Annotated in this window: 57 protein-coding genes and 1 pseudogene (2 of these 58 running past the window's edge); 36 read left to right on the top strand and 22 right to left on the bottom strand. The window is 62.9% G+C overall.

Going from position 1 to position 56182, the window contains the following annotated elements; all coding sequences use genetic code 11:
• The 3 genes in view from EYW45_RS04655 to EYW45_RS04645 are tightly spaced (at most 39 nt apart) and all read left to right on the top strand, a layout consistent with a single transcriptional unit that may run on beyond the window.
• Positions 1 to 380 carry the 3' portion of a LysR family transcriptional regulator gene (locus tag EYW45_RS04655; protein WP_161134189.1) on the top strand. Its footprint begins 538 nt before the window's first position, so 380 of the gene's 918 nt are visible here — the last part of the coding sequence; its start codon lies off the left edge, out of view; its stop codon occupies positions 378 to 380.
• 9 nt (positions 381 to 389) lie between these two features.
• On the top strand, positions 390 to 1001 hold the full coding sequence (locus tag EYW45_RS04650; protein ID WP_161134188.1) for an HD domain-containing protein: 612 nt from the start codon (positions 390 to 392) through the stop codon (positions 999 to 1001).
• A gap of 39 nt (positions 1002 to 1040) precedes the next feature.
• On the top strand, positions 1041 to 1877 hold the full coding sequence (locus tag EYW45_RS04645) for an FG-GAP repeat protein (RefSeq protein WP_161134187.1): 837 nt from the start codon (positions 1041 to 1043) through the stop codon (positions 1875 to 1877).
• A gap of 34 nt (positions 1878 to 1911) precedes the next feature.
• On the opposite strand, the gene EYW45_RS04640 is transcribed toward EYW45_RS04645, so the two are convergent.
• Positions 1912 to 2871 carry a LysR family transcriptional regulator gene (locus tag EYW45_RS04640; protein ID WP_161134186.1) on the bottom strand — a complete coding sequence of 320 codons (960 nt, stop codon included), beginning with the start codon at positions 2869 to 2871 and terminating at the stop codon, positions 1912 to 1914.
• Between the two features lie 101 nt (positions 2872 to 2972).
• Between EYW45_RS04640 and EYW45_RS04635 the strand changes: the two genes are divergently transcribed.
• The 3 genes from EYW45_RS04635 to EYW45_RS04625 are packed head-to-tail and all read left to right on the top strand — an operon-like array spanning position 2973 to position 6041.
• A complete protein-coding gene (locus EYW45_RS04635; protein ID WP_235938842.1) occupies positions 2973 to 4016 on the top strand; it encodes a Bug family tripartite tricarboxylate transporter substrate binding protein in 1044 nt (347 codons plus the stop codon).
• A 31-nt stretch (positions 4017 to 4047) separates the two neighbouring features.
• Entirely contained in the window at positions 4048 to 5271 is a 1224-nt protein-coding gene (locus EYW45_RS04630) for a CaiB/BaiF CoA transferase family protein (RefSeq protein ID WP_161134601.1), read from the top strand.
• Positions 5268 to 6041, top strand: a complete 774-nt coding sequence (locus tag EYW45_RS04625; protein WP_161134185.1) for an enoyl-CoA hydratase/isomerase family protein — start codon at positions 5268 to 5270, stop codon at positions 6039 to 6041. Before EYW45_RS04630 ends, EYW45_RS04625 begins: the two co-directional genes overlap by 4 nt.
• Before the next feature lie 134 nt (positions 6042 to 6175).
• On the opposite strand, the gene glmS is transcribed toward EYW45_RS04625, so the two are convergent.
• Positions 6176 to 8008, bottom strand: a complete 1833-nt coding sequence (gene glmS / locus EYW45_RS04620) for a glutamine--fructose-6-phosphate transaminase (isomerizing) (protein ID WP_161134184.1) — start codon at positions 8006 to 8008, stop codon at positions 6176 to 6178.
• 150 nt (positions 8009 to 8158) lie between these two features.
• Here glmS and EYW45_RS04615 point away from each other — a divergent pair, with 150 nt between their 5' ends.
• Positions 8159 to 8653: an Lrp/AsnC family transcriptional regulator gene (locus EYW45_RS04615; RefSeq protein ID WP_161134183.1), complete on the top strand. Its 495-nt coding sequence runs from the start codon at positions 8159 to 8161 to the stop codon at positions 8651 to 8653.
• 9 nt (positions 8654 to 8662) lie between these two features.
• Here EYW45_RS04615 and EYW45_RS04610 read toward each other — a convergent pair whose 3' ends face one another.
• The 5 genes and pseudogenes from EYW45_RS04610 to EYW45_RS04590 all read right to left on the bottom strand — a co-directional run bounded on the left by EYW45_RS04610 (position 8663) and on the right by EYW45_RS04590 (position 14494).
• A complete protein-coding gene (locus EYW45_RS04610) occupies positions 8663 to 9739 on the bottom strand; it encodes a glycosyltransferase (protein ID WP_161134182.1) in 1077 nt (358 codons plus the stop codon).
• A 61-nt stretch (positions 9740 to 9800) separates the two neighbouring features.
• Positions 9801 to 11144, bottom strand: a complete 1344-nt coding sequence (locus tag EYW45_RS04605) for an MFS transporter (RefSeq protein WP_235938911.1) — start codon at positions 11142 to 11144, stop codon at positions 9801 to 9803.
• A gap of 158 nt (positions 11145 to 11302) precedes the next feature.
• Positions 11303 to 12676, bottom strand: coding sequence for a bifunctional UDP-N-acetylglucosamine diphosphorylase/glucosamine-1-phosphate N-acetyltransferase GlmU (gene glmU, locus EYW45_RS04600; RefSeq protein ID WP_161134181.1), 1374 nt, complete (start codon positions 12674 to 12676; stop codon positions 11303 to 11305).
• A 613-nt stretch (positions 12677 to 13289) separates the two neighbouring features.
• A pseudogene (locus tag EYW45_RS25000) lies at positions 13290 to 13796 on the bottom strand (PhaM family polyhydroxyalkanoate granule multifunctional regulatory protein); the annotation flags it as partial.
• Between the two features lie 38 nt (positions 13797 to 13834).
• A complete protein-coding gene (locus tag EYW45_RS04590; RefSeq protein ID WP_161134180.1) occupies positions 13835 to 14494 on the bottom strand; it encodes a glycine zipper 2TM domain-containing protein in 660 nt (219 codons plus the stop codon).
• A gap of 132 nt (positions 14495 to 14626) precedes the next feature.
• Between EYW45_RS04590 and EYW45_RS04585 the strand changes: the two genes are divergently transcribed.
• Complete coding sequence (locus EYW45_RS04585; protein WP_161134599.1) at positions 14627 to 14890, top strand: DUF3717 domain-containing protein; 264 nt, start codon at positions 14627 to 14629, stop codon at positions 14888 to 14890.
• On the opposite strand, the gene EYW45_RS04580 is transcribed toward EYW45_RS04585, so the two are convergent.
• The 5 genes from EYW45_RS04580 to EYW45_RS04560 form a co-directional block, all read right to left on the bottom strand.
• Complete coding sequence (locus EYW45_RS04580; protein WP_161134179.1) at positions 14874 to 15473, bottom strand: SCO family protein; 600 nt, start codon at positions 15471 to 15473, stop codon at positions 14874 to 14876. The two genes, EYW45_RS04585 and EYW45_RS04580, sit on opposite strands and share 17 nt — an antisense overlap.
• Positions 15474 to 15493: 20 nt before the next feature.
• Positions 15494 to 16387 (bottom strand): heme o synthase, encoded by an 894-nt coding sequence (gene cyoE / locus EYW45_RS04575; RefSeq protein WP_161134178.1) that lies wholly within the window; start codon positions 16385 to 16387, stop codon positions 15494 to 15496.
• Positions 16388 to 16396: 9 nt separating this feature from the next.
• Positions 16397 to 17428, bottom strand: a complete 1032-nt coding sequence (locus tag EYW45_RS04570; RefSeq protein ID WP_161134177.1) for a COX15/CtaA family protein — start codon at positions 17426 to 17428, stop codon at positions 16397 to 16399.
• A gap of 6 nt (positions 17429 to 17434) precedes the next feature.
• A complete protein-coding gene (locus EYW45_RS04565) occupies positions 17435 to 18025 on the bottom strand; it encodes an SCO family protein (protein ID WP_161134598.1) in 591 nt (196 codons plus the stop codon).
• Positions 18026 to 18114: 89 nt separating this feature from the next.
• Entirely contained in the window at positions 18115 to 18891 is a 777-nt protein-coding gene (locus EYW45_RS04560) for an SURF1 family protein (protein ID WP_161134176.1), read from the bottom strand.
• A gap of 34 nt (positions 18892 to 18925) precedes the next feature.
• Here EYW45_RS04560 and EYW45_RS04555 point away from each other — a divergent pair, with 34 nt between their 5' ends.
• Complete coding sequence (locus tag EYW45_RS04555) at positions 18926 to 19126, top strand: twin transmembrane helix small protein (RefSeq protein WP_161134175.1); 201 nt, start codon at positions 18926 to 18928, stop codon at positions 19124 to 19126.
• A gap of 180 nt (positions 19127 to 19306) precedes the next feature.
• Here EYW45_RS04555 and EYW45_RS04550 read toward each other — a convergent pair whose 3' ends face one another.
• From EYW45_RS04550 to coxB, 5 genes are all read right to left on the bottom strand, one after another.
• Complete coding sequence (locus EYW45_RS04550) at positions 19307 to 20182, bottom strand: cytochrome c oxidase subunit 3 (RefSeq protein ID WP_161134174.1); 876 nt, start codon at positions 20180 to 20182, stop codon at positions 19307 to 19309.
• A 39-nt stretch (positions 20183 to 20221) separates the two neighbouring features.
• Positions 20222 to 20446 (bottom strand): DUF2970 domain-containing protein, encoded by a 225-nt coding sequence (locus EYW45_RS04545; protein ID WP_161134173.1) that lies wholly within the window; start codon positions 20444 to 20446, stop codon positions 20222 to 20224.
• A gap of 12 nt (positions 20447 to 20458) precedes the next feature.
• A complete protein-coding gene (locus EYW45_RS24285; protein WP_202444632.1) occupies positions 20459 to 20599 on the bottom strand; it encodes a hypothetical protein in 141 nt (46 codons plus the stop codon).
• Between the two features lie 17 nt (positions 20600 to 20616).
• A complete protein-coding gene (ctaD, locus tag EYW45_RS04540) occupies positions 20617 to 22230 on the bottom strand; it encodes a cytochrome c oxidase subunit I (RefSeq protein WP_161134172.1) in 1614 nt (537 codons plus the stop codon).
• Between the two features lie 91 nt (positions 22231 to 22321).
• Positions 22322 to 23479, bottom strand: coding sequence for a cytochrome c oxidase subunit II (gene coxB, locus EYW45_RS04535; protein WP_161134171.1), 1158 nt, complete (start codon positions 23477 to 23479; stop codon positions 22322 to 22324).
• A gap of 255 nt (positions 23480 to 23734) precedes the next feature.
• Here coxB and EYW45_RS04530 point away from each other — a divergent pair, with 255 nt between their 5' ends.
• Positions 23735 to 24562: an NUDIX hydrolase gene (locus EYW45_RS04530; protein WP_161134170.1), complete on the top strand. Its 828-nt coding sequence runs from the start codon at positions 23735 to 23737 to the stop codon at positions 24560 to 24562.
• 34 nt (positions 24563 to 24596) lie between these two features.
• Here EYW45_RS04530 and EYW45_RS04525 read toward each other — a convergent pair whose 3' ends face one another.
• The gene (locus EYW45_RS04525; RefSeq protein ID WP_161134169.1) at positions 24597 to 27092 is read right to left on the bottom strand and encodes a cation:proton antiporter; all 2496 of its coding nucleotides are present in this window, start codon (positions 27090 to 27092) and stop codon (positions 24597 to 24599) included.
• Positions 27093 to 27265: 173 nt separating this feature from the next.
• On the opposite strand from EYW45_RS04525, the gene EYW45_RS04520 reads away from it, so the two are divergent.
• A complete protein-coding gene (locus EYW45_RS04520) occupies positions 27266 to 28045 on the top strand; it encodes a metallophosphoesterase (protein WP_328703592.1) in 780 nt (259 codons plus the stop codon).
• Positions 28046 to 28420: 375 nt separating this feature from the next.
• On the opposite strand, the gene rpoH is transcribed toward EYW45_RS04520, so the two are convergent.
• The 4 genes from rpoH to EYW45_RS04500 form a co-directional block, all read right to left on the bottom strand.
• Complete coding sequence (rpoH, locus tag EYW45_RS04515; RefSeq protein WP_161134596.1) at positions 28421 to 29305, bottom strand: RNA polymerase sigma factor RpoH; 885 nt, start codon at positions 29303 to 29305, stop codon at positions 28421 to 28423.
• 135 nt (positions 29306 to 29440) lie between these two features.
• The gene (locus tag EYW45_RS04510; protein WP_161134168.1) at positions 29441 to 30130 is read right to left on the bottom strand and encodes a hypothetical protein; all 690 of its coding nucleotides are present in this window, start codon (positions 30128 to 30130) and stop codon (positions 29441 to 29443) included.
• Positions 30131 to 30170: 40 nt separating this feature from the next.
• On the bottom strand, positions 30171 to 31034 hold the full coding sequence (gene fghA / locus EYW45_RS04505; RefSeq protein WP_161134167.1) for an S-formylglutathione hydrolase: 864 nt from the start codon (positions 31032 to 31034) through the stop codon (positions 30171 to 30173).
• The gene (locus tag EYW45_RS04500) at positions 31034 to 32140 is read right to left on the bottom strand and encodes an S-(hydroxymethyl)glutathione dehydrogenase/class III alcohol dehydrogenase (RefSeq protein ID WP_161134166.1); all 1107 of its coding nucleotides are present in this window, start codon (positions 32138 to 32140) and stop codon (positions 31034 to 31036) included. The genes fghA and EYW45_RS04500 overlap by 1 nt, the downstream gene beginning before the upstream one ends.
• 128 nt (positions 32141 to 32268) lie before the next feature.
• Between EYW45_RS04500 and EYW45_RS04495 the strand changes: the two genes are divergently transcribed.
• From EYW45_RS04495 to tatC, 25 genes are all read left to right on the top strand, one after another.
• On the top strand, positions 32269 to 32979 hold the full coding sequence (locus EYW45_RS04495) for a hypothetical protein (protein ID WP_161134165.1): 711 nt from the start codon (positions 32269 to 32271) through the stop codon (positions 32977 to 32979).
• Positions 32980 to 33446: 467 nt separating this feature from the next.
• Positions 33447 to 38180, top strand: a complete 4734-nt coding sequence (locus tag EYW45_RS04490; RefSeq protein WP_161134164.1) for a glutamate synthase-related protein — start codon at positions 33447 to 33449, stop codon at positions 38178 to 38180.
• Between the two features lie 11 nt (positions 38181 to 38191).
• Positions 38192 to 39658: a glutamate synthase subunit beta gene (locus EYW45_RS04485; RefSeq protein ID WP_161134163.1), complete on the top strand. Its 1467-nt coding sequence runs from the start codon at positions 38192 to 38194 to the stop codon at positions 39656 to 39658.
• Between the two features lie 127 nt (positions 39659 to 39785).
• Positions 39786 to 40787 carry a Bug family tripartite tricarboxylate transporter substrate binding protein gene (locus EYW45_RS04480; RefSeq protein ID WP_407924897.1) on the top strand — a complete coding sequence of 334 codons (1002 nt, stop codon included), beginning with the start codon at positions 39786 to 39788 and terminating at the stop codon, positions 40785 to 40787.
• Between the two features lie 61 nt (positions 40788 to 40848).
• Positions 40849 to 41685 carry an ABC transporter ATP-binding protein gene (locus tag EYW45_RS04475; RefSeq protein ID WP_161134162.1) on the top strand — a complete coding sequence of 279 codons (837 nt, stop codon included), beginning with the start codon at positions 40849 to 40851 and terminating at the stop codon, positions 41683 to 41685.
• Positions 41682 to 42470 (top strand): lipid asymmetry maintenance ABC transporter permease subunit MlaE, encoded by a 789-nt coding sequence (mlaE, locus tag EYW45_RS04470; protein ID WP_161134161.1) that lies wholly within the window; start codon positions 41682 to 41684, stop codon positions 42468 to 42470. The genes EYW45_RS04475 and mlaE overlap by 4 nt, the downstream gene beginning before the upstream one ends.
• 11 nt (positions 42471 to 42481) lie before the next feature.
• Positions 42482 to 43057 carry an outer membrane lipid asymmetry maintenance protein MlaD gene (gene mlaD, locus EYW45_RS04465; protein ID WP_161134160.1) on the top strand — a complete coding sequence of 192 codons (576 nt, stop codon included), beginning with the start codon at positions 42482 to 42484 and terminating at the stop codon, positions 43055 to 43057.
• A gap of 34 nt (positions 43058 to 43091) precedes the next feature.
• Complete coding sequence (locus EYW45_RS04460) at positions 43092 to 43910, top strand: MlaA family lipoprotein (RefSeq protein ID WP_161134159.1); 819 nt, start codon at positions 43092 to 43094, stop codon at positions 43908 to 43910.
• Between the two features lie 41 nt (positions 43911 to 43951).
• Positions 43952 to 44581: an MlaC/ttg2D family ABC transporter substrate-binding protein gene (locus EYW45_RS04455; RefSeq protein ID WP_161134158.1), complete on the top strand. Its 630-nt coding sequence runs from the start codon at positions 43952 to 43954 to the stop codon at positions 44579 to 44581.
• Between the two features lie 122 nt (positions 44582 to 44703).
• Positions 44704 to 45501: an ABC transporter ATP-binding protein gene (locus tag EYW45_RS04450; protein WP_161134157.1), complete on the top strand. Its 798-nt coding sequence runs from the start codon at positions 44704 to 44706 to the stop codon at positions 45499 to 45501.
• Positions 45502 to 45551: 50 nt separating this feature from the next.
• Positions 45552 to 46310, top strand: a complete 759-nt coding sequence (locus tag EYW45_RS04445) for an ABC transporter permease (protein ID WP_161134594.1) — start codon at positions 45552 to 45554, stop codon at positions 46308 to 46310.
• A 5-nt stretch (positions 46311 to 46315) separates the two neighbouring features.
• The gene (locus EYW45_RS04440; RefSeq protein WP_161134156.1) at positions 46316 to 46558 is read left to right on the top strand and encodes a BolA family protein; all 243 of its coding nucleotides are present in this window, start codon (positions 46316 to 46318) and stop codon (positions 46556 to 46558) included.
• Positions 46558 to 47826, top strand: a complete 1269-nt coding sequence (murA, locus tag EYW45_RS04435) for a UDP-N-acetylglucosamine 1-carboxyvinyltransferase (protein WP_161134155.1) — start codon at positions 46558 to 46560, stop codon at positions 47824 to 47826. Before EYW45_RS04440 ends, murA begins: the two co-directional genes overlap by 1 nt.
• Positions 47823 to 48500, top strand: coding sequence for an ATP phosphoribosyltransferase (hisG, locus tag EYW45_RS04430; RefSeq protein ID WP_161134154.1), 678 nt, complete (start codon positions 47823 to 47825; stop codon positions 48498 to 48500). Before murA ends, hisG begins: the two co-directional genes overlap by 4 nt.
• A 14-nt stretch (positions 48501 to 48514) precedes the next feature.
• A complete protein-coding gene (gene hisD / locus EYW45_RS04425; RefSeq protein WP_161134153.1) occupies positions 48515 to 49819 on the top strand; it encodes a histidinol dehydrogenase in 1305 nt (434 codons plus the stop codon).
• Positions 49816 to 50910 carry a histidinol-phosphate transaminase gene (hisC, locus tag EYW45_RS04420; protein ID WP_161134152.1) on the top strand — a complete coding sequence of 365 codons (1095 nt, stop codon included), beginning with the start codon at positions 49816 to 49818 and terminating at the stop codon, positions 50908 to 50910. Before hisD ends, hisC begins: the two co-directional genes overlap by 4 nt.
• A 1-nt stretch (position 50911) precedes the next feature.
• Complete coding sequence (gene hisB, locus EYW45_RS04415; protein ID WP_161134151.1) at positions 50912 to 51499, top strand: imidazoleglycerol-phosphate dehydratase HisB; 588 nt, start codon at positions 50912 to 50914, stop codon at positions 51497 to 51499.
• 29 nt (positions 51500 to 51528) lie between these two features.
• Complete coding sequence (gene hisH, locus EYW45_RS04410; protein ID WP_235938909.1) at positions 51529 to 52191, top strand: imidazole glycerol phosphate synthase subunit HisH; 663 nt, start codon at positions 51529 to 51531, stop codon at positions 52189 to 52191.
• A gap of 55 nt (positions 52192 to 52246) precedes the next feature.
• Entirely contained in the window at positions 52247 to 52990 is a 744-nt protein-coding gene (gene hisA / locus EYW45_RS04405; RefSeq protein WP_161134149.1) for a 1-(5-phosphoribosyl)-5-[(5-phosphoribosylamino)methylideneamino]imidazole-4-carboxamide isomerase, read from the top strand.
• Positions 52987 to 53802, top strand: coding sequence for an imidazole glycerol phosphate synthase subunit HisF (hisF, locus tag EYW45_RS04400; protein WP_161134148.1), 816 nt, complete (start codon positions 52987 to 52989; stop codon positions 53800 to 53802). The genes hisA and hisF overlap by 4 nt, the downstream gene beginning before the upstream one ends.
• Position 53803: 1 nt before the next feature.
• Positions 53804 to 54208 carry a phosphoribosyl-AMP cyclohydrolase gene (hisI, locus tag EYW45_RS04395; protein ID WP_161134147.1) on the top strand — a complete coding sequence of 135 codons (405 nt, stop codon included), beginning with the start codon at positions 53804 to 53806 and terminating at the stop codon, positions 54206 to 54208.
• Positions 54205 to 54555 carry a phosphoribosyl-ATP diphosphatase gene (locus EYW45_RS04390; RefSeq protein ID WP_161134146.1) on the top strand — a complete coding sequence of 117 codons (351 nt, stop codon included), beginning with the start codon at positions 54205 to 54207 and terminating at the stop codon, positions 54553 to 54555. Before hisI ends, EYW45_RS04390 begins: the two co-directional genes overlap by 4 nt.
• Before the next feature lie 144 nt (positions 54556 to 54699).
• Positions 54700 to 54933: a Sec-independent protein translocase subunit TatA gene (tatA, locus tag EYW45_RS04385; protein ID WP_161134145.1), complete on the top strand. Its 234-nt coding sequence runs from the start codon at positions 54700 to 54702 to the stop codon at positions 54931 to 54933.
• Positions 54934 to 55002: 69 nt separating this feature from the next.
• The gene (gene tatB, locus EYW45_RS24995) at positions 55003 to 55674 is read left to right on the top strand and encodes a Sec-independent protein translocase protein TatB (RefSeq protein WP_161134144.1); all 672 of its coding nucleotides are present in this window, start codon (positions 55003 to 55005) and stop codon (positions 55672 to 55674) included.
• 41 nt (positions 55675 to 55715) lie between these two features.
• A protein-coding gene (gene tatC / locus EYW45_RS04375; RefSeq protein WP_161134593.1) for a twin-arginine translocase subunit TatC crosses the window boundary here: on the top strand, positions 55716 to 56182 show its 5' portion. The gene runs 274 nt beyond the window's last position; the window shows 467 of its 741 coding nt (coding positions 1–467); it begins with the start codon at positions 55716 to 55718; its stop codon lies off the right edge, out of view.

Here is a 56182-nt window from a genome sequence, read left to right as displayed (position 1 = left end):
CGCGCACCAAACTGACCTTGCGCGATCTGGACGGCCAGCGCTGGATCCTGCCACGATCGACCTCCATGGCGCGGCAAGCGCTCGAGGCAAAATACGCGGAGGCAGGCATCCCGTTTCCTAACGCGGCGCTGGAAGTGGAGCATTACTCGAAGGGCGCACTCGAGCTGCTGGCGCAATCCGAACTCCTGGCGCTATTGCCGCAGAGTGCGCTCGTGGAGGGATCGGGCGTGGTGGCGCTACCCCTGGCGATCGGGCGCACGCTCAGACGCAGCATTGCGTTGATCTCTCGACAGAGCACCACATGGACGCCGCTGATGATCGAGTTCCAGCGTGCGGTAATGGCGCCGCGCGCCACCCCGGCAACAGGTTATGCAGAATGAGGAATATGAATGCCGTTGAATGCCCTTCAGGATCAGCTGAGTTTCTTGAGAGAGATCGACCGCCTCAAATCCGTCGTTCGCCAATCGCCGCTCCTCGATAAAAGCCGAAACGAGAACTCGGCCGAACATTCCTGGCACTTAGGGTTATATGCCCTGGTGCTGGCTGAGTATGCAAACGGCACCGTCGACATCAACCGCGTGACGAAGATGCTTCTCTTGCATGACATCGTCGAGATCGACGTGGGCGATTACCCTATCCACGGCGGGTCATCGGCTGAACTGCAAGCCGAACAGGAAGGCCAGGCTGCGGCACGGATTTTCGGTCTGTTGCCAACGCAACAAGGCGATGCGTTCCTAAGCCTCTGGCAAGAATTCGAACGTGCAGAATCGGACGACGCGAAGTTTGCGAAAGCGCTCGACCGGTTTCAGCCCCTGCTGATCAACGTATTCACCGACGGCGGAACCTGGAACCAAAATGGGGTTTCGATGGAGCAGGTTTTTTCGCGCTATGGTCCGGCCATCAAACGTGGGGCACCGGCACTATGGGACGTGTGTGAGGAGTGGGTGACGCAACATTTCTCAAACCGGACGACCGCCACGCCGCAGCAAATAGAAAACTGAGAACTGAGAACTTAAAGGATGCACACCATGCGAACTCAAATGTTCTCCCTCCTTGCCTTCACGCTATTCACCGGTCTGGCCGCGCACGCTGCAGACCGCCTACCCATGACGCTCACGCCAGCACCGGATGTGAGGGCGCACGTGGAGAAAAAAGGCGGGCGCTACAACCTGATCCAGCCGCAGGGGCAGCGCACGGCGCTTGCCACAGACGACGACATGCTGGACGGCGCTGAGCCCAGGTTCAAGCAGGAAGACTACAACGCTGATGGTTTTGCTGACCTTGCCGTGGGCATTCCGGCGGGCCCGGTGGATGTGAGTTATGCCCTCTATCTCTACGACCCTAAGTCCACATCCTACACACGCTTCAAATTGCCGGCAGCCGTGTCGGAGAAGCAGAATTGCGATGGCTTCTGGAACATCACGCTCACGCCGCAACGCAAGGCGGTACGCAGCGAATGCCGAGGCGGTGCGCGTCAACATTACGACGTGCTGAAGTTCGAGCCCGATGGTTCAGTGTGGATCTCGGAGCAGTCTCGTGCACCCAAGAATGCGGCCAATTGGCCGACGTTCACACTGCCCACGCGAGCAGTGACGTACGACCGGCAAGGCACCATCCTGGGCGAGACGGTGCTGCCTTACGATGCGGGCGGCGACGAGAAGGCGACATGGGTGGTGCCCGTGAAACGTCTTGCGCTTTACTCCGCCGCGGATGCGCTAGCCGCCACGAAGGGCTATCTCATCAAGGGTGACAAGACCGAAATGCTGGCCTTTGAAGGTGACACGTGGATGAAGATTGCCTACGCGGGCAAGCGCGGCAGGATCGAGAGATGGGTGTTGCTGGAGGATGCGTATGGCGCGACCAAGGGATTACGGTAATTGCCGGTGACCTCGCGGGACCTGTTGTCTTGGCCTACTTCAATTCTTTCATATACGTCGGCCAAACCCCCTCCCCGGTCAACCGCTGCACGGTATCCACCAGCAAGCGCACGACACTCATCACCGCTATGGTTTTGGGCGTGCTGGGATTCGTGCACAGATAAACGGACCGCGTCAGCCTGGGCGTTTCTACACGAAGCACACGCACCTTGCTGGAACTGCTGTCACCCACCACGGACGAATAGGAAAGAATCGTCGCCGCCACACCGGAAGCAGCCAAGCCAATCAACTGCGGTGTGGTGTTCACCTCTGCAGCAATCGTCAGTTGCTGGCCCGCACGTTGCAAATAATCTTCTAGTCGCATACGCAAACTATGCGTGCGTGTCGGAAGAATCATCGGGAAATCCGCCATTTCAGATAGGCGGATCGATTTGCGTCGCGCGCTTGCCGCTCCCAGATGCTTGCGCAACAACGCAGCAGAACTGATGAACACCAGTTCCTCTTCGATCAATGCGGTGTAGTGCAGATCGCGCCGTTCGTCCTGCCCGAACGTCATGCCAATAGCGATCTCCCCTTTCCGAAGATACTCCGGGATATAACCCGAACTCAACTCGATGATCTGCAGCCGAATCTGCGGCCAGCGCGACAGCACTTCTGCAACCAGCGGAACAGTCAAAAATCGCGCGAGTGATTGGGGCAAGCCAATCGCCACATGCCCGCTTGGCATGCGCGCCTGCTGGCTGACCTCCTCTATAGCGAATTCGGTTCGCGCAAGAATGTCCTTGGCATGCACGCGCAAGCGCTCTCCCGCCTCCGTCAGTGCCACGCCTTTGGGCAACCGCTCAAAAAGCGACGTCCCCAACTCTTCCTCGAGCTGCCGGACAAGCACGCTTAGCGCAGGCTGTGTCATGTGCTGAAGTTCGGCAGCACGCGAGATTGATCCTGCGGCAGCTATCGAAAGAAAGTGCCTCAGATCCCGCAGGTCGATCGGCATAGATGACTCCAAAAAGGGCGAGCGCAAGCATTGATATACCAAATTTTATATGGCATGCATAAAAACATATCATTTGATTTATGTGCGGCCCACGCAGATAGTTGGCCTCCACCACCAATGGCCGACTAACAAGGCCATGGACACACCGGAGGCAGACTATGCACATTTCCAACCGCCGTAAGTTTGTATTATCCGCAGCCATAGCCTCAGCCGCGATCGCCTTTCCTTCCAAGGCAGTGATGGCGCAACTGATCGGCGATCAATCCACGATTCGTCTCGTGGTGCCCTTCTCGGCTGCGGGACCCACTGACTTTATCGCTCGCCTGTTCGCTCAGGCCCTCACCGAAGAGCTAAAGGCGACTGTCGTCGTTGAGAACAAGGCAGGCGCGTCCGGCAATATTGGCACGCAGTTCGTCGTGGATGCGCCAGCCGAAGGGACGATGTTGGTCCACACAACGGCCGCCATGCAGGCAGTCAATCCCATTCTGTATCCAGGCCAACGGTTCGATCCCGTGAAGGATCTGGTGCCCATCGGCATTACCGGGTCGCTGTCCAATGTGCTGGTCGTGCATCCCGATTCGGGTGTGAAAACAATCGAAGATCTGATCAAAAAAGGCAAAGAAAAAGAGCTGACATTCGCAACCTTCGGCCCCGGAACGTCACCACACATTTACGGCGAGTTGTTGCGCGGGCTGACCGGTATCAAAGCCATTCCCATTGCTTACAAAGGCAGCGGCAACGCCAAGGCAGATATGCTGGCCGGGCGCATCGACTTCATGTTCGACAGCATGACGACTGCGGTGACGACGGTGGAAGGCGGCCAATTGGTGGGCTTGGCAATTACGTCGCAAGAACGCTCCGCGTTGTTGCCCAACGTGCCGACCTTGAAGGAAAAGGGTTACGGCAAGAGCAATCTGAATTTCTGGTTCGTGCTGCAAGCCTCGGCCAAGACCCCGCCCGAAACCGTCAAGCGTCTTCGTCTGGCCGTCGCCAGGGCCGCCCAGAACCCTGCTTACCGCAAAGGCGTCGCCGAGCGCGGTGTTGATCCGTTCACGGTGCCTGCGGACGAGGTCGAGCGATTTGTGCGCGAGGACACGGAAGTGTGGCGCAAGGCGGTCGTTGAGATGGGAATCAAAGCGGAATGATGGCTACACGTAATCAAGAAGGAGCTGAATGATGCGACCCTTAGCGGGATTGAAAGTCGTCGATTTCTCCAAAGTGCTGGCAGGGCCGCTGTGTGCGCAGTACTTGGGCGAATTGGGCGCAGAAGTCATCAAGGTGGAGCCCATCGAACTGGGTGACGACACCCGTGGGTGGACGCCCACCGTGCAAGGGGAGTCAACGATCTTCCTTGCCGTCAACCACAATAAACGAAGCATTGCGCTGGATCTCAAAGCCACCGAAGGGCGCGAGGTCGCACATCGTCTGGTCGAGGATGCCGACATTGTGTTGCAGGGATTCGGCAGCGGATCTGCGCAGCGCCTTGGCATCGATCGGACCACGCTGATGGCGCTCAACCCAAAACTGATCTACTGCGAAATCAGTGGCTATGGTCGCACCGGTCCGATGGGTAACGAACCAGGATACGACGTCATGCTGCAGGCATTCAGCGGCATGATCAGTACCCTAGGTCACCCAGAAGGTGACTTCGCCCGTGCCAGTTTCTCTCCAGTGGATATCGGCACGGCAATGTTTGGGTTGAGCGGCGTGCTGGCGGCAGTCATTGAGCGTCAGCGCACAGGCAAGGGTGTCTATGTCGAACTGGCGTTGCTGGATACGGCGCTAGGTTTCATGAGTTACATGGCGCAAACGTACTGGCACACGGGTAAGGACCCGCAGCGGATGGGGACAGCGCACCCGAGCATGTGCCCTTATCAGGCATTTCAAGCCAAGGACGGTCCGCTCATGCTGGGCGCTGGGAACGACGCGCAATGGCGCCGCTTTTGCGAAGCCGCTGATATGGCCGAATATGCCGACCACCCCGATTTCGCAACGAACGCACAGCGCCTGACTAATCTTGCGCGCACAGTCCAGCTTGTGCAGCAACGCATTGCCACACGTACCGTTTCGGAGTGGGTGAGCCTGCTTAGCCATATCAAAGTGTCTTGCTCGCCTATCCACACACTTGGGCAAGCGTTGAATCATCCCCAGGTCCAGGCAAGAGAACTCATTGCGTGCACAGAACACCCGGTGGCGGGCACCCTCAAACACATCGGCCTATCCGTGAAATTCGAAGACCACCCACGCGAGACCGTGTGTCCGCCTCCTTTGCATGGTCAACATACGCGTGACGTACTGCAAGAGTTGGGTTACGACGCTGACGCGATCGCTACCTTGCTCAAGGCGTCGGTCGTGCATCAGTGGAAGCAGGACGCAACCAATCAGCCAGAAGGTAAATGATGATTCGATACGACGTTCAAAACCAAACCGCAGAGATCCTCTTCGACAATCCGCCAGTGAACGCATTGTCGGAACAGATGCTGGATGATTACCTCGCTGCCTTGCAGCGTGCAGCTGCCGACGATGACGTGCTTGCCGTCATCGTCGGCAGCGCCGTTCCCGGCCGCTTTTGCGCCGGGCTGAACTTGATGGCTATTCACGAAGGCGAACAGGGAAAGGTTCGCGACTTGCTTCAGCGGCTCTATGTGCGCAATGTGGACACGCAATTCCACATGGGCAAACCCACGATTGCCGCGGTGGATGGCACCGCGCGGGGTGGCGGCATGACGCTGGCCGTGTCGTGCGACATGATAGTCGCCTCCGAAAGCGCGGATTTCGGATATCCGGAGATCAACGCAGGCGTGCCGCCGTCGATCCACTTCTCGCACCTGCCGCGTATCATCGGGCGCCATCGGGCGTTCGAATTGCTGTTCACCGGTCGAGTGTTCGATGCTAAGGAAGCCGCCGATTTGGGGCTGGTGTCCAGCGTGGTGGCATCCGGGCAAGCTATGACCGCCGCCCGAGCGCTCGCCGCCACCTTGTGCGCAAAGTCGCCCGAAGTCGTGCGGTATGGTCGCCAAGCATTCATGCAGGCCAACGACAACGGCTATCGTTCCGCCGTGCAGGCCGCTGCGGATAGCTTCTGCGTAGCGGCCGGACGGCCCAGCGCCAAGGAAGGTATTGCGGCTTTCGTCGAAAAACGCACGCCTGTGTGGTCGACCAAGCGCTAATGTTCGGGCAGGACCGCCGACCAGACTTCGCAAGAAACGCTTGCGGTATCGTTCGTGCCGTCGCCCGTTAACTAGCGTGTCGAAAGGGCTCGAATAAATCCTCCATACTGGTCGTTATGGAGGATTTCACCCCCTCACTCTACCGTCACGCTCTTCGCCAGATTCCGCGGCTTATCCACATCCGTTCCACGCGCGCATGCCGTGTGATACGCCAGCAACTGCAGCGGGATCGTGTGCAAGATCGGCGACAACTTTCCGTAGTGTTCCGGCAAGCGAATCACGTGCATGCCTTCGGCGCTGGAGATCTTGCTGTCGCCATCGGCAAACACATACAGCTCGCCACCCCGCGCACGCACTTCCTGCATGTTCGACTTGAGCTTTTCCAGCAACGCATCGCGCGGTGCGATCGTGACTACAGGCATGCTGGCCGTGACGAGCGCCAACGGGCCATGCTTCAGCTCACCGGCCGGGTAGGCTTCGGCGTGGATGTAGCTGATTTCTTTGAGCTTGAGCGCGCCTTCCATGGCGATCGGATAGTGCATGCCGCGGCCCAGGAACAGCGCGTTTTCTTTGCTGGCAAAGCGGTCGGCCCAGGCCATGATCTGCGGCTCGAGCGCGAGTACGGCGCCGATGGCGGCCGGCAGGTGGCGCAGCGCTTTCATGTGCTCGGCTTCTTCGGCTTCGGTAAGCAAATCGCGCGTTTGCGCGAGGGCCAACGTGAGCAGGAACAAAGCCGTGAGCTGGGTGGTGAAGGCTTTGGTTGAAGCCACGCCAATTTCAACGCCGGCGCGCGTGATGTACGACAGTTCGCATTCGCGCACCATGGCGCTGGTGGCCACGTTGCACACGGTGAGGGTGTGCGACATGCCCAATGAGCGGGCGTGCTTGAGTGCGGCGAGCGTGTCGGCGGTTTCACCGGATTGCGAGATGGTGACCACCAGGCTCTTGGGGTTGGGCACGCTGTCGCGGTAGCGGTATTCGCTGGCGATTTCGACGGCGACCGGGATCTTGGCGATCGATTCGATCCAGTACTTGGCGGTCAATCCGGCGTAGTAGCTGGTGCCGCAGGCGAGGATGAGCACGGAGTCGATCGCCTTGAATACCTTGTAGGCGCCGTCGCCAAACAATTCGGGTGTGATCGATTCGATATCTTGCAGCGTGTCGCCCACGGCGCGCGGCTGCTCGAAGATTTCCTTCTGCATATAGTGGCGATAGGGGCCGAGTTCGGCCGAGCCACTGGCGATGCTCACGGTGTGCGTGTCGCGCTCAACCGATTTGCCTTCGCTGTCCACAATCCACACGCGCGAGAGTTGCAGGTCGACGACGTCGCCATCTTCGAGGTAGATGATCTTGTCGGTGGTGCCGGCCAATGCCAGGGCGTCGGAGGCGAGGAAGTTTTCGTTGTTGCCCACGCCCACCACCAGCGGCGAGCCTTGGCGCGCGCCCACCACCCGATGCGGTTCGTCGCGGCAGAACACGGCGATGGCGTAGGCGCCCAGCAGGCGGCGAACGGTTTGCTGCACGGCTTCGAACAAATCGCCGGAATACAGGTGATTGACCAGATGGGCGATCACTTCGGTATCGGTCTGGCTTTCGAAGACGAAGCCCACGCCTTCCAGTTCGGTGCGCAGCTCTTCGTAGTTTTCGATGATGCCGTTGTGGACCAATGCAATGCGCGGCTTTTCATTGGCGAGCGCCGAGAAGTGCGGGTGAGCATTGTGCGTGGCGGGTGCGCCATGCGTGGCCCAACGCGTATGGGCGATGCCGGTGAAGCCGGACAGCTTGTCTTGCGCGATCTGTTCACCCAACTCGGCCACGCGTTGCGTGCTGCGGGTGCGGCGCAGTTCGCCATCGGCGTAGAGCGCGACGCCGCAGGAGTCGTAACCTCGGTACTCGAGCCGTTTCAGCCCTTCGACGAGAACAGGGGTAATGTCGCGTTGAGCGACGGCGCCGACGATGCCACACATAGTCCGGTACTCCAATGCATTAAGTGATGACGCATTCTGGAGCAGGTGCCAAGAAATATGATTTCTTAATTCGCGAACTTATGTTTATATATTGCACATCGAGCCAGGAGTGAAATATAATTTCTGAAATCAAAATCATAAGAAATAAACATGCATGACCACATCAGCGCTACTGCCATCGTTCGCCCCTTCCTCGACGACCTCGACCGCCGAATTCTCGACCAGATGCAGAGCGACAGCTCGCTGACCAATCAGGATCTGGCCGCCCGCGTGCATGCCTCGCCGCCTACCTGTTTACGACGGGTCAAGCGCCTCTACGAACAAGGCATCATCGAAAAGCAGGTGGCCATTCTCGCCCCCGAAAAGGTGGGGCCGAGTTTGACGGCGATCGTAGAGGTAACGCTGGACGTCCAGGCCGCCGAGCGGCTCGACGCCTTCGAGCAAAAAATGGCGCTCGAACCTGCCGTCATGCAGTGCTATCGCGTGTCGCCAGGTCCGGATTTTCTATTGGTCGTGCAAGTGCAGGATATGCCGGCATATCACGCCTTGGTGCATCGGGCATTTACCGCCACAGCCAATGTACGCAACGTGCGTACGTTTTTCTCGGTGCACCGTTCCAAGTTCGAAACGCGGGTGACGCTTTAGAGGTCGCTTCTACTTGCGCCGCCCCGGATGCTGATCCAGCAGCGCTTGATACGTCTCCAGATACCGCTGGCCCATGATCTGCACATCGTGCTCGCGCCGCACGTAGGCATAGCCTTTATCGACCGCCTGTTGACGGAAGGTGTGATCGTCAAGCATGCGCATGATGCCGTTGGCCATGGCCTTGTGGTCGCCCACCGGCACCAGGATGCCCCGGCCATCCGCCAGGCACTCTTTCAAGCCCCCTGCATCGGTGGACACTACCGGCACGCTGTAGAGCAAGGCGTCGAGCACGCTGCTGCCCAGCGCTTCGAAGCGTGAACTCATGGCAAACACATCCATCACGCTGAAGAAATCTTCAACGCCACGACGAAAGCCGGTAAAGATATAAACGTCCTGCAGGCCGAGTTCGCGCACCAGTTGCTGGGCATCGGCTTCTGTATCGCCGCCGTCGCCAAAGTGCAGGAACACGAAGTCGTTGCGCCGCCGGGCCACTTCACCGATGGCGCGGATCAGCATGAGCGGATCTTTCTCCTGGGTGAGCGCCGCTGCAGTGGCAACCACTTTGCGGCCGCGCAGGTCGAACTCGTCGATGAGACCCGCCACGCGGCGGGAATCGATGGCCTGCGATTGGACGGCGCTGCCGATCACCAGCGTATCGAGCCCCATGCGGCGCGGCTCGCGGGCCGCTTCTTCGCCGATAGCGACCAGCCGATCGACGCGCCGCCACTTGAAGCCTGTTTTCCATTCATCGCCCCGCTCCACCGGAAATGCCGTGCGGCGTGTGAACACGATCGGACGACGATGCAGCCAGCGTGTAAACACGGCCCAGGTCACGGTATTCGCCGTTTGGGCGTGAATGATGTCGAAGGTGCGGCCCCGGCGGGCCAGAAACGCAGCCAGGCTCAAGGGGTTGCGGTACTCATGCACTACGAAGCCGGCTTCGGCGGCGCGCTGAGCCAATGCGCCGCCACGGCGGGCGATCAATTCAACACGATGCCCCGCAGCACGAAACACTTCCATGCAGAACATCGTTTGACGCTCGCCACCGCGCCAGCCTTTCTCGAAGTTCAGTTGCAGGATATTCATGTGGGGCGTCGATCGTCGTTGCCGGTGTGCCAGGCGGCATTATAAGGATCGACGCCGGCAATCATGATGATGCCTTCGGCGTAATCTCGCGAAACCGCACGGTGTTGACGACCACGGCCAGAAACGCGCACAGCGATGCCACCAGCAGCGCCGTCCACGGCCCATGCAAGGCGCCGCTCAGGCTGAACGCGATTGCCACGAACGCCGCCCCCATGCTTTGGCCGAAGACCCGCGTTGTTGCCTGCAAACCGCCCGCCGCGCCACTGCGATTGCGCGGCGCCGGCGAAATCATGGCGCGATTGTTCGGCGTCTGGAAGAAGCCAAAGCCCAGTCCGGCCAGCAGCATGGCGCTCATGATCAGAACATTCGAGGCCGTGTCGGGCATGAACGCCAACGTGAGCAAGCCGATCGTCATGGCAAGCGCGCCCATGCCGCTCAGGAGCGCAGCGGAATACTTGTCGCTCAACCGGCCTGCCAGAATGGCGATGAGCGCAGTTCCCGCCGGCCAGGCGCCCATCAGCAGCCCGATCTCGATGTACGGGCGATGCAGGGTGTTCTGGAAATAGAACGGCAACGACACATAGGCGCACATCTGGGCCGCGAAGGTGAGGGACGAAGCGCCGACGGCAAAGGCGACCGCCTTGATGCGCAGCAGGTCGATGGGCACCAGCGGCGCCGTTTGATGACGGCAACGATGCATGAGCATCACGCCCGCCACCATCGCGACCAGGATCAGCCCGAGGCCTTGCAACAGATTGCCGCCGAGATTATCGACGCCGGTAATGAAGACGCCGAACACGATCATGCTGAGCAGCGCGGTTTGCCAATCGAAGCGCACATTTACCCTTGGCACATCCGGAAGGAAGCGCACGCCGAACAGCGCCAGCAAGCCGAACGGCACGTTGATGGCGAAGATCCACGGCCAGTGCGCCACCGAAAGGATGGCCGACCCCAGCGTGGGCCCCAGCACCGACATCACCGCCACCGTGGTGGCGTTGATGCTCATGCCCATCCCGAGCTTGCTCAAGGGGTATATGTTGCGCACCAGGCCGCCCATGAGACACATCAGCGCGGACGCCCCCACCCCCTGCGCGACGCGCGCGATCGTGAGGGTTTGCAGGGAGTTGGCCATGGCACAGCCGAGCGACGCCATGGTGAACAGTGCCAGGCCCATGGCAAACATGCGGCGAAAACCGATACGCTCGGCCAGCGCCGAGAACGGCAGCAAGAGCGCCACCACGGCCACGTTATAAGCGTTGACGATCCAGACGGCAGCGGCCGCCGAGGTATTCAAGTCCTTCGCGATGGCTGGCAGCGCCACGTTGGCGATCGTGGCATCGAGCACCGAGAGGCTGATGCCGATCATCACCGTGGCCACGGCATAGTGGCGGCGCGGTGTGGGCAAGCCTTCGTACGGCTTGGGCTTGGGAGGCGCTTCGGGCTTGGCGTCGGCCTTCGGCTCAGCCTTGGGATCAGTGCTCGCTTCAGCCTTGAACTCGGGCGCCGACGCGCCAATCCCTACGGGCGGTATGTCACCCTCGGGTTTGTCGTCCGGCCCCGCGCTCACGACTTTTTGACCGGACGGCGCCAGCCTTCAATGGTGACCTGTTTCGCACGCGACACCGTGAGCTTGTCCGCCGGTGCGTCGCGTGTGAGCGTGGTGCCGGCACCCAGCGTTGCACCCCGACCCACCGTGACCGGTGCGACCAACTGCGTATCGGATCCGACGAAGACGTCGTCTTCGATCACGGTGACGCTTTTGTTCACGCCGTCATAATTGCAGGTAATGGTGCCAGCGCCGATGTTCACGCGCGCGCCGATCTGCGCGTCGCCCAGATAGGCCAGATGATTGGCCTTGCTGCCGTCGCCCAGACGCGTCTTTTTAATCTCGACGAAATTGCCCACGTGGGTTTCAGCGCCAAGGTCGGCACCGGGACGCAGGCGGGCATAAGGCCCGATGCGCGCATCCCGATCGACGCGTGCGTCGTGCAGGTGGCTGAACGCTTCAACGTGGGTACCGCGGCCCAGCGTAACGTCACGCAGCACGCAATGCGGGCCGATGCGCACGCCGTCGGCCAAGGTGACATTGCCTTCGAAAACGCAGCCCACATCAATGAACACATCCCGCCCACAGGTGAGCGTGCCCCGCACGTCGAAGCGGGCCGGATCGGCCAGCGTGACGCCGGCTTCAAGCTGCCGGCGCGCTTGTTCATGCTGCCAGCGACGTTCGAGTTCGGCTTGTTGCACGCGGCTGTTGACGCCAAGGGTTTCCCACCCGGCCGCAGGCTGCGCGGCGCCCACCGGCACGCTGTCGGCCACCGATAAGGCGACCACGTCGGTGAGGTAGTACTCGCCCTGCGCGTTGTTGTTATCGATGCGTGCAAGCCATTGCTTGAGTTTCGCCGTGGGCGCACACAGGATCCCGGTATTGACCTCATCGATGGCACGCTCGGCGTCCGACGCGTCCTTGTGCTCGACGATACGTTGCACCTGGCCGTCATTGCCACGCACGATGCGGCCATATCCGGTGGGATCGGTGAGCGTTTCGGTCAGCACGGCCATGCCCGGTCCACGCGCCACCAGCAGGTTGCGCAACGTATCGGGCTGCACCAGCGGCACGTCGCCATATAGCACCAGCGTGGCGTCGTCGGCACCGTCGCCTTCAAGCAATGCCGGCACCGCTTGCTGCACCGCGTGGCCAGTGCCGTGCTGCGGTTGCTGCACGACGAATTCCAGACCGGGTTCACCTTGGAACGCTTCGCGTACACGCTCGGCGCCGTGGCCGATCACCACGACGATGCGCGCCGGATCGAGTTGCCGGGCGCTGTCCAGCACATGCGCCAGCATCGGCTTGCCGGCCAGCGTGTGAAGGACTTTGGGGAGATCGGACTGCATGCGCTTGCCGAGGCCGGCCGCGAGAATGACTACGTTGAGCATGTGAAAGAAGCGTCTGGAAAATGAAGAATCAGGAGGTCTTGTGAGCGGCCGTCTTGCGGGCCGTGGCTTTGCGTGCAGCCGGTGCACGCTTGGCGCTTGCGGGCTTGGCTGCGCCTTTCTTCGCCGCAGCCGGCTTGGCCGTGGCAGGTTTGGCGCGAGCCGCTTTTGCCGTGCTGCGCGGCGATGCGGTAGGCGACGCACCTGAGCCCGATGCTGTGTTGCTCGATGTCGTGCCGGCTTGCTTGCTACCGCTCGCCTTCGAGGCGGCCGACTTCGCACCACTTGCACGCCCTGCTGCGCCGCCCGCAGGCTTGACGCCCGCCGTCTGCGGCATGGAGGCGGCCGTTGCGGCAGCGATGTTTGAAAACTGCTGCTGCAGCATGTCCCACCACGCTTGTGCGGCATTGGACGTTTGAGCGGTGGCGTCGCCTGCTGCCTGGCTGGTGGCCTGTGCGGCGGCTTGCCCCGCCTGCGCGGCAGCCTGGCTGGCTTGCGCTGCGGCATCGCCCGCCGCCTGCGACCAGGCTTGGTCGGAACGGTTGCCGCCATCGCTGCCTGGCGCACCCGTGCCCGCGCCTACTGTTGCGCCCGGCTGCCCAAAACCGCCAAAACCCGGGAACCCGCCCGCAGCAGCAGCACCGCTTGGGGCAGCACCCGAATCCGAGCCGCTGTGCGCAGTGCCGGACGCCTGATGCGGCGCGCTCGCCGCAGCGGACTTGGCCTGCGTCTTGGGCGCCGGGCGCAAGCCCAGCACCACTTCGAGGGGCGATGCGGGCGTATCGCCACTGGTGCGATCCGTGCTCGACAAACTATCGGCAAACGAGCGCAGTGTGGCGATCGTCGACCGCTGCACTTCCATACCCTGAATGGTGCTGGAGAGCATGGACAAATTCATGCGCAGCCACCCTTCGACCGAGCGCAACTCCGAGATACGGCGCTCAAGATCTTCCAGGTTCATGGGAGGCGTCATGGGCAGCGATTGCGCGAGCCCACCGGGACCGGTAAGACCGGCCCAAGCCTGTCGCATCATCTCCATGCTCGCCATGAGCGGGTTTCCGGACAGGTCCGAATGCTGGCCCATTCCGGGCAAGACAAAGGGATTGTTGTTAGGCATGCTCATGGTCGTCTCCTTGATTCACCCTACAAGGTAACGAATGACTAGCGAGGCCGCAACTGATTGTTCTCGACGCGGACGTGATCGCCCGAGGCAAATTGCACTTGGTCGCCATTGAACGTGCGGGTCGAGCCGTCGCTCATCTTCACCGTCGTCTCATAACGGATCACGGTGGGCTGCTCGCTCACGCGGTCCTGGATCTCCCGGCCGGCCAACGCGCCACCGATGGCGCCAACCACCGTAAGGGCATCGCGACCGCTGCCGCCTCCGAACTGATTACCGATCACACCGCCCGCCACACCACCGGCGACGGTACCGATGATGTTGTTGCTGTCGCGGCGCTGGCCAGACGGTACACGCACTTCACGCACGCGTTCGACCACGCCGCACGTGGCGCAGTCGCCGGCAGCTGGGGTGCCGGTGGACGTGGACTTGGCAGGCGCACTCGATCCGGTTGCTGTGGATTTTGCGGGGGTGGTGGACGTCGACGTTGCAGCGATCTTCTTCGGCGCCTCGGGCGGCACCTTGCCGGTGGCGGCAGATTCGATGGCAGGATTATCCGTGCTGCGTGCCCAAGGCGTGGGCAACCAGCCCAGTACAGCCGCAACGGCAACGCCGCTGAACAAGATCACGCAGACCGCAGCGGTGGCGACCAGGGGATGGATGCCGCGCTCGCGCGGCTGAAACGAATTGGGGGTGGACATGGCAGGCCTCCTCGAAGTTGCCGTGCTTCGGTATAGCACCGCCCTGGGGTTTCGGTCTGTTGCGAAGGTGACCGTTTGCAAAGCCTGGTGTGGCGCGCGCTTATCGTCATCATGTTCTGGGACAATGACGGGATGAGCAAACCGCTTTCACTTCCCGAACTCGAACGCGCCATCAACTACTGGCGCAACCAGATCCCCGCGACCGGCGAGGAGTCGCGTCTATGCGCCCAGGCGGCCGCCTTGGCCGAGCCCTACGCCTTGATGATCGTGGGTCATTTGCGCGATCTGTCGATCGACGATCTCTCGCCGAAGGCCCGTGCGGCCTTCGATGAAGCCAATGCGCGAGATACCTCGCGTGCCGCGCCCACTGCTGAAACGCTTACAACAACGCCTTGATGTCATGCTCCAGCGCGGGCGCGCCGATGGTGTTGTTGGCCAACACGCGAGCGCTGCCCTCTCGGTCGAGGATGTAGAACGCTGCCGTGTGGTCCATGCTGTAGTTCGTGCTCGACCCCGCGGCCCGGGCGTAATACGCCTTGAACGAATCGGCGGTTTGCTTGAGCGCTTGCGCATCGCCGCGCAGGCCCAGAAAGCGCGGGTCGAACGCCGTCACATATTGCTTGAGCACTTCTTGCGTGTCGCGATCGGGATCGACCGTAATCATCAGCACTTGAACCTTGTCCGCATCGGGCCCCAGGTTTTTCATGACTTGAGCAAGTTCGGCCAGCGCCGTGGGGCATACGTCCGGACACTGCGCAAAGCCGAAGAACGCCACGACCACTTTGCCCTTGAAGTCGTCGATGGTGCGCAACTGCCCGTTGTGATCGGTCAGGCGTAAGCCCCGACCCAGATTGGTGCCCGAGATGTCCGATCCCTGGAAGCTGGGCTTGGACGGGCCGCACCCGGCCGCCAGGGCCATGACCGACACGGCCACGGCGGCACGCAAGACAACGCGGCGCGCAGGAGAAACAACAACCATGGAGAACTCCGTCGGCCGGCTCAGCGCAGCAGGCCGACCCAGTGATCGGCCAGCAATGCGCCAAACAACAGCGAGAGATAAAGGATGGAAAAGCGGAAGAGCTTGCGCGCCAGGGCATCGCTGTACTCGCGATACAAGCGCCAGGCGTAGTAGATGAACATGCCGCCCAGCACGAGGGCGCACGCCAGGTACAGCACACCGCTCATGCGGATCACATACGGCATGAGCGTGGTCGCCAGCAGCGCAAAGCTGTAGAGCAGGATGTGCAGGCGCGTGAACTGCTGGCCGTGCGTCACGGGCAGCATGGGCAAGCCCGACTTGATGTAGTCGTTGTTGCGGTACAGCGCCAGCGCCCAGAAGTGCGGCGGCGTCCAGATGAAAATAATGAGGACGAGAATCCAGGCCTCGGCCGGCACCGCGTTGGCAATGGCGGCCCAACCCAGCGCAGGCGGCATGGCGCCGGAAAGCCCGCCAATAACGATATTTTGCGGGGTGCGGGGCTTGAGGATCACGGTGTAGATCACCGCATATCCCACAAAGGTGGCGAAGGTGAGCCACATCGTGAGCGGATTGACGCCGAAATACAGCACGAACATCCCGGAGCCACCGAGCAGCCCGGAGAGCGCCAGCACCTGGGTGGAGGTGATCGTGCCGCGCGCGGTGGCACGCCGCGCCGTGCGCAACATGCGGGCGTCCACTTCCTGCTCGATCAGACAATTGATCGCGAAGGCCGCCGCTGCGAGCAACCAGATGCCCAGCGTGCCAAACGCCACCCGCGACAAATCCGGCAGCCCCGGCGCGGCCAGGAACATGCCGATCACCGCGCAAAAAACGGCAAGTTGGGTCACGCGAGGCTTGGTCAGCACCAGATACTGGCGCAGCAAGCCCGGCTGGGAGGCAGCGAGAGTGTTCATGACGCTATTTTAGACGCCATTCGCTGGCACGACGTCGCGCATGGGCGCGCGGCCGGCGGTCGCCAGGCGTACCAGCAGGGTCGTGCTCGCCAGAACCAGGCCGGCCGCACCGCCGTTATGCAGCACGGCAATCAGCAGCGGCCACTGGAAGAAGATGGTGGTGAGCCCCGTAAACAGTTGCGCGAGCAGCAATGCCAGCACCAGCGTGGCGGGGCCTTTCAACCCCGGCTCGGCGCGCATGCGCCAGGCCAGAATGCCGACGAAGGCGAAGACGAAGAACGCAAAGTTGCGGTGCACCCAATGAATCGCGGTGAGTGCCGTCTGCGAGATCATTTCGCCCGACGGAAGTTCGCCCAGCGCCCGGATGAGCGAGTAGCCTCCGTGGAAATCCATGGGCGGCACCCATTCGCCATGGCACATCGGGAAATCCATGCAGGCCAGCGCTGCGTAGTTGGTGCTCACCCACCCGCCCAACGCGATCTGCATCATCAGGATCACAAAAGCGGCGATCATCCAGGGCCGCCACCGGGCGGCCGCGGCCGCGATCGGCAGGTGCGAACGCTCGCGCGCCGCGAGCCACGTCATCAAGGCGAGCAGCAACATGCCACCCATCAAGTGGGCGGTCACCACCACCGGCATCAACCGGTGCGTGACCGTCCAGGCGCCGAAGGCACCCTGCACGCACACGGCCACCAGCGTACCCACGGCCAATGCCGGGCTACGCCCCAATTGCTTGCGGTAGCGCCACGCCATATAGGTGAACGCGATGATGAGCAGGCCCAGCAGCGAACCCACATAGCGGTGGATCATCTCGATCCAGGCCTTGGAGAGCGTGACGGGGCCATACGGCATATCTTGTGTGGCGGCATGAATATCGCCCATCGCACCGATCGGCGTCACCGAGCCATAACAGCCCGGCCAGTCGGGGCAGCCCAGGCCCGAATCGCTCAGGCGCACGAACGCGCCGAACATTATGAGGTCCAGGGTCAGAAACCAGGTAATGAACACCAGTTTGCGATAGCGGGAAATCATGCGGTCCATCGCGGATCAACCAATACGGGAGTTGGAAATGAGTTTGCGCACGTCGTTGCGCACTTCGACGGGGTCGGCTTCGTCGGGAAACTGCTGCATGAGATGACCCAGCGGATCGATCATCCAGATCGGACCATCCAGTTCATCGGCCACGGTCACCGTCGAGGCGGCCGCAGGGCCTGCACCCAACAGGAACGGTGCCAGATCGGCAGGCTTGCCGCGCACCATCACCGTGCCCTTGTAGGCGTCGAGCACTTTCTGCGGCACCGGCGCATTATCGGTGATGAACCACACCCGCATCAGACGATCCACGTTCTTGCCCAGGCTGGCGTGCGTGTTGCGGATGATGAAGAGCTTGCGGGCACAGGATTCGGGGCACTCGGCCTCGTCGGCAGCGGCAAGTACCCAGCGACCGCGCAGGGCGTTCAGGTCGTAGGGTTTGCCGTCCAGCGTGGCCAGGGGCATCTCGGCCGGGCCGGGTATCGGACGCTGCGGATCGACCAATTGGCCGTAGGCGCCCGAATCGGTGGGCCACCATTGCGGATTGAAATACACCACGAATGCCGCCACGATCGGCGCCAGACTGACCAGAAAGACCGCAATCATCGGCGCGAGTGAGCGGCGCGGACGCGAGGTGGGCTGAGGGGCGGAAGACACGGCGGGCAGTTCCTGCTATCGGTTCGAGGCAATCTTGGTTAATCAGGGCTGGCGGCACGCCGGCGGCGCCATGCGCGCACCAATACGACCAGCCAGGCAATCGCCGCGATGGCGGCAAACGCAAACCATTGCAGGGCGTACCCCTGGTTCTGGTTGTAATCCACCGACGGCTGCGGCCAATCGCGAGACAGCCCCGGCGCATCGGGTGCCAACTGCTGCAGCACCGCCGGTACCAAGGTAAGCCCTGTGGCGCGCGCGTAATCGTCGAGTGCGAGGTTCTGCACCTTGGGAAACGTGCCGTCCGGCGCGGGAAGGCGTGGGGGCAGTGTAGCCGCTGCGCCCATCCCCCACAGTTCGAAGAGCCGCGGCACGTGCGTCACCAGCTCGCCGCTGGCCATCTGCTCGCCTGGGGGTGCGGGGGGAAACGGCGGCTGCGGCTGGCCGGGTACGGCGCGCGCCACCCAGCCACGCAGCACCAGCACGGCCACATTTCGCGAGGCATCCAGCACCAGCGGCGTCGCCAGCCAGAAGCCCGGGCGGCCATCGTGGTTGCGGTTTTCGAGCACCACCGTCAGATCGTCGCGCCACTGCCCCACCGCGCGCGCAGGGCGCCACGGCGTCAATGCCGCAGGCGGTACGTCGGCGCCAAGCGTGAGGGGCGGCTGCACGCGACCCGCCTCGATCGTGTGCAGCGTGGCGCGGCGCTCATCGGCGCGTTTCAATTGCCATCGGCCCAGCGACGCCAGCAGCACCACGGCCAGCGCGAGCAATACCAGCGCGGCCAGCGTGCGAGAAATCGAGTGAGGTCGTGCCATGTCTGCAATAATTCCGTCTTTATCGGAGGCCGTCATGCGTATCGTCGTCGTTCTGGCCTTCATCGGCATATTGGCCAGCCTGGCATCCGCCCTGGTCTATCTGATGAAAGATCAAGGTAAGACCAATCGCACCGTCAACGCATTGACCGTGCGCATCGGCATGTCGGTCGTGCTGTTTCTGTTCGTCCTGTTCGCCCACCACATGGGCTGGATCGAGAGCACGGGACTTAGATGAGCGCCCAGCGGCAAGGTTCCTGATGGCTGGATCGCGTTTGGACCGGATCCCGGCGTCGCGTCGGGCAAATTCCGCGCGGCACGCCTGGATGCCGCACGGCGCGTGAGCCAGGCGCATTGCACGCCTGCGCCCGTAAGACCAGGCGCGGCACCGACAGGCGCCACGCCATAGCGCGTCACATCAGAACCAATAAACAAACAAGTACAGCCCCAGCCACACCACGTCCACGAAGTGCCAATACCAGGCAGCGGCCTCGAACCCAAAGTGGTTATCGGCCGTGAAGTGGCCCTTCATCAGGCGGATGAGCATCACCGTCAGCATGATGGCACCCATGATCACATGGAAGCCGTGGAAACCGGTCAGCATGTAAAACAGCGAGCCGAAAGCGCCCGAGTTGAAACGCAGGTTGAGCTCGGTATAGGCGTGGTGGTACTCGTACGCCTGCACGCCGACGAAGATGAAACCCAGCAGCACCGTGGCCGCCAACCAGAACGTGGTCTTGCCGCGGTGATTTTCGCGCAGCGCGTGGTGGGCGATGGTCAGCGTGATACCCGAGGTCAGCAGCAGCGCCGTGTTAATTGTGGGCAGCCAGAACGGGCCCACGCTCTGGAACTGCTCGACCACGCCGGCGGGGCCGAAATTGGGCCACACGGCATTGAAGTCGGGCCACAACAGAAGCTTGTGATCCAGGTCGCCCAGCCACGGCGTGGTGATAGTGCGCACATACCAGAGCGCGCCGAAGAAGCCGGCGAAAAACATCACTTCAGAGAAGATGAACCAGCTCATGCCCCAGCGGTAGGACACGTCGATACGCTTGCTGTAGAGCCCTTGCTGCGCTTCACCGATGGAGTCGGCAAACCAGTAGAACATCACGGTGATCAGGCCCAGGAAGCCGACCAGCACGCCCCACTTCGCCAGGCTGACACCGTTGATCCAGGCCGCGGCGCTCACGCCGATCACAAGCAGCGTCAAGGCCATGCGTACCGGGTGACCGGAGTCGGCCGGGACGTAGTAGTAAGGTGCCTCGTTGCCTTGAACCGAGTGGCTTGCACTCATGATGTTCTCCCTGCTCTCGAAGAGTCTTTATTGTAGGTGTCAGCTCAGGCTGGCGACCGCAAAGCGGACGATGGTTACCAGCACAACAACAAAAATGATGCCGCCCAATATCCCGGCAATGATGAGATGCACGGGATTGAGGCGGCCGATGTCTTCCTGATATCCGGCGCCCTTGCGAACGCCGAAGAATCCCCACAGTACCGCTTTCAGCGTCTGGACGAAGCTGAGTTTGCGACGTGAGAGCTCCCGGATATCGTCGGTCATGTCGGCGTATTCCTAGCGCCCGGCCATGCCGGCGAAGCCCGCGAAGATCTCGGTGCCGCGAAACAGCGTCCACGCGAAGATGGCCACCACCACGACCGCCAATACGGTGAGCGCGATGCGGTTCTTGCGGCGTTGTTCGGTCGTCAGGGCCACGGCGATTCCTAAAAGCGTTATTTGACTTCGGGCGGGGTTTCGAAGGTATGGAACGGCGCCGGCGACGGCACGGTCCATTCCAGTCCTTCGGCGCCTTCCCACGGTTTGGCGGGAGCCAGCTCACCCTTGCCGGCGTAGCAGCGCAACACGGCCCACAGGAAGATCAGCTGCGACAGGCCAAACCAGAACGCGCCGATCGTGGCCACCTGGTGGAAGGTGGTGAACTGCGCGGCATAGTCGGCATAGCGGCGCGGCATGCCGGCCAGGCCCATGAAGTGCATGGGGAAGAACGTGACGTTGAACGAAATCAGCGACGACCAGAAGTGGAACTTGCCCAGTTTCTCGCTATACATGCGGCCGGTCCACTTGGGCAACCAGTAATACGTGCCGGCAAAGAGGGCGAACAACGAGCCTGCCACCAGCACGTAGTGGAAGTGCGCCACCACGTAATAGGTATCGTGCACCTGGATATCGATCGGCGCGACGGACAGAATCAATCCGGTAAAGCCGCCCATCGTGAACACGAAGATGAAGCCCACCGCGAACAGCATCGGGGTCTCGAACGTCATCGAGCCGCGCCACATGGTGGCGATCCAGTTGAACACCTTCACACCCGTGGGGATGGAGATCAGCATGGTGGCGTACATGAAGTACAGCTGGCCCGTGACCGGCATCCCGGTGGTGAACATGTGGTGCGCCCACACGATGAACGACAGCACGGCGATGGACGCCGTGGCGTACACCATCGAGGCATAACCGAAGAGCTTCTTGCGGGCGAAGGCGGGCACGATGGCCGAGACGATGCCGAACGCCGGCAAGATCATGATGTACACCTCGGGATGCCCGAAGAACCAGAAGATGTGCTGGTACAGCACCGGATCGCCACCAGCGGCGGCATTGAAGAAGCCCGTGCCGAAGTGACGATCGGTGAGCACCATCGTGATGGCGGCGGCCAGCACGGGCAGCACGGCGATCAGCAGGAAGGCGGTGATGAGCCAGGTCCAGCAGAACAGCGGCATCTTCATCAACGTCATGCCCGGCGCGCGCATGTTGAGGATCGTGACGATGATGTTGATGGCGCCCATGATCGAGGAGGCGCCCATGATGTGCATCGCAAAAATGGCGAGGTCCATCCCGGGCCCCATCTGCAATGACAGGGGCGCGTAGAGCGTCCATCCCGCAGCGGTGGCACCCCCCGGCACGAAGAACGACAGCGTGAGCATGAGGCCGGCGACCGGCAACAGCCAGAAGCTGAAGTTGTTCATGCGGGCAAAGGCCATGTCCGACGCGCCGATCTGCAGCGGAATCATCCAGTTGGCGAAGCCCACGAAGGCCGGCATGATCGCGCCGAACACCATGATCAGGCCGTGCATCGTCGTGAACTGGTTGAAGAGTTCGGGCCGGAAGAACTGCAGGCCCGGCTCGAACAACTCGGTACGCAGCAGCAACGCCAGCGTGCCGCCTTCGAGCAGCATGGTGAACGAGAAGATGAGATACATCGTCCCGATATCTTTGTGGTTCGTGGCAAACAACCACCGGCGCCAGCCCGTGGGGGCACCGTGGTGATGATCATCATGACCGTGGCCGTGACCGTGGCCCGGCGATACGTGGTCGACTGGGACGCTGCTCATGGTGGACTCCTTCCTGCTGGATGCCGGCTTCAGTCCATGAAGCCGGCAATCATTTCTATTACTTATGGATGTCGGCGGATGGGGCGCGCACTCAGCGCGCGGCAGTCACGTCGGCAGGCTGCACCACAGGGTCCTGACCCTTGCCCGCATTGCCCCAGGCATTGCGGGTGTACGTAATGGCGGCGGCGATCTCAACATCGTTCAACTGACCGCCGAACGCGGCCATTGCCGTGCCTGGACGGCCGTTGAGCACCGTCTTGATCTGCTCGGCCTTGGGTCCCAGCACGGTTTTGTCTCCGTCCAGTGCCGGGAAAGCGCCGGGCAAACCTTTACCGGTGGCCTGGTGACAGGCCACGCAGTTTGCGCCGTAGACCTGTTCGCCGCGGGCGACCAGTTCTTCTTTGGTCCACTCTTTGGTGGGATCGTCGGCGTTGGCCGACATCAGCTTCTTCTGCTCTTCGGCCCAGGCGTCGTAGTCGGCTTGCGACTTGACCTCGACCACGATCGGCATGAACGCATGATCCTTGCCACAGAGCTCGGCGCACTGACCGCGGAAGAAGCCGGTTTTTTCAGCGCGGAACCAGGTATCCCGCAGGAAGCCGGGGATGGCATCCTGCTTGACGCCGAATTCGGGCACCATCCAGGAGTGGATGACGTCGGCCGCGGTGAGCACGATGCGGACCTTCTTGTCCACCGGCACCACGAGCGGCTTGTCCACTTCCATCAGGTAGAACTCGCCCTTCTCTTCGCGGTTTTCGATCTGCGCGCGCGGCGTGGACAAGGTTGACAGGAACTTGACGCCGTTGGCCGCGCCGTCGATGTATTCGTAGCCCCACTTCCACTGGTAACCCGTGACCTTGACGGTCAGATCGGGGCTGGAGGTGTCCTTCATGGCCACAACCGTGCGCGTGGCGGGCAGTGCCATGGCGATCACGATGATGAAGGGAATGACCGTCCAGGCGACTTCGACGCCGAGATGCTCATGGAAGGTCGCGGCCTTGGCACCACGCGATTTGCGGTGCGCCCAGATCGAGTAGAACATCACGCCGAACACGCCGACGAAGATCACCATACAGATGCTGAGCATCATCCAGTGAAGCCAGACGGCATCGCGCGCAATCGATGTGACGCCTTCGTGCAGGTTCAGCTGATTGACGCGTGGGCCGCCGGGCATGTCTTTGACCTGGGCGACGGCGACGCTGCCAACCAGCAGCGCACAGGTGCCCAGTACCCCTCTCAACTTCTTCATGCTGACCTCGAATTACGGCGCTTTTTTATTTCGTGTTGCGCCGGTGGATGCCGGCGTGTCTCCCCACGGAAGCGCACAATTATTGGACGGCAGGAACGCAAGGCTATAGAGCATCCTCGTAGACCTGCACGAATCACAGCTAAAACGGCAGGATTATAGCGGACAGGCAACGGGAAGTGACGAGCCTCTTGAAGGCGGGCTGAACCGTCCCCATGAGCCAACCCACGTGCCCATCGCATGCACTAAACTCCGGCCATGTCGACTTCACACCCTCTGGCGCGCCGCGACGCGCTCACGGAACTGTACGCCCAATTGAACGCCCGCGCCCAGGAAGCGCCGCCCGAACGCGCCCATAGGCTGTGGATCGGCGGCCAAGTGTGCGGTTGGGCAACGGATGCGGCCTGGGATGCGCTGCGCCAGGTGCCCGGCGTGGTCGCGCAGGACGGCGCGTTGCACATTGGCGCGGCGCTCGCGCCCGGCCCGCAACTCGACGCGCTTCTGGCCGACGTGGCCGATACGATGCGGCAGGCGCAATGCCTGCGCGGCTGGCGTAACGAGTTGCTGGACGTATGCACGGAGGCCGGCGAGGTGATCGGCGCCATCGAACGCGCGGCCTCACGACCCCTGGCGTTGTGTACGCGTGCCGTGCATTTGAATGCCTGGACGCCCGATGGCCGCCTGTGGATCGCCCGCCGCGCGATGAGCAAGTCCACCGACCCAGGCATGTGGGACACCTTGGTGGGCGGCCTGGTCTGCACGGGCGAACCGCTGGACGAAGCACTGGTGCGCGAGTGCGACGAGGAAGCAGGCCTGTCGCCCGAGCATCTCGCCCATCGCTCCCCGCTGCGAACCATCCTGCGCATGCACCGGCGCCTGCCCGAGGGCTACCAGGTTGAAGACGTGCTGGTAAGCGACTGCGTGCTGGCAGCCCATGTGCAACCGGCCAATCGTGACGGCGAGGTCTCCGAGATCATGCATGTGGATGTGGACACCGCCATCGAGATGGTGCAGGCCGGCGAATTCACCCTCGAAGCCGCTCTGGTGATCGTCGAAGACATCATGCGTATCGACGCGGCGGGCTGAAGCGGCGGGTGGCGCTCGCCGCGCCGCCTTTCAATCAGCCCTGCTGCCCCGAAAACTGCCGCCACACCTCGATGGCGCGCAGCCGTTGCTTCGCCACCTTTTCGATCCGTTCGCGCAGATCGGGATCGCGCGCCAGCAGCGCGCGGAAGTCGCGCTCCGAGAGCATCAGCAACCGGCTGTACCCCAGCGAGGTGACGATGGGCACGAGATCCTCCTTGCCCAATAGCGCCAATTCGCCGAAAAACTCGCCGCTGCCAAGCTCGGCATCGGTGCCGTCCGGCAGGTGCACCGTGACCGCGCCGGATGCCACAAAGCACATCTCCATTGCCCCCTTCGACAGAATCGGCTGGTCGGGTAGCGCAAGGCGTGGCCTGAGCAGGCGACTGATGGCGCGCAGCGAATCCGCGCTCAGGCCTTCGAAGAGCGGTACACGCTGAATCAGATCGGCATTGCCGAGCTCGATATCCAGCGGCGGGTGCGTATCGATGTGCCGCCAGCGGTCTTTCAACTGCGCCATCAGATCGGCATAGACCTCGCCGCTGATCAGAAATTGATCGAGCATGTCGCGGTAGCGCATGCGTTCCAGCTCGCGCGCCACGCGGCCCAGATAGCTCTCCTGCAGCCACAGCGCATACGCGGGGTATTGCAGATCGAGGGCCTGGAGGGCGTTTTCGATCATATCCAGCCGCCGCTGGTGGATCTCGACGATGCGTTGCGCAGCGGCCTCGCCGAGCAACGGCTGAATCTGCTCGCGCGTAAAGCTGCACAGGCGCTGCGCGACCGATCGCTTGGTGCGCAGATTGACGAACCGTTGCCCCAGTTCGCGCGCCAGCCAATGCTGGAAGCCAAACATATAGTGCACCCGCAACGCCAGACGAAACCCGCGCGAATACCGCACGTCGTGGGCGATCGCGGCCTCGAAGCCTTCCAGCCCGCCGGTGCGGATGGCGTCTTCGAGACGTTCGGCGCGCGCCAGCAACGTTTCGGCGGTACGCCAGTCGACCAGTTGCGCCTTCAGGATGTCGAAGAACATTTCCGTTTCGCGCTGCGCCACGATGGCCAGGCCCACACTGACGCGTTGCGCTTCGGACATATGCGCCACCTGCGCATCGTGCACACTCGCCAGACTCGCGTCGAATACCGCATGGATGCGCGCCTGCGCCTCTGCGCCGATGTGCTCCCGGGCGGCAATCTCGTCGGTCTTGCCTTGCAGATCTTCGAGCGTGACCGTGAGCGCCTGATTACGAATGGTGCGCTCGATCGACGAGAGCTCGTTCAAACCCAACGTGCGTATCAAGGGCCGCAGGCTGATGCCGTTCACAAACAGCGTCAGCAACACATAACCGGTGGTGGCCACGGCGATGAACTGGCGCGCGTCCTCGGGCACGTTCTGCTGCTCGGTGACGGCCAGCGCCAATGCCAGCGACACCGCGCCGCGCAAGCCGCCCCACAGCATCACGGTTTTGTAGGGGTTACTCACCTTCGTGCCAAACCGCGTCATGCCCAGCAGCGGCAACAAACCGAATACAACGATTGCGCGTGCCACCAGCGTCACGACGAACAACACGCCGATCAGAAACACATCCTGCATCGTGGCATCGGCCATCAATTGCGGAATCAACATGGCCGCAAACAGGAAGATCAGCGAGTTGGCCCAAAAGCCGAACTGGCTCCACGCACTTTCAAGAAACTCGAACGTGGTGGGCGACATGCGCGTACGCCCGGTCGACCCCACCACCAGGCCGGCGATCACCGTGGCGACCACACCCGACACATCCAGGTAATGCTCGGAGACGTAAAACGAGAGATAGGCCAGCGTCAGCGTGAGCGTGATCTCGGCGGTAGGCCAGCCGCGCAGCCAGGAAAACAGATAGCAGGCAATGCGGCCCATGATGAAGCCCGCCAGACCGCCCCCGACGAAGTGAACGATGAAGTCGCCCGCAACATTGCCGGCCGAGACTTTTTCGCCACCACCCACAGCAGCCAGCAGCACGGAGTACAGCGCGATCGAGGCCGCATCGTTGAACAGGCTTTCGCCCTCGACGAGGGTCGTCAGGCGCTTGGGCGCCCCCACTTCCCGAAAGATGCCGACCACCGCGACCGGATCGGTCGTGGCCACGATGGCCCCCAGCAGCAGGCATACCAGCAGACTGTAGGACGACACCAACTGCAGCGCGAAGCCCACGACCACCGTGCACACCAGCACGGCCACGATCGCCATCATGAGGATGGGGCCAATATCATCCATCAGGCGCCGCACGTTCATCGCGAGTGCTGTTTCGAAGAGCAGCACCGGCAGGAAAACCGTGAGAAACGTCTCGGACGAGATCTCGAAGGTTTCGAGCGAATCGAGAAAATAGGCCAACGGCGGCGGCGCCCAGCCGTGCACATGCACGATGATGCCGAGCACGCAGCCGACGATGGCCAACAGCACCGAATACGGCAACTTCAAGCGGCCGGCAAGGGGCGGCATGAAGCACACCAGCGTCAACAAGCCCGCCAGCCCAAAAACAATAAACCCGACATTCATAATCGCGTGTCCAACCTTCCCTGGCTACACAGATCCCCGAGCCAAGGATACGGGATTTTTACGGGCGGCCATGCGCGCGCAGCACGTTTCGTTACGCAGACGGCGGCAGATTCGACGCGACGGCGCCGTTTTTTGAGTAACGTACGTTCCCGAGTCATTTTGCAGGAGCCCGAGTGGCTGCCGACGACCGCCGCCGGGATGCCGGCGCCCCCATATTGCTCGTTCAGATCACCGACTGCCACCTGCTGGCCGACGCGCACGCGGAACTGCGCGGCGTGCTGCCCGAGCACACGCTCGCGCAGGTGTGTGCGCAGATTGCGCGCGACGGGCATCAGCCGGACGTGCTGCTGGTAACGGGCGATATCGCCCATGATGGTTCAGAAGCCGCCTACCGGCGCTTTGCCGAGCGCGTGCAGGCGATGGCGCCCGTGATCCGCGTATTGCCGGGCAACAAGGATGACGGGGCGCAGTTGCGTGCAAGCTTGCGTGACTGGACCCCCAGCGTGACCGATGTGGGCAACTGGCGCATCGTCACGCTCGACTCGACCATTGCCGGTCAGGGCGGCGGCCGCCTGAGCGGCATCGAGTTCGCCAAACTGGACGCTGCCGTGGCGGACGCCGGCGAACGGCACATCCTCGTGGCGCTGCACCACAATCCGGTGCAGACCGACTCCACATTCGACGACCGCATGATGCTCGGCAACGCCCGCATTCTGCTGCAGCATCTGACCGCCTGGAGACAGGCGCGCGTGCTGATGTGGGGCCATGTGCATCAGGCCTTCGATTGCCGGCTCGACAACATGCGGATGCTCACCACCCCCGCCACATCGTTTCAATTCGCGATCCGCGACGGCCAAGTCGTGCAGGATGCGCAATCGCCCGGCTATCGGTGGTTGAAGCTATATGACGACGGATCGATTGCGACGAGCGTGGTGCGCGTGGACGGTAAGTAATGCTCGGCTTTCGCCTGCGGGCACCGGGCTTTCGCACGGGCACGCATCGGCGGCGCCCATAAAAATCGGGGCCCCCTGAGGGGCCCCGCAAGCACCCGTCTCATAGGGGAGGGGAAAGAGGAGAAGCCGAGACGGATGACAAGACAGCAGCGCAAAGCCTGAAGCTCACCACACGCTATCCACATCAAGTTAGGTGGTCTCGGGGGCGTTAAGTTTCCCGTTCCACGAAAAATTTCGGCCCGACTGTGTATCAATTTATGAAGCACCGGCTTCAAGACAAAAAAGTGCTGGTGGGGTCTGTCGCAGCCGGCGACCACCATGCAAAACGGGGATCCCTGGATCCCCGTCGTGGGTGTGCACCCTCGGCACCGCGCCTTATGCTGCCAATGCCACGCGCATTTTCTTCATCGCTGCCGATTCGATCTGACGAATCCGCTCGGCCGACACGCCGAACTCCTGCGCCAACTCGTGCAACGTGGCACCGCCATCGTCCTGCAACCAGCGGGCCTCCACAATGCGACGCGAGCGGTCGTCCAGCCCTTCCAAGGCATGCACCAACCCGGAGCCTTGCAGATCGTCGAACGCACGGCGCTCGAGCACATGTGTTGGCTCTTGCTGACCATCATCGGACAGGTAGGCCGACGGCGAGTAGCTGTCATCGTCATCGTCCTGATTGTCCATGGCCATATCGCGACCGGACAAGCGCACTTCCATCTCGCTGACATCCGTCGGGCGCACATTGAGCGTGCGCGCAATTTCGTCCACCTGCGAGGGATCAAGCGTTTGACCATCCGGACGCATGCTGCGCAGGTTGAAGAACAGCTTGCGCTGCGCCTTCGTGGTCGCCACTTTCACCATGCGCCAGTTGCGGATGATGTATTCGTGAATCTCAGCTTTGATCCAGTGCACGGCGAACGACACCAGGCGCACGCCGCGCTCGGGGTCGAAGCGCTTGACGGCCTTCATCAGGCCCACATTGCCTTCCTGAATCAGGTCGGCGTGCGGCAAGCCATAACCGAGATACTGGCGCGACACGGACACGACCAGTCGCAGGTGCGAGAGCACCAGCTCGCGGGCGGCGTTGACGTCTTCGCTGTCGCGCAGGCGGCGGCCCAACGACGTCTCCTGCTCTTGCGAGAGCATGGGCAGACGGTTGACGGCCGAAATATAGGCGTCGATCGTGCCAAGGGCGCCGGGATTGGCGATCGCCATTGCCAGGGCGTTATTGGACACGGTCAACGAATGCGATGCAGGCTGCATGGTTTGAGCCTCCGAAAAGCAAGCTGTAGTACTCATTGAGTTTATCTTAGCACTCCGCAATTGTGAGTGCTAATAGGACCGTTGCGCCGCACCAAAGTTCACCCGATGGGATTAAATCGAGCGGCGGCTCCAGGCTCAAAATCCGTGCTGCACCAGCCTGAACTTGGTGGCGTCGTCGGCCGGCCGCACAAACAGGGCGCCCCGCGGATCCATGAACACCTGATAACGCGCGCCGTCGAACATCGGCATGTAAGCCCCGCTTCCGAACACCACGTCCACAAACGGCAGCCAATTCGGGAACCTGCGGCGCAGGGTACCCAGATCCGGCACCGTCCAGTCATCGAGGGGATAGACCGTGCGCGTGCCGGTCCGTTCCTGCTCGATATCGCTATAACGTCCCGACACCCGTTCCAGACGATACAGCGGCGGCAAGCCCGCCATCAGCGCCGGCAACCGCCAACGCAGCACCCGGCCTTCGATTTGCCATTGATCGCCGGCGATCGCGTAGTCGCGTGCGCCGACGTGGGGCACCGTGGCCGTCATGGTGTAACGCTGTGGCCCGTCTTCCTTCAACACGATCTGGGCGACCGGCGCATCGTCGGTCAGACGCAGAAACTGGAAAATCGACAGGGCAAGCAGCAGGCACACGCCGCCTAGCGCCAGCAATAGCAAGCCGATGAAACGCCGAATCGGACGAAATCGGAATGTCTTGCGCCCGGCAGCGTCGCGCGGCCCGCCGCGCCCGAACAGCATCATCAATCCCGGCAGAAACACGATAGCCGCTGCCAGAACGACCCACAGGTATGGCGCAAGACCGTTGATCACCGACTGACACTCCGAGGGATGACTGGCCGGTCAGTATAGGTCAGCCGTTTACGCCAAGACGCTCCGCATGAAAGCGGATGTGATCATCCATGAACGTGGAGATGAAGTAGTAGCCGTGGTCGTAATCGGCATGACGGCGCAGTGTGAGCGGCTGGCCGGCGGCAGAACAAGCGGCCGCAAAGGCGTCCGGATGCAGTTGTGTAGGCAGGAATTGGTCGGCTTCACCCTGGTCGATCAGGATGCCGTCGGGATACACCGCTTTCCCCGCCTTTTCGATCAGGGCCGTCGCGTCGTACCGTGCCCATGCGGCACGATCATCGCCGAGATAGCCGCCGAACGCCTTTTCGCCCCACGGACACTGGCTGGGTGCCGCGATTGGCGCAAACGCCGACACCGACCGGTACTGGCCGTTCGTGCGCAAGGCCAGCGTCAACGCGCCGTGGCCACCCATCGAGTGTCCGAAAATGCCGATTCGGGCGGGATCGGCGCCGAGGGTGCCGCACACAAGGGCGTGCAACTCGTCGGTGATGTAGCTGAACATCCGATAGTGCTGCTTCCAGGGATCCTTGGTGGCGTCGAGGTAAAACCCCGCGCCGGTGCCGAAATCCCACGCCTCGTCTTCCCCGGGCACGCCGGCGCCGCGCGGGCTGGTATCGGGCGCAATCAGCATGATCCCGAGCTCGGCGGCCAGCCGCTGCGCGCCGGCCTTGGTCGCGAAAGTCTCCTCGGTGCAGGTAAGCCCGGCCAGATAGATCAGGGCCGGCACTGGTCCATGGGCCGCTTGCGGCGGCACGAACACCGAAAACCGCATCGGCAGTCCGATCTCGGCCGAATCATGACGATAGAAGCGCTGCCAGCCGCCATGACAGCGGTGAGCGCTCAATTGTTCAAGCTTCGCCGCCATCAAAACACCACGACCGAACGGATGGATTCGCCGCTCTTCATCAGGTCGAAGCCGCGGTTGATGTCTTCCAGCTTGAGTGTGTGCGTGATGAGGTCGTCGATGTTGAGCTTGCCTTCCATGTACCAGTCGACGATCTTCGGTACATCGGTGCGGCCGCGAGCGCCGCCGAAAGCCGAGCCCTTCCATTGACGGCCGGTGACCAGCTGAAACGGGCGCGTCGCGATTTCTTCGCCGGCTGCCGCCACACCGATGATGTAGCACTCGCCCCATCCCTTGTGGCAGCACTCGAGCGCCTGACGCATCACCTTGGTGTTGCCGATGCATTCGAACGAATAGTCGGCACCGCCGTCGGTCAATTGCACGATGTGGTCGACCACGTTTTCGACTTCTTTCGGGTTGATGAAGTGCGTCATGCCGAACTTGCGGGCGAGCGCTTCACGTTCCGGATTGAGATCGACACCGATGATCTTGTCTGCACCCACCATCTTGGCGCCCTGGATCACGTTCAGACCGATCCCGCCCAGGCCGAAAACGACCACGTTGGCCCCCGCCTCTACTTGAGCCGAATACACCACGGCGCCCACGCCGGTGGTCACGCCGCAGCCGATGTAGCAGACCTTGTCGAAGGGTGCGTCGTCGCGGATCTTGGCCAGCGCGATCTCGGGCACCACGATGTGGTTCGAGAAGGTGGACGTGCCCATGTAGTGATGGACGGACTTGCCGCCCACCTTGAAGCGCGACGTGCCGTCGGGCATCAGACCCTTGCCCTGCGTGGTGCGGATCGCCTGGCACAAATTGGTTTTGCGCGAGAGGCAGAATTTGCACTGGCGGCACTCGGGGGTATAGAGCGGAATGACGTGGTCGCCGGCCTTCAGCGACGAGACGCCGGGTCCGGTTTCGAGCACGACACCGGCGCCTTCATGGCCCAGGATCGACGGAAAAATACCTTCCGGGTCCGCGCCGGACAGCGTGTAGTAATCGGTGTGGCAAACGCCTGTGGCCTTGATTTCGAGCAGAACTTCGCCCGCCTTGGGACCTTCAAGCTCGACGTCCTCGATCGTGAGGGGCGCGCCGGCCTTCCAAGCGATAGCAGCTTTGGTTTTCATGAGGGTCTCCTGCAAATGGGGGGGTTCTTACCACTGTCCGAGATGGAAAATACAGCAGTAACATTACGCTCAATGTTAACCTGCGCCGTCACGGCTCAAGCCGTCAGCACTCTCAGCCCACACCCATCATGGCACGCCTGCCACGCCTCTATGCCCCAGGACTCCCGCAATTGGTTCAAGCCAATTTTGTGCATCCGTTGGCCACGGCGTCGCAACCCACACCGGCGGATATTCTCAACCCCCTGATGGGCTGGTTGGGCGAGGCCGGTGCCAAGCACAAGGTGGCCGTGCATGGCTGGCTGCTCGCCACCGATCGCATCTTGCTGCTCGCCACGCCCACCGATGAAGACGGCTTGCCGCGCCTGATGCAGACGTTGGGGCGCAATCTCGCTGCCCGGCTGCGCAGCGGGCGCGTGTTTGCCGGGCGTTATCGTTCGGCTTTGATCGAACCCGGCACCTGGGTATTGCCTGCGCTGGTCTGGCTCGAAACCTATCCTGCGCGTGCGCAACCGCCCCACGATCCAGAAAACTGGCCCTGGTCATCGGCGGCCGGACACACCGGTGGTCTGCACAGTGCTTCGCACTGGCTGGCCGACCACGCCGACTATTGGGCGTGCGGCAATACGCCTTTCGATCGCCAGGCCAATTATCGCCGTCGCCTGGCCGAAGGCCTGTCCCGCAGCGATCTCGCACGCATCGATCAGGCCGTGCTCGGTCAATGGGCCCTTGGCGGCGCGTCCTTCATCGACAGCCTTTCTCATGTGGCCAGCCGCCGCGTCGCCCCTGGCCGACGCGGCCGCCCGCCCAAGAAGCCACCCATCGATCTGCCGGCGGCCTGAAGGTTTGAAGGTCTGAAGGTTTGAAGGTCTGAAGGTCTGAAGGTCTGAAGGTCTGAAGGTCTGAAAGCAATTTCCATCAACGCCTTCGATCGCGGTTCGCTTGGAGCGGACGCCTGCCACTCACCTGTCGCTTGTCGCACCAATTGCCGGTTTTAGTGGCTTATCGCTTGGCGCCTGCCGTTTGCCGTTTGCCGTTTGCCGTAGCCGTTGGCCATTTGCGCTTCCAGCTATCGCTTGTGTCGTCGACGCTCTGCCACACCAGAGCGAGACTGGCGTCGAGCCGCTGTCAGGGAAACCCCTTCAGCGACAATGCCTTGAATGATGCGTCCCTATTAATATTCTCAGGTGCAGACCGAATATTAAATTAGGGTCGCACCCCTTTTATTGTTCTTGCGCAGGGGGAAAGCTGGGATTATCGTTGCCCCCTGCACTGCACCATTCCCGTACCCCGCCCAGCGGAGATCGCTATGTCCAAAGATTCCTGTAGTCCTGTTGTTGCCGCCCCCATCGATGCCACGCGCATCGGTCTGGCGCCGCGCGCGCAAGGGCTTTACCACCCGAAGAACGAACACGATGGCTGCGGCGTGGGCTTCGTCGCCCACATCAAGGGCCGCAAGACGCACGCGATCGTTCAACAAGGCTTGAAAATCCTCGAGAACCTCGACCATCGGGGCGCCGTGGGCGCCGACAAGCTGATGGGCGACGGTGCAGGCATCCTGATCCAGATTCCCGACGCCCTCTATCGCGAAGAAATGACCGCGCAGGACGTGCGCCTGCCGCCGCCCGGCGAATACGGCGTGGCAATGGTGTTTCTGCCCAAGGAAACCGCCTCGCGCCTGGCGTGCGAGCAGGAGCTTGAACGCGCCGTGCGCGCCGAAGGCCAGGTGGTGCTCGGCTGGCGCGATGTGCCGGTCGACCGCGATATGCCGATGTCGCCCACCGTACGCGACTGCGAGCCCGTGATTCGCCAGCTGTTCATTGGCCGCGGCGCCGACGTGATGGTGCCGGATGCGCTGGAGCGCAAGCTTTACGTCATCCGCAAAACGGCCAGCCACGCCATCCAGGCGATGAAGCTTGCGCATGGCAAGGAATACTTCGTGCCTTCAGCGTCCGTGCGCACCGTGGTCTACAAGGGCCTGCTGCTGGCCGACCAGGTGGGCCGCTACTACCGCGACCTGGCCGATACGCGCACGATCAGCGCCGTGGCCCTGGTGCATCAACGCTTTTCGACCAACACGTTCCCGGCCTGGCCGCTCGCCCACCCGTATCGCATGATCGCCCACAACGGCGAAATCAACACGGTGAAGGGCAACTTCAACTGGCTGCGCGCCCGAGAAGGCATGATGCAGTCGGCCGTGCTGGGCGACGACCTCAAAAAGCTGTACCCGATCGTCTATGAGGGCCAGTCCGATACGGCAACGTTCGACAACTGCCTCGAATTGCTTGTGAACTCCGGCTATTCGCTGGCCCACGCCATGATGATGATGATTCCCGAAGCCTGGGAACAGCATGCGCAGATGGACGAAAGCCGCCGGGCGTTCTATGAGTATCACGCCGCCATGATGGAGCCGTGGGACGGCCCGGCCGCCGTCGCCTTTACCGATGGCCGCCAGATCGGTGCCACGCTGGATCGCAACGGCTTGCGCCCCGCCCGCTACCTCATCACCGACGACGACCTCGTCATCATGGCGTCGGAAGCCGGCACGCTCAGCGTGCCCGAGCATCGCATCGTGAAGAAGTGGCGTCTGCAGCCGGGCAAGATGTTCCTGATCGACCTGGAACTCGGCCGCATTATCGAAGATGCCGATATCAAGGCGCAGTTGGCGAATACCCGCCCGTACCGCCAATGGATCGAGCGTCTGCGCATCAAACTCGAAAGCCTGCCGGCCCCCAAGTCGCAAGCGCCCGACCCCACGCGCTCGAGCGTATCGCTGCTGGATCGCCAGCAGGCCTTCGGCTGGACGCAGGAAGACTACAAATTCATCCTCGAACCGATGGCGCAGTCGGGCGAAGAAGTGATCGGCTCGATGGGCAACGACGCGCCGCTGGCCGTGCTGTCCAATCGTCCGAAGCCTTTCTATAACTACTTCCGCCAAATGTTTGCACAGGTGACCAACCCGCCGATCGATCCGATCCGCGAGCAGATGGTCATGTCGCTGGTGTCGTTCATCGGCCCCAAGCCCAACCTGCTGGACATCAACAACGTCAACCCGCCGCTGCGCCTGGAAGTCGCGCAACCGGTGCTGGACGTGGCCGCCATGGCGCAAATCCGCGACATCGAACAGGTCACGAGCTATAAATTCCGCAGCCACGAACTCGATATCACCTACCCCGCCGCCTGGGGCTCGGAAGGCATCGAAGCGCATGTGGCTGCCCTGTGCTCGCGCGCAGTCGACGCGGTACAAAGCGGCTACAACATCCTGATCGTGTCCGATCGCCTGATCGACAGCGAGCGTGTGGCGATTCCGGCGCTTTTGGCCACCTCAGCCGTGCACCAGCACCTGATCCGCGCCGGCCTGCGCACCAATACCGGCCTGATCGTCGAGACCGGCTCGGCCCGCGAAGTGCACCACTTCGCCCTGCTCGGCGGTTTCGGCGCCGAAGCCATCCACCCCTACCTCGCCTTGCAGTCGCTGGCCGAGATGGCCGACCCCGAGAAGGCGGTCAAGAACTACATCAAGGCGGTCGGCAAGGGCCTGAACAAGGTCATGTCCAAAATGGGCATCTCGACCTACATGTCCTATACCGGCGCGCAGATCTTCGAAGCGGTGGGCCTGCAAAGCGCACTGATCGACAAGTACTTCACCGGCACCTCGACCAATATCGAAGGCATCGACATCTTCCAGGTGGCCGAAGAAGCGCTGCGTGCGCATCGCGCCGCCTTCAGTGCCGACCCCGTGCTGGCCAACGATCTGGACGCGGGCGGCGAGTATGCCTTCCGCGTGCGCGGCGAAGAGCACATGTGGACGCCCGACTCGATCGCGAAGTTGCAGCACGCCACGCGCGCCAACAACTACCGTACCTATAAAGAGTACGCCCAGCTCATCAACGACCAAAGCCGCCGTCACATGACGCTGCGCGGTCTGTTCGAGTTCAAATTCGATCCCACCCGCGCCATTCCGCTGGATGAGGTCGAGTCGGCCAAGGATATCGTCAAGCGTTTTGCCACCGGCGCGATGTCGTTGGGCTCGATCTCGACCGAAGCGCACTCGGTACTGGCCGTGGCCATGAACCGCATCGGCGGCAAGTCCAATACGGGCGAAGGCGGCGAGGACGAAGCACGCTACCGCGATGAAATGCGCGAAGGCAAGAGCACCATCAAGGATGGCGATACGCTCGCCTCCGTGCTGGGTAGCGACCGCATCGAGGCCGACGTGCCGCTGATGGCGGGCGACTCGATGCGCTCCAAGATCAAGCAGGTCGCGTCGGGCCGGTTCGGCGTCTCCGCCGAATACCTCACCAGCGCCGATCAGATCCAGATCAAGATGGCACAAGGCGCCAAACCTGGCGAAGGTGGTCAGTTGCCCGGCCACAAGGTCACCGACTATATCGCCAAGCTGCGTTATTCGGTGCCGGGCGTGGGTCTGATTTCGCCGCCGCCGCACCACGACATCTATTCCATCGAAGATCTGGCACAGCTCATTCACGACCTGAAGAACGTCAATAGCCGCGCCTCGATCTCGGTCAAGCTCGTGTCCGAAGTGGGCGTGGGCACCGTGGCCGCCGGGGTGGCCAAGGCCAAGGCGGATCACGTCGTGATCGCTGGGCACGACGGCGGCACGGGTGCATCGCCGGTGTCGTCCATCAAGCACGTGGGCACGCCTTGGGAACTGGGCCTGGCCGAAACGCAGCAAACATTGGTGCTCAACCGCCTGCGCAGCCGCATCCGCGTGCAGGCCGACGGCCAGATGAAGACCGGTCGCGACGTGGTGATCGGCGCCCTGCTGGGGGCCGACGAGTTCGGTTTCGCGACCGCGCCGCTGGTCGTCGAAGGGTGCATCATGATGCGCAAATGCCACCTGAACACCTGCCCCGTGGGCGTGGCCACGCAAGATCCCATCTTGCGCAAGAAATTCCAGGGCAAGCCCGAGCACGTGGTCAATTACTTCTTCTTCATTGCCGAAGAAGTGCGCGAAATCATGGCGCAACTGGGCATTCGCAAGTTCGACGACCTCATCGGCCGCGCGGACCTGCTCGACACCCGCCAGAGCATCGAGCACTGGAAGGCGAGCGGTCTGGACTTCTCGCGCGTGTTCTACCAAGCCGAATCCGACACGCCGGTGCGTCAGGTCGAAACGCAGGATCATGGCCTGGCCAATGCACTGGATCTGCAACTGATCGAACGCTGCAAGCCGGCGATCGAGCGCGGCGAAAAAGTGTCGTTCATCACGCCCGTGCGCAACCGCAACCGGACGGTCGGCGGCATGCTGTCGGGCGCGGTGGCGCAGCGTTACGGCCACGATGGTTTGCCCGACGACACGATTCACATCCAGTTGAACGGCACGGCCGGCCAGAGCTTCGGCGCGTTCCTCGCGCACGGCATCACGCTGGATCTGGTGGGCGAAGGCAACGATTACGTCGGCAAGGGCCTGTCGGGCGGCCGCATCATCGTGCGCTCGCCCAACGACTTCCGCGGCTTCGGCCCGGAGCACATCATCGCCGGCAATACGGTGTTGTACGGTGCGTTGTCGGGTGAGGCGTTCTTCAACGGCGTCGCCGGTGAACGCTTCGCCGTGCGCAACTCGGGGGCGGCCACCGTCGTCGAAGGCACGGGCGACCACGGCTGCGAATACATGACGGGCGGCACGGTAGTCGTGCTGGGCGCCACGGGCCGCAACTTCGCAGCCGGCATGTCCGGCGGCGTGGCTTACGTGTGGGATCCCGAGCGCCAGATGCGTCACAACTGCAACCTGGCAATGGTTGAACTCGAAGGCGTGGCGCCGCGCACCGAGCAGGAGTCGCAAGACAATCGCGAGGGCTGGCACAGCGCGCAACGCGGCGGCGAACGCGAGACCGACGAGGCCATTCTGTACCGCTTGATCGAAGATCATTTCCGCTACACCGGCAGCTTCCGGGCGCGGGAAATCCTGGGCGACTGGGAAACGGCGCGCGGCAAATTCGTCAAGGTGATGCCGACGGAATACCGTCGCGCGTTGGGTGAAATGTGGCGTGCGGCCAATCCGCAGAAAATCGCCGCCTGAGGACTGAGAACATGGGCAAAATTACCGGATTTCTCGAGCACAAGCGTCTGAAGGAGGCCGCCGAGGCCCCGCAGAAACGCTTGAAGAACTGGCGCGAATTCGTGCTGCACCTGACCGACGACGAGTCCAAGCAGCAGGCCGCACGCTGCATGGATTGCGGCATTCCGTTTTGCAACAACGGCTGCCCGGTCAACAACATCATTCCCGACTGGAACGATCTGGTCTATCGGCAGGAGTGGAAGCGTGCGCTGGATGTGCTGCACTCGACCAACAACTTCCCCGAGTTCACCGGCCGGATTTGTCCGGCGCCGTGTGAAGCCGCCTGTACGTTGAACATCAACAGCGACGCGGTCGGCATCAAGTCGATCGAGCACGCGATCATCGACAAGGGCTGGGCCGAGGGCTGGGTATTGCCCCAGGTGCCCACCCGAAAGACGGGCAAGAAAGTGGCCGTGGTCGGCTCAGGCCCGGCCGGCATGGCCTGCGCGCAGCAATTGGCGCGCGCCGGGCACGCCGTCACGCTGTTCGAGAAAAGCGATCGCATCGGCGGCCTGCTGCGTTATGGCATCCCCGACTTCAAGCTCGAGAAAACGCAGATCGATCGCCGCATCTCGCAGATGGAAGCCGAGGGCGTCGAGTTCGAACCCTCCACCTACATCGGCCAGCCCGGCGATGCAGGCAGCGATGGCCTGACCGTGCGCACACCGGCGTCGTTGATGGACGAATTCGACGCGGTGGTGATGTCGGGCGGCTCCGAAACGCCGCGCGACCTGCCGGTGCCCGGCCGCGAGCTCGATGGCGTCTACTACGCGATGGACTTCCTGCGTCAGCAGAACAAGGCCGTCGCCGGTGATCGCCTGACCAACCAGACGCTGGCCAAGGGCAAGCACGTGGTGGTGATCGGCGGTGGCGATACGGGCTCCGATTGCGTGGGCACGAGCAACCGCCACGGCGCGGCCTCCGTCACGCAATTCGAACTGATGCCGCAGCCGCCGGAGAGCGAAAACAAGGAAATGACATGGCCGTACTGGCCCGCCAAGCTGCGCACCTCGTCCTCTCATGAAGAAGGCTGCGAGCGTGATTGGGCGGTAACCACGAAGTCGCTCGAGGGCGCCGATGGCAAGGTCAAGAAGCTGATCGGCGCGCGCGTCGAGTGGTTCAAGGACGACGCGACCGGCCAGATGAAGATGCGCGAAGTGGAAGGCTCCGAGTTCGAGATCAAGGCCGATCTGGTGTTGCTGGCCATGGGTTTCGTTTCGCCCACCGCGCACGTGCTCGATTCGTTCGGCGTCGAACGCGATGCGCGCGGCAACGTGCGCGCCAATACCGACGACTACCGCACGAGCGTGGACGGCTTGTTTGCCGCCGGCGACATGCGCCGCGGGCAATCGCTGGTGGTGTGGGCGATCCGTGAAGGCCGTCAGTGCGCACGTTCGGTCGACGAATATCTGATGGGCGCGAGCGATTTGCCGCGTTAAGGCAGACGCACGCAGCGGGTCGGCTCCCGCAGCCGTTTTACCGGCCGCAGCGTCTTTTCGCTGCGGCCGTTTTGGTTTTTACCCGTTCAGGGTTTTTTACCCGCTCAAGGGATAAGGAAGAGACACCATGACCGTATTGCCCTCCCCGATGCGCCGCGCGCTGGCCGCCACATTGAGCGTGGCCGGCCTCACCGCCGCGCTCGCCGTCGCCCCCGCGCATGCCGCCGATCCGTGGCCCAACAAACCGATTACGTTGATCGTGCCGTACGCCGCAGGCGGCTTTGCCGACACGCGCGTGCGGCTGCTGGCGCGCAAGCTGGGTGATTCGCTCGGCCAGCCCGTCGTGATCGAAAACAAGGCTGGCGCGGGCGGTGTGGTGGGTACCAACCTGATCGCCAAGGCCGCACCCGATGGCTACACGATCGGCACCGGCAATCTGGCGCCCATGGCGGTCAACCCCAGCCTGATGCCGTCGATGTCGTACGATCCGATCAAGGATCTGGCGCCGATCATCCTGATCGAAAACAGCCCCCTGGTATTGAGCGTGGGCAACGAGGTGAAAGCGCAGTCGCTGGCCGACGTGATCGCGCTGGCCAAGAAAGATCCCGGCAAGCTCACCTTTGGATCTTCGGGTGTGGGCGGCGCACATCATTTGTCCGGCGAAATGTTTCGCGAGCAAGCCGGCATCGACATCGTCCACGTGCCGTACAAAGGCGGCAGTCTGGCGGCCACCGATCTGATGGGCGGCCACATCACGATGATGTTCGAGATGGGCTATTCCGCCTTGCCCGCCATTCAGGGCAAAAAGATTCATCCGATCGCCGTCACCTCCGCCAAGCGCCTGGCGGTGTTGCCGGACGTGCCGACGATGGCCGAATCGGGATTGCCGCAATTCGAGTCGTATAACTGGCAAGGGATTGTGGCGCCTGCTGGAACGCCGCGTCCTATCATCGACAAGCTCAACAGCGAGTTGAACGCCATCCTCAAGGACCCGGAAGTGGTCAAAGCCATTGCCGACACGGGCAGTCAGGCCGGCGGCGGCACCCCGGAAGACTTCGGCGCCTTCATCAAGACCGAGACCGCGAAATGGGCCGAAGTGATCAAGGCCGGTAACATCACGTTGCAATAACTCCCTATCGGAAGATAGGTTCGCTTGAGGGCACGTTACACTAGCGCCTTTGCGCGTGCTTATGCCCCCTCGACAGCCTCCCTCATCCGATCTCGTCCTCCGGCTCGACAACGTCTCGCTCGGCTACGGTGCCTTCACCGTGCTGCGGGACGTATCGATAACGGTCGCACGCGGTCAGGTCGTCGCGGTGATGGGTGGCTCGGGCTCGGGCAAGACCACCATGCTGCGCGCGGCCACCGGCCAATTGCTGGCGCAAGCGGGTACGGTCGAGGCCTTCGGCCAGGACATCGCGGCCGCCACCCCTGTCCAACTGCGCGATCTGCGGCAACGCATGGGCGTGCTGTTTCAGCAGGGGGCACTCTTCACCGATCTGATCGTCTTTGAAAACGTGGCGTTTCCGCTCCGTGAGCACACCACGTTGAGCGAACGCGAGATCACCGCCAAGGTGCTCGATACGCTGGACGCCGTGGGACTGCGCGCTGCCGCGCATTTGCGCGTCGCTGAGATTTCAGGCGGTATGGCCCGGCGTGTCGCGCTGGCGCGCGCCGTAGTGCTCGAGCCCGAATTGATCTTGTATGACGAGCCCTTCGCCGGCCTCGATCCGATCTCGCTCGGCATCACCGCACGCCTCATCCGCAGTCTGTCCGATCGGCTGGGCTGCGCATCCGTGCTGATCACGCACGATATCGAAGAGTCCTTTGCGATCGCCGATCAGGTGTATCTCGTGGGTCAAGGCAAGCTCGCGGCGTCGGGCAAGCCGGCCGATCTGACCGCATCCACCGATCCCTACGTGCGCCAGTTTCTCGACGGCGCGCCGGACGGTCCGGTGGCCTTCCAATATCAAGAAACTCCTGCCTTTACGCAGTGGTTGTCGCGTCAGGAGGGTCGCCGTTCATGAGCGGACCCGTACATGCCATTGCCCGCGTGGGCGGCTGGGTGCGCGAAAGCGTTTCCGGTCTCGGCACCTTCACCCGCTTCTTTTTTGCGCTCTTGGCTCGCTCGGGCATTGCCTTCAAGCGCCCGCGTCTGGTGTCGCAGCAGATTCATTTCATCGGCAACTATTCGCTGCTGATCATCGCGGTGTCCGGCCTGTTCGTCGGCTTTGTGCTGGGCCTGCAGGGCTACTACACGCTCAATCGCTACGGTTCGGAAGAGGCACTTGGCCTGCTGGTCGCCTTGTCGCTGGTACGCGAGCTGGGCCCGGTGGTGACCGCGCTGCTGTTTGCCGGTCGCGCCGGCACGTCGCTGACGGCCGAGATCGGCCTGATGAAAGCGGGCGAGCAGCTTTCCGCCATGGAAGTGATGGCCGTCGATCCGATGCGCCGCGTGCTGGTGCCGCGCCTGTGGGCGGGTCTTATTGCCATGCCGGTGCTGGCCGCTGTGTTTTCGATGGTGGGCATCCTGGGTGGCTACATCGTTGGCGTGCAGATGATCGGCGTGGATGAAGGCGCGTTCTGGTCGCAGATGCAAAATGGCGTCGACGTCTGGGACGACGTCGCCAATGGCGTATTGAAAAGCGTGGTGTTCGGCATTGCCGTCACCCTGGTCGCACTCTATGAAGGGTGGCAGGCCAAACCGACGCCCGAAGGCGTCGCTCGCGCAACCACGCGCACCGTCGTGGTGAGCTCCCTGGCCGTCCTTGGCCTGGACTTCCTGCTCACCGCGTTGATGTTTGGGAATTAAACGGATCCATCATGTCTCGTGAAAAAACCGATTTCTGGGTAGGGTTGTTCGTCCTGTTGGGCGCAGCCGCCATCGTGTTTCTGGCGCTGCGCGCCGGCAACTTGAGCACCTTTTCGTTCGCACCCACGTACGCCATCAGCGCCAATTTCGACAACATCGGCGGCCTCAAACCGCGGGCTGCAGTCAAGAGCGGCGGCGTGACCATCGGTCGTGTCAAAGACATCTCGTTTGACAACCAGATGTTTCAGGCGGTCGTGACGATGGATATGGACGAACAGTACAAATTCCCCACGGATTCCTCGGCGTCCATTCTGACGTCGGGTTTGCTGGGCGAACAGTACATCGGCCTCGTGCCCGGCGGCGAAGAAGAAAACTTTGCCGCAGGCGACAAAATCCGCTATACACAGAGTGCTGTCGTACTCGAAAATTTGATCAGCAAATTCTTGTACGGTACGGCCGAAAACCAAGGAACGGGCACGTCGGATCCGGCCGCGCAAGCGCCGGCAGGCGCCGCGCCCGCGACCGCCACACCGGCCCCGGCCGCTTCGCCTGTTCCCGCAGGCGCGGCCAAGCCCGCAGCACCCTGACCCTCCGATCGCCCTTCTCACGCTCATAAGAATCATGAACACGACCTCCCTGACTCGCCTGGCCGCTAGCATTGCTGCGGGAAGCCTGCTGGCCGGCTGCGCCGCCACTCAGAACCCCACGCCCAGCGATCCTTGGGAAGGCTTCAACCGCCAGGTCTACTCGTTCAACGATTCGGTCGACACGGTGATCCTGCGTCCCGTAGCGAGCGCGTACAACTACGTGACGCCGCAACCCGTGCGCAGTTGTATCAACAACATGTTCAGCAACGTGGGCGATCTGTGGTCGGCCACCAACAGTTTCCTGCAAGGCCGCGGTCACGACTTCGTCAACACCCTTGGCCGTTTCCTGTTCAATACGACGATGGGTGTGGGCGGGTGCTTCGACGTTGCATCCACCACCGGCGCCAACAAGATCCCCAACGACTTCGGCGTAACGCTGGGTGTGTGGGGCTTCGGCCAGGGTCCTTATGTCGTGCTGCCGATTCTCGGCCCCAGCACCGTGCGTGACGGCGTCGGCCGCGTCGGCGATTTCGCCGGCAACATCGCCAGCGTGGGTCACATCGAAAACGTCCGCCTGCGCAACTCGTTGTGGGGCCTGCAAGTGGTCGACACGCGCGCCGCATTGATTCCCACCACCGACCTCATCGAACGCACGGCGCTCGACCCGTACAGCTTCGTGCGCGACGCTTATCTGCAGCGTCGCAATGCGCAAGTGCTCGGCCGCGATGCGCCGGCCGACAGCAATCTGCCCGATTACTCCATCGAGGACGACGAAGCACAGTCGCCCGCGGTGCCCGGCCAGCCCGGTCCTGCCACGGGCGGACCCAAGACGCCGGTGCCGGCGGCACGATAATTGTGACCGCGGCTATTTCCAAGCTAAGGAGTCAACGCAATATGCAGTTCACATTACTCTCGCAAATCAAGCGCTTTTGCGCCCTGGGCTTTCTCGGTCTGGCCCTGGCGGCCACGGCGCAAGCCAAGCCCGATCCCAATGGCGCGCCCGACAAGTTCGTGCAGGACGCCGCCAATGAAGCCCTCGACGTGCTGAAGTCCGATGCACAATTGCGTTCGGGCGACCTCAACCGCGTGAATCAGGCGGTCGACCAGCACATCCTGCCGTACGTCAATTTCGAGAAGACGACGCGTCTGGCCGCCGGCCGCTACTGGCGCCAGGCCTCGGCCGACCAGCAGCAACGTCTGGCTCAGGCGTTTCGCGGCACGCTGGTGCGCACCTATAGCGGCGCGCTCACCCGCGTCAATCAGCAGACGAAGATCGCCATGCTGCCGTTCCGCGGTGACGCAAACGCCAAGGATGTGGTCGTCAGCTCGACGATTTCGCAGCCCAACGACCAACCGGTGCGCGTCGATTACCGCCTGGAAAAGACGGCGCAAGGCTGGAAGATCTACGACATCAACGTCGAAGGGATCTGGCTGATCGAGAACTACCGCAACCAGTTTGCGCAGCAGATCAATCAGAACGGCGTCGACGGTCTGATCAACGCGCTGAATCAACGTAATCAGTAATGCGGTCCGGCGGCGGGCGCGTGCGTCCCGCCGCTTTCACATCCCCACGTTAGGGCTTTGGTTGGCCGGCGCTCTATAATCGTCAATTCGCTCCGACTCGGAGCGGCCCCCATCCCCGCCCTATGTCTCCCGCCGTCCGTCTCGATCACGTCTCCAAAACCTATGCCCCCCGCTCCGTGGGTTGGCGCAGTATTTTGGGCAAACGTCCCGCCCCTGGATTCACCGCGCTCAACGATGTCAGCCTCTCGGTTGAACACGGGGAGTTCTTCGGCTTGCTCGGCCCCAACGGCGCCGGCAAGACCACGATGATTTCGGTGCTGGCAGGCCTCGCGGCCGCCACCAAGGGCACTGCAAGCGTCTGCGGCTACGACGTCGTCTCCGACTACCGGATGGCGCGCCGCTCGCTGGGCGTGGTGCCGCAGGAGCTCGTGTACGACCCCTTTTTCTCGGTGCGCGAAACGCTGCGCATCCAGTCGGGCTACTTTGGGCTGCGCAAGAATGACGACTGGATCGACGAGATCCTGTTCAATCTGGGCTTGTCCGACAAGGCCGATACCAATATGCGCGCGCTGTCCGGCGGCATGAAGCGCCGGGTGCTGGTCGCCCAGGCGCTCGTGCATCGCCCCCCGGTGATCGTGCTCGACGAACCCACCGCCGGCGTGGACGTCGATCTGCGGCGCACGCTCTGGGAATTCATTTCCCGTCTGAATAAAGCGGGCCATACCATCGTGCTCACCACGCACTATCTCGAAGAAGCCGAAGCACTCTGTAATCGCATTGCCATGCTCAAGCGTGGCCGCATCGTCGCGCTCGATACCACGCAGGGCCTGGTGGATCAGTTCGGCGGTGCGGATCTCGAGGATGCCTTCGTGCGCATCATGCGCCGCGACGAAACGGATCTGGCGGAGGTGGCCCTGTGAAAGCGCCCCTCGCTCCCGCCGATCGTCCCATCGTCGCGCCCCGCACCGATATGGGTTCGGGCTTTCCCACGCTGCTGCGCAAGGAATTGCTGCGCTTCTGGAAGGTGAGTTTTCAGACGATCGCCGCCCCCGTCATCACGGCGCTGCTCTATCTGATGATCTTCGCCCAGGTGCTGCAGGATCGCGTCCAGGTGTACGGCTCGGTGCCCTACACCTCGTTCCTCATCCCGGGCTTGATGATGATGAGCATGCTGCAGAACGCATTCTCCAATCCATCGTCGTCGCTCATCCAGAGCCGCATCACCGGCAATCTGGTGTTCATGCTGCTGCCGCCGCTGTCGCACCGCGAAATCTTCGCCGCCTATGTGCTGGCGGGCGTGGTGCGCGGGCTGGCCGTGGGCCTGTGCGTGTGGGCCGTGGCGCTGTTCTTCGTGACGCTGCCGCCCACCCATCCGGGCTGGATCATCGCGTTCGCCATCATGTCGTGCGGCATCATGGCTGTGCTGGGCCTGCTGGCCGGCCTGTGGAGCGAGAAATTCGACCAGTTGGCGGCGTTTCAGAATTTCCTGATCATGCCGGCCACGTTCCTGTCGGGCGTGTTCTATTCGATTCACACGCTGCCGGCCTTCTGGCAGGCGGTGTCGCACTACAACCCCATTTTCTACACGATCGACGGCTTCCGGTACGGCTTCTTTTCCGTCTCCGATGTGTCGCCCTGGCGCAGTCTCGCCGTGGTGACCGCCGTCTTCATCGTTTTGTCTTTCGCCACGCTGCGCCTCTTGGCCAGCGGCTATAAATTGAGGAGCTGACGCGCATGCTGCCCACCCCCGAGCAAGTCCGCCAGTACATTGCCGATCATCTGCCCTGCGACCATATCGATGTGCAGGGCGACGGTTCGCATTTCGACGCCGTCATCGTCAGCCCGGCCTTCGAAGGCAAGCGTTCGATCGCCCGTCATCAATTGGTGTACGCGGCGCTGGGCGATCGCATGAAGGCCGAAATCCATGCGCTGTCGATGCGCACCCTCACGCCCGCGGAGTACGAGGCCGGCCGCTGATGGATAAGCTCACCCTGACCGGCGGCAATGCGCTGCGCGGTGAAGTGACCGTGTCCGGTGCCAAGAATGCGGCCTTGCCGATCCTGTGTGCCGGCTTGCTCACGGCAGATACCGTCACGCTCACCAACGTGCCCGAACTGCGCGATATCGGCACCACGCTCAAGCTGCTCACCCGCATGGGCGCCCGCGCCGAGCGCGCCGCCTGCGGCACGATCGAGATCAGCGCACCGTCGATCGACAACCTCGAAGCGCCATACGATCTGGTGAAGACGATGCGCGCGTCGATTCTGGTGCTGGGCCCGCTGCTGGCACGCTTCGGCGAAGCGCGCGTAAGTCTGCCGGGCGGCTGCGCCATCGGGCAACGCCCCGTCGACCAGCACATCAAGGGGCTGGCCGCGCTGGGTGCCGAGATCACGATCGAACACGGTTTCGTCATCGCGCGCGCCAAGCGTTTGAAGGGCGCCTCGGTACGCACCGACATGGTGACCGTAACCGGCACAGAGAATCTGTTGATGGCGGCCACGCTGGCCGAAGGCCGCACGGTGCTTGAAAACGCTGCCAGCGAGCCCGAGATCGTCGATCTGGCCGAATTACTGATCAAGATGGGTGCAAAGATCACCGGCCACGGCACCGACCGCATCGTGATCGAAGGCGTCGAACGCCTGCACGGCGCCACGCACCGCGTGATTCCCGACCGGATCGAAGCCGGCACGTTCCTCTGCGCCGTGGGTGCCACTGGCGGCGACATCATGTTGCGCAACGTCAACCCCGGCCACATGGGCGCCACGCTCGACAAGCTCATCGAAGCCGGCCTGACCATCGAATGCGGCGACGACTGGATTCGCGGCGCCATGCAAGGCCGCCCGCGCGCCGTGGGTTTCCGTACCCGCGAATATCCGGGCTTCGCCACCGATATGCAGGCGCAAGTCATGGCGCTCAACGCCGTGGCTGAAGGCACGGCCGTGATCGTCGAGAACATTTTCGAAAACCGCTACATGCACGTGCAGGAACTGCAACGCCTGGGTGCCAGGATCGAGATCGACGGCCACACGGCGGTGGTTACCGGCGTGCCCCGGCTGTCGGGCGCGACCGTGATGGCCACCGACCTGCGCGCGTCGGCCAGCCTGATCATCGCCGGCCTGGCCGCCGAAGGCGACACCGTGGTCGAACGCATCTATCACCTGGATCGCGGCTACGAGCGCATGGAAGTCAAACTCAGCGCCCTGGGCGCGAACATTCAACGCGTGGCGCAGACGGAGGCCGCATGACCCAGACCCCTGAACAGGCTGCGCAAAAGCCGCTGACGCTGGCGCTGTCCAAAGGCCGGATCTTCGAAGAAACGCTGCCGCTATTGGCGGCCGCCGGCATCGAAGTGCCGGAAAATCCCGAGCAATCGCGCAAGTTGATCCTGCCCACGACCGATCCCGGCCTGCGCCTGATCATCGTGCGGGCGTCCGACGTGCCCACGTACGTGCAGTACGGCGCGGCCGATCTGGGCATCGCCGGCAAGGACGTGCTGATCGAACACAGTGCCGAACATCCCGGCGGCTTGTATCAGCCGATCGACCTCAATATCGCCAAGTGCCGCCTGGCGGTCGCGGTGCGCGAGGGCTTCGACTACCGCGCCGCCGTGCACCAGGGCGCCCGCCTGCGCGTGGCCACCAAGTATGTGCAAGCCGCACGTGAGCACTTTGCCGCCAAGGGCGTGCACGTCGATCTGATCAAGCTGTATGGGTCGATGGAGCTCGCGCCGCTCGTGGGCCTGGCCGACGCCATCGTCGATCTGGTCTCCACGGGCAACACGCTGCGCGCCAACAATCTTGTGGCGGTCGAGGACATCATGCCGATCTCGTCCCGCCTCATCGTCAATCAGGCCGCCCTCAAGACCCGAGGCGCCCGCCTGCAACCCCTGCTGGACGCCTTCGCGCGCGCCAGCGCCTGATTCCTGCCGACATCATGGATCTGATCCAACGTCTCGACTCGCGCGATGCCGACTTCGCGTCCCAACTGTCCCGCTTGCTGGCTTTCGAAGCCGAGCAGGACGAGTCCATCGACCGCGCCGCAGCCGACATCCTGGCCGACGTGCGTCGCCGCGGCAACGCCGCGCTGATCGAATACACCAACCGCTTCGACCGCATGACGGCCGCAAGCATCGACGACCTCGAAATTCCGCGTGCCGACTGGCATGCCGCGCTTGCGGCCCTGCCCACGGCGCAACGCAACGCGCTCGAAGCCGCCGCCGAACGCGTGCGCATTTATCACGAGCGCCAGCGCAGCGAGACCTGGACCTACACCGAAGCCGACGGCACGATGCTCGGCCAGCAGATCACGCCGCTGGATCGCGTGGGCCTGTATGTGCCGGGCGGCAAGGCCGCCTACCCGTCATCCGTGCTGATGAACGCCATTCCCGCCAAAGTGGCCGGCGTGGCCGAGCTGATCATGGTTACCCCCACGCCCGACGGCACGCGTAATCCCATCGTGCTGGCCGCCGCCGCCATTGCGGGCGTGGACCGCGTATTTGCCGTGGGCGGCGCGCAAGCCGTGGGCGCTCTGGCGTACGGCACCGAAACCCTTGCGGCGGTGGACAAGATTGTCGGCCCCGGGAACGCCTATGTGGCTGCTGCGAAGCGCCGCGTATTCGGCACCGTGGGCATCGACATGATTGCCGGCCCCAGCGAAATCCTGATCATCTGCGACGGCAAAACACCGGCCGACTGGATCGCGATGGATCTGTTCTCGCAGGCCGAGCACGACGAACTGGCGCAATCCATCCTGCTGTGCCCGGATGCCGGCTTCCTCGAAGACGTCCGTGCCGCCATCGAACGGCTGCTGCCCACGATGCCGCGCGCCGATATCCTGCGCGTGAGCCTGGCCAACCGTGGCGCCTTGATCCTGGTGCGCGATCTGCAGGAAGCCTGCGATATCGCCAACCACATCGCCCCCGAGCACCTGGAGATCTCCACCGAAGCACCCGAGGTGTGGGCGGCGCGCATTCGTCACGCCGGCGCCATCTTCATGGGCCGCTTCAGCTCCGAGGCTCTGGGCGATTACTGTGCCGGCCCGAACCACGTGCTGCCCACCTCGCGTACGGCCCGGTTCTCGTCGCCGCTGGGCGTGTACGACTTCCAGAAGCGCTCGAGCCTGATTCAGGTATCGCAGGCCGGCGCGCAGACGTTGGGCCGCATCGCCGCCGAACTCGCTTACGGCGAAGGCCTGCAAGCGCACGCGGCCAGCGCCGAATTCCGGCTCGACAAGCCATGACCGCCGCGCGCGCGACGCAGGTCGCCGCCACGATCCGCGCCGACATCCAGGCCATGACCGCCTACCCGGTGGGGCATGCCCTGGATGCGATCAAGCTCGACGCGATGGAGTGCCCGTATCCGCTGCCGGATCATGTGCGCGACGAGATCGCGCAGGCCGCTCGCGACGCGGCGCTCAACCGCTACCCCGGCGGCGATCTGACCGCGCTGCATGCCCAATTGCGCACGGCCTTCGGCATTCCCGACGCCGCCAGCGTGATGTGCGGCAATGGCTCGGACGAACTGATTCATCTGATCGTGCAGGCCTGCTGCGAGCCGGGCGATGTGGTGCTGTCGCCGGCGCCCTCGTTCGTGTATTTCGAGATGGCCGCGCGTTTCGATCACGCGCGCTATGTTGGCGTGCCGTTGACGGCCGATCTCACGCTCGATCTGCCGGCCATGCTGGACGCGATCGCCACACACCGCCCCAAGGTGGTGTTTCTGGCCATGCCCAACAATCCTACCGGTGGCAGCTGGGCGCCCGACGACGTGGCCGCCATCATCGCGGCCGCCCCGGGACTGGTCGTGATCGACGAAGCCTACCAACCCTTTACCGATCACACCTGGATGCCGCAGGTGCTCGACTTCGACAACGTCGTCGTCATGCGCACGGTGTCCAAGATCGGGCTGGCAGGCTTGCGTTTCGGTTATGTGGCCGGCGACGCGGCCTGGATCGGCGCGTTCGACAAGATCCGCCCGCCCTACAACATCGGCGTGCTTACGCAAGCTGTGCTGCAGGTGGTGCTCTCGCACAAAGCGGTGCTCGACGCCCAGGCCGCCCAGTTGCGCGCCGACCGCGCGCCGCTGGCCGAGGCGCTCGCCGCCCTGCCCGGCACCACCGTGTATCCGTCGGCCGGCAACTTTCTTCTGGTGCGCTTTTCCGGCACACTGGATGGCAATACGATCCACCGCAGCTTGAAAGCGCGTCGCATACTTGTGCGAAACTTCGAGCATTCGCATCCGCTTCTTGCCGATTGCCTGCGTATATCGATCGGCACCCCTGACGAAAATGCCGCCCTGCTGGCGGCCCTGAAAGACCTCCTGAAAGCCTGACATGCGTACCGCAGAAATTACCCGCAACACCAACGAGACCCAGATTCGCGTCGCGATCAACCTCGACGGCACCGGCCGTCAACAGATCGACACCGGCGTCCCGTTCCTGGATCACATGCTGGATCAGATTGCCCGTCACGGCTTGATCGATCTGGACATCAAGGCGGTGGGCGACCTGCATATCGACGATCACCACACGGTGGAAGACGTCGGCATTACGTTGGGCCAGGCCATCGCACAGGCCGTCGGAAACAAGGCCGGGCTGCGCCGCTACGGTCACGCCTACGTGCCGCTGGACGAAGCGCTGTCGCGCGTGGTCATCGATTTCTCGGGCCGCCCCGGGCTGGAATTTCACGTGCCGTTCACCCGTGCCCGCATCGGTACGTTCGACGTCGACCTCACCCGCGAGTTTTTCCAGGGTCTGGTCAATCACGCCGGCATCACCATGCACATCGACAACCTGCGCGGCATCAACGCCCATCACCAGTGCGAAACGGTGTTCAAGGCCTGTGGCCGCGCCCTGCGCATGGCGGTCGAATTCGACTCGCGCAGCGAAGGCGTCATCCCGTCGACCAAGGGTGTGCTGTGAGCAATTCGATTGCCATCGTCGACTACGGCATGGGCAACTTTCACTCGGTGGCCCGCGCGCTGCGCGCCGCCGCGCCCGATGCCGACATTCAAATCTGCAATGATCCCGAAGGCATCCTCGCGGCCGACCGCGTAGTCTTTCCCGGACAAGGTGCCATGGCCGATTGCATGCGCACGCTCAACGAATCGGGCCTGCGCGATGCCGTGACGCAAGCCGCGCGCAACAAGCCGCTGCTCGGCGTGTGCGTAGGCGAACAAATGCTGTTCGACGCCAGCGAGGAAGGCGATACCGCCTGCCTCAGCATTTTTCCGGGCGTGGTGCGGCGCTTCGACGGCCCGCAATTCGCCTCCCGGCTGCTTGCCGACGATGCGACGCTGGCCGCCGGCGCCGGCGCACCCGACGCCGTGGACGAACGCCTGAAAGTGCCGCACATGGGCTGGAACCGCGTGCGCCAAACCCGCGCCCATCCGCTGTGGGAAGGCATTCCAGACAATACGCACTTCTACTTCGTGCACAGCTACTACGCCGCCCCCGCCGATCCTGCCCTCACGGTGGGCGAATCGGATTACGGTTATCTGTTTACCTGCGCGGTCGCGGCCGACAATATCTTCGCCGTCCAGTTCCATCCCGAGAAAAGCGCCGACCACGGTTTGCGCCTGTACCGTAATTTTGTAGACTGGCAGCCGGCCTGAGCATTTCCGCTCGACCGGCATCTCCCTTTTCTCCTCTTCATCTCTGCTATTGACCATGCTGCTGATCCCCGCCATCGACCTCAAAGACGGACGTTGCGTTCGCTTGCGCCAGGGTGACCTGGAAGATGCCACGGTGTTCTCCGAAGACCCTGCCGCGATGGCCTCGCTCTGGCTCGAGCGCGGCGCCCGCCGATTGCATCTGGTCGACCTGAACGGTGCCGTGGCCGGCAAGCCCAAGAACGAAGCGCAGATTCGCGCCATCGTCGACGCCGTGGGTGACGACATCCCCGTGCAGATCGGCGGCGGTATCCGCGACCTCGACACCATCGAGCGCTATCTGGACAGCGGCATCACCTACGTCATCATCGGCACGGCCGCCGTGAAGAACCCTGGCTTTCTGCACGATGCCTGCGGCGCGTTTCCCGGCAGCATCATCGTCGGCCTGGACGCACGCGACGGCAAAGTCGCGACTGACGGCTGGAGCAAGCTCACCCGCCACGACGTGCTCGATCTGGCCAGCAAGTTCGAAGACTACGGCTGCGAAGGCATCATCTACACCGACATCGGCCGCGATGGCATGCTGTCGGGCGTGAACGTCGAAGCCACGGTGAAACTCGCGCAGCATGTGCGCATCCCCATCTACGCCTCGGGCGGTATCGCCGGCATGCAGGACATCGAAGCGCTGTGCGCCGTGGCGGAAGAAGGCATCGAAGGCGCGATCCTGGGCCGCAGCATCTACGAAGGCACGCTCGATTTCGCGGCCGCGCAAACGCGCGCCGACGAGCTGACCCAATCATGACCGGCTCCGCACCGGCGGTCAGCGCCGCCGCGTCCGGCGCCCTCACCCGCCGCATCATCCCCTGCCTGGACGTCACGGCCGGGCGCGTCGTCAAGGGCGTCAATTTCGTCAATCTCGTCGATGCCGGCGATCCGATCGAGATCGCGCGCAAGTACAACGAGCAAGGCGCCGACGAGCTGACGTTTCTGGACATCACGGCCACCAGCGATGGCCGCGACCTGATCCTCCCGATCATCGAAGCCGTCGCCTCGCAGATCTTCATCCCGCTGACGGTGGGGGGTGGCGTGCGCCAGGTGTCCGATATCCAACGGCTGCTCAACGCCGGCGCCGACAAGATCAGCATCAATAGCGCTGCGGTGGCCAATCCCGAACTCGTGCGCGCCGCGGCCGACTATCACGGCTCGCAGTGCATCGTGGTCGCGATCGACGCCCGCCGCACATCCAAGCCGGGCGAGCCCGATCACTGGGAAGTGTTTACCCATGGCGGGCGCAAGGCCACCGGCATCGACGCCGTGGCGTGGGCGCGCCGCATGGCCGCCTATGGCGCCGGTGAAATCCTGCTCACCAGCATGGATCGCGACGGCACCAAGTCGGGCTTCGATCTGGCGCTCACGCGCGCCGTTTCTGACGCCGTGCCGGTTCCGGTCATCGCCTCGGGTGGTGTCGGCGGGCTCGAGCATCTGGCAGAAGGCGTGACCACCGGGCGCGCCAGCGCCGTGTTGGCCGCCAGCATTTTTCACTACGGCACCCACACCGTGCGCGAAGCCAAAGCGTTCATGGCCGAGCGCGGCATTTCGGTAAGGATGGATTGATATGTCGAGCTCCCAACCCTGGATCGCCGAGGTCGTCTTCGACGCCGACGGCCTGATCCCCGCCATCGCACAGGATGCCGGCAACGGTCAGATCCTGATGGTGGCCTGGATGAACCGCGACGCCCTGGAAGAAACCGCGTCGACCGGCCGCGCGGTGTACTGGTCGCGTTCGCGCAAGCGTTTGTGGCGCAAGGGCGAAGAATCGGGCCACGTCCAGCAAGTGCACGACATCCGCCTGGACTGCGACGGCGACGTCATTCTGCTGAAAGTGGAACAAATCGGCGGGATTGCATGTCACACGGGACGTGCGAGCTGCTTTTTCCGCAGTCTCGACGGCCAGAGCGACAACGCCGTCTGGAAAACCACCGATCCCGTCCTGAAAGACCCGGAACTGATCTACAAATGAGCACGTTGAGCCCCCACGGCGACGATATCCTGAAGCGCGTTGCCGACACCCTGGCCACGCGCCGTCCCGACCAGGGCGGCGACCCGGCCACCTCTTATGTGGCCAAACTGCTCGCCAAGGGTCCGGATGCTTTCTTGAAGAAGATCGGCGAAGAAAGCACCGAACTCGTGATGGCCGCCAAAGATGGCGTGCCGGAACGCATCATCAGTGAAACCGCCGATTTGTGGTTTCATTGTCTCGTAGCATTGACTCACTACAATCTGCGGCCCGAAGCGGTACTGGCCGAGCTGGCACGCCGCGAAGGACTCTCCGGACTCGAAGAAAAAGCCCGCAGAACACCCGACTGAGATCGCGTATCCAGGTCGGGAAAGCACCCACCGGCCTCACACCGGTGGCGAGAGTAGAATGTTTGGTAATTCCACCGTAACGGCGGTCCGCGTTTTAGAGTAAAACGTCGCGGCTCCCACGCATGATATTCACGGAGAACCGTCATGGGTAGTTTCAGCATTTGGCATTGGTTGATCGTTCTGGTGATCGTGGCGCTGATTTTCGGCACCAAAAAGCTGCGTAATGTAGGCGGCGATCTCGGTGGCGCGGTCAAGGGTTTCAAGGACGGCATGCGCGAAGCCAATAGCGATGCCGACGCAAAGCACGATCCGGTCACGCATCAGCGCGTCGCCGACGACACGATCGACGTCCAGGCCCGCGAAAAGAACAAATCGTGAGTTTGAGGGGCGCATGCCTGCGCGGCGGCGCCCGTCGTTCGTTTCCTACCTTCTTCATACGGCCGTCGCATGTTTGATGTCAGTTTCACCGAACTGATGGTGATCGGCGTGATTGCGCTGATCGTCATCGGTCCGGAACGTTTGCCCAAGGTCGCCCGCACCGTGGGCCATTTGCTTGGGCGTGCCCAGCGTTACGTCAGCGACGTCAAAGGCGATATCAAGCGCGAGATCGAGCTCGACGAGTTGCGCAAGTTCAAGACCGAAATGGAAGACGCCGCGCAAACGGTCAATACGTCGTTGCGCGATACCGAAGCGTCCATTCGCAAGTCCGGCACCGATCTGCGCAGCGAACTGGATGCCACGGCGCGCGACGCCGCTTCGGCGGTGAAGGGTGACGGCACGACCGCGCCCGATGCGTTGTCGAACAACGCTACGCACGCCTCGGTCGCCACGCCCGATCCGCTCGCATCCGAGCCGGCCAAAGCACCGGTTGCCGCATCCAGTGGCAACCCAGTCTCCCCCGAACCGGCCAATCCGGCACCCGTGCCTGCCCAGAACAACGCCGGGCCGCACATGCCCGCGCCCTCCAAGGCTGACAGCGCGCCTGCACCGAGCGTGTCGCCCACCGCCGCCATGCCGCCCATCGAAGCCCCCGCCCACGACACCGCGACGGCCAAGCCTGTCGACACAGGCGCCGCATCCGATGCGAAGGCGCCCTCCACCGGCGGAGCGGCATCGTGAGCGCGCAAGACACACAAGAAGAAGGCCAGCAAGACAGCTTCATGTCGCACCTGATCGAGCTGCGTCTGCGGCTCATGTGGGCCGTAGGCAGCGTCGTGGCGGTATTTGTCGTGCTGTTCATCTATCCCGGTGCGTCGGTGATCTACGACGTGCTGGCGCAGCCCATGCTGGCCTCGCTGCCGCAAGGCACGCGCATGATCGCGACCGGCGTGATCACGCCATTCATGGTGCCCGTCAAGGTCACGATGATGGCGGCATTCATTGTCGCGTTACCGATCGTGCTGTATCAGGCTTGGGCCTTTGTGGCGCCTGGCCTGTACAAGCACGAGAAGCAACTCGCGATGCCGTTGATCGTGTCGAGCACGCTGCTCTTCATCGCAGGCATGGCCTTCTGCTATTTCTTCGTCTTCAAGACGGTGTTTCATTTCATCGCCAGCTTCGCGCCGCAGTCGATCACGCCCGCGCCGGATATCGAGGCGTACCTGAGCTTCGTGATGACGATGTTCCT

The organism is Schauerella aestuarii, assembly GCF_009866805.1.
Lineage (GTDB): Bacteria > Pseudomonadota > Gammaproteobacteria > Burkholderiales > Burkholderiaceae_B > Schauerella > Schauerella aestuarii.
Note: the sequence above shows the minus strand (reverse complement) of the source record. Positions and strands in the feature narration are given on the sequence as shown.

Bases quoted from the DNA above. Each gene is read 5' to 3' on its own strand.
- rpoH (WP_161134596.1), bottom strand. From the start codon at position 29,305: ATGCAGCCTGCATCGCATTCGTTGACCGTGTCCAATAACGCCCTGGCA.
- EYW45_RS04545 (WP_161134173.1), bottom strand. From the start codon at position 20,446: ATGACCGACGATATCCGGGAGCTCTCACGTCGCAAACTCAGCTTCGTC.
- EYW45_RS04440 (WP_161134156.1), top strand. From the start codon at position 46,316: ATGCTGCCCACCCCCGAGCAAGTCCGCCAGTACATTGCCGATCATCTG.
- EYW45_RS04500 (WP_161134166.1), bottom strand. From the start codon at position 32,140: ATGAAAACCAAAGCTGCTATCGCTTGGAAGGCCGGCGCGCCCCTCACG.
- hisH (WP_235938909.1), top strand. From the start codon at position 51,529: ATGGGCAACTTTCACTCGGTGGCCCGCGCGCTGCGCGCCGCCGCGCCC.
- EYW45_RS04525 (WP_161134169.1), bottom strand. From the start codon at position 27,092: ATGAATGTCGGGTTTATTGTTTTTGGGCTGGCGGGCTTGTTGACGCTG.
- EYW45_RS04455 (WP_161134158.1), top strand. From the start codon at position 43,952: ATGCAGTTCACATTACTCTCGCAAATCAAGCGCTTTTGCGCCCTGGGC.
- EYW45_RS04640 (WP_161134186.1), bottom strand. From the start codon at position 2,871: ATGCCGATCGACCTGCGGGATCTGAGGCACTTTCTTTCGATAGCTGCC.
- tatB (WP_161134144.1), top strand. From the start codon at position 55,003: ATGTTTGATGTCAGTTTCACCGAACTGATGGTGATCGGCGTGATTGCG.
- EYW45_RS04530 (WP_161134170.1), top strand. From the start codon at position 23,735: ATGTCGACTTCACACCCTCTGGCGCGCCGCGACGCGCTCACGGAACTG.
- EYW45_RS04570 (WP_161134177.1), bottom strand. From the start codon at position 17,428: ATGGACCGCATGATTTCCCGCTATCGCAAACTGGTGTTCATTACCTGG.
- cyoE (WP_161134178.1), bottom strand. From the start codon at position 16,387: ATGAACACTCTCGCTGCCTCCCAGCCGGGCTTGCTGCGCCAGTATCTG.
- EYW45_RS04445 (WP_161134594.1), top strand. From the start codon at position 45,552: ATGGGTTCGGGCTTTCCCACGCTGCTGCGCAAGGAATTGCTGCGCTTC.
- mlaD (WP_161134160.1), top strand. From the start codon at position 42,482: ATGTCTCGTGAAAAAACCGATTTCTGGGTAGGGTTGTTCGTCCTGTTG.
- hisC (WP_161134152.1), top strand. From the start codon at position 49,816: ATGACCGCCGCGCGCGCGACGCAGGTCGCCGCCACGATCCGCGCCGAC.
- coxB (WP_161134171.1), bottom strand. From the start codon at position 23,479: ATGAAGAAGTTGAGAGGGGTACTGGGCACCTGTGCGCTGCTGGTTGGC.
- EYW45_RS04555 (WP_161134175.1), top strand. From the start codon at position 18,926: ATGCGTATCGTCGTCGTTCTGGCCTTCATCGGCATATTGGCCAGCCTG.
- EYW45_RS04450 (WP_161134157.1), top strand. From the start codon at position 44,704: ATGTCTCCCGCCGTCCGTCTCGATCACGTCTCCAAAACCTATGCCCCC.
- EYW45_RS04625 (WP_161134185.1), top strand. From the start codon at position 5,268: ATGATGATTCGATACGACGTTCAAAACCAAACCGCAGAGATCCTCTTC.
- hisA (WP_161134149.1), top strand. From the start codon at position 52,247: ATGCTGCTGATCCCCGCCATCGACCTCAAAGACGGACGTTGCGTTCGC.
- EYW45_RS04590 (WP_161134180.1), bottom strand. From the start codon at position 14,494: ATGTCCACCCCCAATTCGTTTCAGCCGCGCGAGCGCGGCATCCATCCC.
- EYW45_RS04390 (WP_161134146.1), top strand. From the start codon at position 54,205: ATGAGCACGTTGAGCCCCCACGGCGACGATATCCTGAAGCGCGTTGCC.
- EYW45_RS04550 (WP_161134174.1), bottom strand. From the start codon at position 20,182: ATGAGTGCAAGCCACTCGGTTCAAGGCAACGAGGCACCTTACTACTAC.
- EYW45_RS04560 (WP_161134176.1), bottom strand. From the start codon at position 18,891: ATGGCACGACCTCACTCGATTTCTCGCACGCTGGCCGCGCTGGTATTG.
- EYW45_RS04630 (WP_161134601.1), top strand. From the start codon at position 4,048: ATGCGACCCTTAGCGGGATTGAAAGTCGTCGATTTCTCCAAAGTGCTG.
- EYW45_RS04490 (WP_161134164.1), top strand. From the start codon at position 33,447: ATGTCCAAAGATTCCTGTAGTCCTGTTGTTGCCGCCCCCATCGATGCC.
- mlaE (WP_161134161.1), top strand. From the start codon at position 41,682: ATGAGCGGACCCGTACATGCCATTGCCCGCGTGGGCGGCTGGGTGCGC.
- hisB (WP_161134151.1), top strand. From the start codon at position 50,912: ATGCGTACCGCAGAAATTACCCGCAACACCAACGAGACCCAGATTCGC.
- EYW45_RS04480 (WP_407924897.1), top strand. From the start codon at position 39,786: ATGACCGTATTGCCCTCCCCGATGCGCCGCGCGCTGGCCGCCACATTG.
- EYW45_RS04460 (WP_161134159.1), top strand. From the start codon at position 43,092: ATGAACACGACCTCCCTGACTCGCCTGGCCGCTAGCATTGCTGCGGGA.
- ctaD (WP_161134172.1), bottom strand. From the start codon at position 22,230: ATGAGCAGCGTCCCAGTCGACCACGTATCGCCGGGCCACGGTCACGGC.
- EYW45_RS04495 (WP_161134165.1), top strand. From the start codon at position 32,269: ATGGCACGCCTGCCACGCCTCTATGCCCCAGGACTCCCGCAATTGGTT.
- hisI (WP_161134147.1), top strand. From the start codon at position 53,804: ATGTCGAGCTCCCAACCCTGGATCGCCGAGGTCGTCTTCGACGCCGAC.
- glmS (WP_161134184.1), bottom strand. From the start codon at position 8,008: ATGTGTGGCATCGTCGGCGCCGTCGCTCAACGCGACATTACCCCTGTT.
- EYW45_RS04485 (WP_161134163.1), top strand. From the start codon at position 38,192: ATGGGCAAAATTACCGGATTTCTCGAGCACAAGCGTCTGAAGGAGGCC.
- EYW45_RS04645 (WP_161134187.1), top strand. From the start codon at position 1,041: ATGTTCTCCCTCCTTGCCTTCACGCTATTCACCGGTCTGGCCGCGCAC.
- EYW45_RS04615 (WP_161134183.1), top strand. From the start codon at position 8,159: ATGCATGACCACATCAGCGCTACTGCCATCGTTCGCCCCTTCCTCGAC.
- murA (WP_161134155.1), top strand. From the start codon at position 46,558: ATGGATAAGCTCACCCTGACCGGCGGCAATGCGCTGCGCGGTGAAGTG.
- hisG (WP_161134154.1), top strand. From the start codon at position 47,823: ATGACCCAGACCCCTGAACAGGCTGCGCAAAAGCCGCTGACGCTGGCG.
- hisD (WP_161134153.1), top strand. From the start codon at position 48,515: ATGGATCTGATCCAACGTCTCGACTCGCGCGATGCCGACTTCGCGTCC.
- EYW45_RS04475 (WP_161134162.1), top strand. From the start codon at position 40,849: ATGCCCCCTCGACAGCCTCCCTCATCCGATCTCGTCCTCCGGCTCGAC.
- tatA (WP_161134145.1), top strand. From the start codon at position 54,700: ATGGGTAGTTTCAGCATTTGGCATTGGTTGATCGTTCTGGTGATCGTG.
- EYW45_RS04650 (WP_161134188.1), top strand. From the start codon at position 390: ATGCCGTTGAATGCCCTTCAGGATCAGCTGAGTTTCTTGAGAGAGATC.
- glmU (WP_161134181.1), bottom strand. From the start codon at position 12,676: ATGCTCAACGTAGTCATTCTCGCGGCCGGCCTCGGCAAGCGCATGCAG.
- EYW45_RS04610 (WP_161134182.1), bottom strand. From the start codon at position 9,739: ATGAATATCCTGCAACTGAACTTCGAGAAAGGCTGGCGCGGTGGCGAG.
- fghA (WP_161134167.1), bottom strand. From the start codon at position 31,034: ATGGCGGCGAAGCTTGAACAATTGAGCGCTCACCGCTGTCATGGCGGC.
- EYW45_RS04565 (WP_161134598.1), bottom strand. From the start codon at position 18,025: ATGATTGCGGTCTTTCTGGTCAGTCTGGCGCCGATCGTGGCGGCATTC.
- EYW45_RS04585 (WP_161134599.1), top strand. From the start codon at position 14,627: ATGAGCAAACCGCTTTCACTTCCCGAACTCGAACGCGCCATCAACTAC.
- EYW45_RS04580 (WP_161134179.1), bottom strand. From the start codon at position 15,473: ATGGTTGTTGTTTCTCCTGCGCGCCGCGTTGTCTTGCGTGCCGCCGTG.
- hisF (WP_161134148.1), top strand. From the start codon at position 52,987: ATGACCGGCTCCGCACCGGCGGTCAGCGCCGCCGCGTCCGGCGCCCTC.